Annotated in this window: 69 protein-coding genes and 4 tRNA genes (2 of these 73 running past the window's edge); 20 read left to right on the top strand and 53 right to left on the bottom strand. The window is 62.9% G+C overall.

Annotated features, from left to right (window positions below; genetic code table 11):
- Positions 1 to 63 carry the 5' portion of a GNAT family N-acetyltransferase gene (locus ABE485_RS02970; RefSeq protein ID WP_346513326.1) on the bottom strand. The gene continues 537 nt to the left of window position 1, outside the view, so 63 of the gene's 600 nt are visible here — the first part of the coding sequence; the start codon lies at positions 61 to 63; the stop codon falls past the left edge of the window.
- Positions 64 to 191: 128 nt separating this feature from the next.
- Between ABE485_RS02970 and ABE485_RS02965 the strand changes: the two genes are divergently transcribed.
- Together ABE485_RS02965 and ABE485_RS02960 are read left to right on the top strand one after the other, a co-directional pair.
- Complete coding sequence (locus ABE485_RS02965; RefSeq protein ID WP_346513324.1) at positions 192 to 2948, top strand: M16 family metallopeptidase; 2757 nt, start codon at positions 192 to 194, stop codon at positions 2946 to 2948.
- A 286-nt stretch (positions 2949 to 3234) separates the two neighbouring features.
- Positions 3235 to 3624, top strand: a complete 390-nt coding sequence (locus ABE485_RS02960; RefSeq protein ID WP_346513322.1) for a DUF4148 domain-containing protein — start codon at positions 3235 to 3237, stop codon at positions 3622 to 3624.
- Between the two features lie 854 nt (positions 3625 to 4478).
- On the opposite strand, the gene dnaJ is transcribed toward ABE485_RS02960, so the two are convergent.
- The 7 genes from dnaJ to hrcA all read right to left on the bottom strand — a co-directional run bounded on the left by dnaJ (position 4479) and on the right by hrcA (position 11209).
- Positions 4479 to 5609 (bottom strand): molecular chaperone DnaJ, encoded by a 1131-nt coding sequence (dnaJ, locus tag ABE485_RS02955; protein ID WP_346513320.1) that lies wholly within the window; start codon positions 5607 to 5609, stop codon positions 4479 to 4481.
- A 110-nt stretch (positions 5610 to 5719) separates the two neighbouring features.
- Positions 5720 to 7645: a molecular chaperone DnaK gene (gene dnaK / locus ABE485_RS02950; protein ID WP_346513318.1), complete on the bottom strand. Its 1926-nt coding sequence runs from the start codon at positions 7643 to 7645 to the stop codon at positions 5720 to 5722.
- Positions 7646 to 7728: 83 nt separating this feature from the next.
- Positions 7729 to 8130 carry a thioredoxin family protein gene (locus ABE485_RS02945; protein WP_346513316.1) on the bottom strand — a complete coding sequence of 134 codons (402 nt, stop codon included), beginning with the start codon at positions 8128 to 8130 and terminating at the stop codon, positions 7729 to 7731.
- A gap of 14 nt (positions 8131 to 8144) precedes the next feature.
- Complete coding sequence (grpE, locus tag ABE485_RS02940) at positions 8145 to 8702, bottom strand: nucleotide exchange factor GrpE (protein WP_346513314.1); 558 nt, start codon at positions 8700 to 8702, stop codon at positions 8145 to 8147.
- Positions 8703 to 8818: 116 nt separating this feature from the next.
- On the bottom strand, positions 8819 to 9055 hold the full coding sequence (locus ABE485_RS02935) for a hypothetical protein (RefSeq protein WP_008158785.1): 237 nt from the start codon (positions 9053 to 9055) through the stop codon (positions 8819 to 8821).
- Between the two features lie 12 nt (positions 9056 to 9067).
- Positions 9068 to 10159 (bottom strand): ferrochelatase, encoded by a 1092-nt coding sequence (gene hemH, locus ABE485_RS02930; RefSeq protein WP_346513312.1) that lies wholly within the window; start codon positions 10157 to 10159, stop codon positions 9068 to 9070.
- Positions 10160 to 10204: 45 nt separating this feature from the next.
- A complete protein-coding gene (hrcA, locus tag ABE485_RS02925) occupies positions 10205 to 11209 on the bottom strand; it encodes a heat-inducible transcriptional repressor HrcA (RefSeq protein ID WP_346513310.1) in 1005 nt (334 codons plus the stop codon).
- Positions 11210 to 11349: 140 nt separating this feature from the next.
- Between hrcA and ABE485_RS02920 the strand changes: the two genes are divergently transcribed.
- Both ABE485_RS02920 and recN read left to right on the top strand, forming a co-directional pair.
- The gene (locus ABE485_RS02920) at positions 11350 to 12249 is read left to right on the top strand and encodes an NAD kinase (RefSeq protein WP_346513308.1); all 900 of its coding nucleotides are present in this window, start codon (positions 11350 to 11352) and stop codon (positions 12247 to 12249) included.
- Between the two features lie 13 nt (positions 12250 to 12262).
- The gene (gene recN, locus ABE485_RS02915; protein WP_346513306.1) at positions 12263 to 13924 is read left to right on the top strand and encodes a DNA repair protein RecN; all 1662 of its coding nucleotides are present in this window, start codon (positions 12263 to 12265) and stop codon (positions 13922 to 13924) included.
- Between the two features lie 121 nt (positions 13925 to 14045).
- On the opposite strand, the gene fur is transcribed toward recN, so the two are convergent.
- Entirely contained in the window at positions 14046 to 14465 is a 420-nt protein-coding gene (gene fur, locus ABE485_RS02910) for a ferric iron uptake transcriptional regulator (protein ID WP_346513652.1), read from the bottom strand.
- A gap of 153 nt (positions 14466 to 14618) precedes the next feature.
- Here fur and ABE485_RS02905 point away from each other — a divergent pair, with 153 nt between their 5' ends.
- Both ABE485_RS02905 and dapB read left to right on the top strand, forming a co-directional pair.
- Entirely contained in the window at positions 14619 to 15155 is a 537-nt protein-coding gene (locus ABE485_RS02905; RefSeq protein WP_346513304.1) for an outer membrane protein assembly factor BamE, read from the top strand.
- Positions 15156 to 15169: 14 nt separating this feature from the next.
- Positions 15170 to 15961 carry a 4-hydroxy-tetrahydrodipicolinate reductase gene (gene dapB, locus ABE485_RS02900; protein ID WP_346513302.1) on the top strand — a complete coding sequence of 264 codons (792 nt, stop codon included), beginning with the start codon at positions 15170 to 15172 and terminating at the stop codon, positions 15959 to 15961.
- 87 nt (positions 15962 to 16048) lie between these two features.
- Here dapB and murB read toward each other — a convergent pair whose 3' ends face one another.
- Complete coding sequence (gene murB, locus ABE485_RS02895) at positions 16049 to 17092, bottom strand: UDP-N-acetylmuramate dehydrogenase (RefSeq protein WP_346513300.1); 1044 nt, start codon at positions 17090 to 17092, stop codon at positions 16049 to 16051.
- Positions 17093 to 17319: 227 nt separating this feature from the next.
- Here murB and ABE485_RS02890 point away from each other — a divergent pair.
- The 5 genes from ABE485_RS02890 (at position 17320) to ABE485_RS02870 (ending at position 18824) form a co-directional block, all read left to right on the top strand.
- Positions 17320 to 17395 (top strand) — tRNA-Gly (locus ABE485_RS02890).
- A 415-nt stretch (positions 17396 to 17810) separates the two neighbouring features.
- A tRNA-Gly gene (locus ABE485_RS02885) sits at positions 17811 to 17886 on the top strand.
- A gap of 126 nt (positions 17887 to 18012) precedes the next feature.
- Positions 18013 to 18088: transfer RNA gene (locus tag ABE485_RS02880), tRNA-Gly, on the top strand.
- A gap of 55 nt (positions 18089 to 18143) precedes the next feature.
- Positions 18144 to 18217 (top strand) — tRNA-Cys (locus tag ABE485_RS02875).
- A gap of 343 nt (positions 18218 to 18560) precedes the next feature.
- Positions 18561 to 18824: a hypothetical protein gene (locus ABE485_RS02870; protein WP_346513298.1), complete on the top strand. Its 264-nt coding sequence runs from the start codon at positions 18561 to 18563 to the stop codon at positions 18822 to 18824.
- On the opposite strand, the gene ABE485_RS31215 is transcribed toward ABE485_RS02870, so the two are convergent.
- From ABE485_RS31215 to ABE485_RS02720, 31 genes are all read right to left on the bottom strand, one after another.
- Positions 18821 to 18982, bottom strand: coding sequence for a hypothetical protein (locus ABE485_RS31215; protein ID WP_430795384.1), 162 nt, complete (start codon positions 18980 to 18982; stop codon positions 18821 to 18823). The genes ABE485_RS02870 and ABE485_RS31215 overlap by 4 nt on opposite strands.
- A complete protein-coding gene (locus tag ABE485_RS02865) occupies positions 18936 to 19328 on the bottom strand; it encodes a hypothetical protein (protein WP_346513296.1) in 393 nt (130 codons plus the stop codon). The genes ABE485_RS31215 and ABE485_RS02865 overlap by 47 nt, the downstream gene beginning before the upstream one ends.
- Positions 19325 to 19825 (bottom strand): hypothetical protein, encoded by a 501-nt coding sequence (locus ABE485_RS02860; RefSeq protein ID WP_346513294.1) that lies wholly within the window; start codon positions 19823 to 19825, stop codon positions 19325 to 19327. The genes ABE485_RS02865 and ABE485_RS02860 overlap by 4 nt, the downstream gene beginning before the upstream one ends.
- Positions 19822 to 20100, bottom strand: coding sequence for a hypothetical protein (locus tag ABE485_RS02855; protein WP_346513292.1), 279 nt, complete (start codon positions 20098 to 20100; stop codon positions 19822 to 19824). Before ABE485_RS02855 ends, ABE485_RS02860 begins: the two co-directional genes overlap by 4 nt.
- Before the next feature lies 1 nt (position 20101).
- The gene (locus ABE485_RS02850) at positions 20102 to 20410 is read right to left on the bottom strand and encodes a hypothetical protein (protein WP_346513290.1); all 309 of its coding nucleotides are present in this window, start codon (positions 20408 to 20410) and stop codon (positions 20102 to 20104) included.
- Between the two features lie 55 nt (positions 20411 to 20465).
- A complete protein-coding gene (locus ABE485_RS02845; RefSeq protein ID WP_346513289.1) occupies positions 20466 to 21896 on the bottom strand; it encodes an acyltransferase family protein in 1431 nt (476 codons plus the stop codon).
- Positions 21897 to 21958: 62 nt separating this feature from the next.
- The gene (locus tag ABE485_RS02840) at positions 21959 to 22432 is read right to left on the bottom strand and encodes a hypothetical protein (RefSeq protein ID WP_346513288.1); all 474 of its coding nucleotides are present in this window, start codon (positions 22430 to 22432) and stop codon (positions 21959 to 21961) included.
- A 10-nt stretch (positions 22433 to 22442) separates the two neighbouring features.
- Positions 22443 to 23183: a gp53-like domain-containing protein gene (locus ABE485_RS02835; protein WP_346513286.1), complete on the bottom strand. Its 741-nt coding sequence runs from the start codon at positions 23181 to 23183 to the stop codon at positions 22443 to 22445.
- Entirely contained in the window at positions 23184 to 23834 is a 651-nt protein-coding gene (locus ABE485_RS02830) for a DUF2612 domain-containing protein (protein ID WP_346513284.1), read from the bottom strand. It abuts the gene before it with no gap.
- Complete coding sequence (locus ABE485_RS02825; RefSeq protein WP_346513282.1) at positions 23831 to 25021, bottom strand: baseplate J/gp47 family protein; 1191 nt, start codon at positions 25019 to 25021, stop codon at positions 23831 to 23833. The genes ABE485_RS02830 and ABE485_RS02825 overlap by 4 nt, the downstream gene beginning before the upstream one ends.
- Positions 25014 to 25358: a hypothetical protein gene (locus tag ABE485_RS02820; protein ID WP_346513280.1), complete on the bottom strand. Its 345-nt coding sequence runs from the start codon at positions 25356 to 25358 to the stop codon at positions 25014 to 25016. The genes ABE485_RS02825 and ABE485_RS02820 overlap by 8 nt, the downstream gene beginning before the upstream one ends.
- The gene (locus ABE485_RS02815) at positions 25355 to 26062 is read right to left on the bottom strand and encodes a Gp138 family membrane-puncturing spike protein (RefSeq protein WP_346513278.1); all 708 of its coding nucleotides are present in this window, start codon (positions 26060 to 26062) and stop codon (positions 25355 to 25357) included. Before ABE485_RS02815 ends, ABE485_RS02820 begins: the two co-directional genes overlap by 4 nt.
- Positions 26047 to 26871, bottom strand: coding sequence for a baseplate hub protein (locus ABE485_RS02810; RefSeq protein ID WP_346513276.1), 825 nt, complete (start codon positions 26869 to 26871; stop codon positions 26047 to 26049). The genes ABE485_RS02815 and ABE485_RS02810 overlap by 16 nt, the downstream gene beginning before the upstream one ends.
- Positions 26864 to 27172 carry a hypothetical protein gene (locus ABE485_RS02805; protein ID WP_346513274.1) on the bottom strand — a complete coding sequence of 103 codons (309 nt, stop codon included), beginning with the start codon at positions 27170 to 27172 and terminating at the stop codon, positions 26864 to 26866. Before ABE485_RS02805 ends, ABE485_RS02810 begins: the two co-directional genes overlap by 8 nt.
- Positions 27169 to 27711, bottom strand: a complete 543-nt coding sequence (locus ABE485_RS02800) for a phage baseplate protein (RefSeq protein WP_346513273.1) — start codon at positions 27709 to 27711, stop codon at positions 27169 to 27171. The genes ABE485_RS02805 and ABE485_RS02800 overlap by 4 nt, the downstream gene beginning before the upstream one ends.
- Positions 27711 to 29327: a phage tail tape measure protein gene (locus ABE485_RS02795; protein WP_346513271.1), complete on the bottom strand. Its 1617-nt coding sequence runs from the start codon at positions 29325 to 29327 to the stop codon at positions 27711 to 27713. The genes ABE485_RS02800 and ABE485_RS02795 overlap by 1 nt, the downstream gene beginning before the upstream one ends.
- Before the next feature lie 90 nt (positions 29328 to 29417).
- On the bottom strand, positions 29418 to 29873 hold the full coding sequence (locus tag ABE485_RS02790) for a hypothetical protein (protein ID WP_346513269.1): 456 nt from the start codon (positions 29871 to 29873) through the stop codon (positions 29418 to 29420).
- Positions 29874 to 29881: 8 nt separating this feature from the next.
- Positions 29882 to 30331 carry a phage tail fiber protein gene (locus ABE485_RS02785; protein ID WP_346513267.1) on the bottom strand — a complete coding sequence of 150 codons (450 nt, stop codon included), beginning with the start codon at positions 30329 to 30331 and terminating at the stop codon, positions 29882 to 29884.
- Between the two features lie 57 nt (positions 30332 to 30388).
- The gene (locus ABE485_RS02780; RefSeq protein WP_346513265.1) at positions 30389 to 31897 is read right to left on the bottom strand and encodes a DUF3383 domain-containing protein; all 1509 of its coding nucleotides are present in this window, start codon (positions 31895 to 31897) and stop codon (positions 30389 to 30391) included.
- A gap of 9 nt (positions 31898 to 31906) precedes the next feature.
- Positions 31907 to 32434, bottom strand: a complete 528-nt coding sequence (locus ABE485_RS02775; protein WP_346513263.1) for a phage gateway protein — start codon at positions 32432 to 32434, stop codon at positions 31907 to 31909.
- Positions 32431 to 32799, bottom strand: coding sequence for a phage collar protein (locus ABE485_RS02770; RefSeq protein ID WP_346513261.1), 369 nt, complete (start codon positions 32797 to 32799; stop codon positions 32431 to 32433). Before ABE485_RS02770 ends, ABE485_RS02775 begins: the two co-directional genes overlap by 4 nt.
- Positions 32796 to 33272 carry a hypothetical protein gene (locus ABE485_RS02765; protein WP_346513259.1) on the bottom strand — a complete coding sequence of 159 codons (477 nt, stop codon included), beginning with the start codon at positions 33270 to 33272 and terminating at the stop codon, positions 32796 to 32798. Before ABE485_RS02765 ends, ABE485_RS02770 begins: the two co-directional genes overlap by 4 nt.
- Positions 33269 to 33697, bottom strand: a complete 429-nt coding sequence (locus tag ABE485_RS02760) for a DUF4054 domain-containing protein (protein ID WP_346513257.1) — start codon at positions 33695 to 33697, stop codon at positions 33269 to 33271. The genes ABE485_RS02765 and ABE485_RS02760 overlap by 4 nt, the downstream gene beginning before the upstream one ends.
- Before the next feature lies 1 nt (position 33698).
- Entirely contained in the window at positions 33699 to 34049 is a 351-nt protein-coding gene (locus ABE485_RS02755) for a hypothetical protein (protein WP_346513255.1), read from the bottom strand.
- A 59-nt stretch (positions 34050 to 34108) separates the two neighbouring features.
- Positions 34109 to 35191 (bottom strand): major capsid family protein, encoded by a 1083-nt coding sequence (locus ABE485_RS02750; protein ID WP_346513253.1) that lies wholly within the window; start codon positions 35189 to 35191, stop codon positions 34109 to 34111.
- A gap of 15 nt (positions 35192 to 35206) precedes the next feature.
- Positions 35207 to 35689, bottom strand: a complete 483-nt coding sequence (locus ABE485_RS02745) for a structural cement protein Gp24 (RefSeq protein ID WP_346513251.1) — start codon at positions 35687 to 35689, stop codon at positions 35207 to 35209.
- Positions 35686 to 36897 (bottom strand): DUF2213 domain-containing protein, encoded by a 1212-nt coding sequence (locus ABE485_RS02740; protein WP_346513250.1) that lies wholly within the window; start codon positions 36895 to 36897, stop codon positions 35686 to 35688. Before ABE485_RS02740 ends, ABE485_RS02745 begins: the two co-directional genes overlap by 4 nt.
- Positions 36898 to 36916: 19 nt before the next feature.
- The gene (locus ABE485_RS02735) at positions 36917 to 37798 is read right to left on the bottom strand and encodes a minor capsid protein (protein ID WP_346513248.1); all 882 of its coding nucleotides are present in this window, start codon (positions 37796 to 37798) and stop codon (positions 36917 to 36919) included.
- Entirely contained in the window at positions 37698 to 39233 is a 1536-nt protein-coding gene (locus ABE485_RS02730) for a phage portal protein (protein ID WP_346513247.1), read from the bottom strand. Before ABE485_RS02730 ends, ABE485_RS02735 begins: the two co-directional genes overlap by 101 nt.
- Complete coding sequence (locus tag ABE485_RS02725; protein ID WP_346513651.1) at positions 39230 to 40426, bottom strand: PBSX family phage terminase large subunit; 1197 nt, start codon at positions 40424 to 40426, stop codon at positions 39230 to 39232. The genes ABE485_RS02730 and ABE485_RS02725 overlap by 4 nt, the downstream gene beginning before the upstream one ends.
- A 28-nt stretch (positions 40427 to 40454) precedes the next feature.
- Entirely contained in the window at positions 40455 to 40874 is a 420-nt protein-coding gene (locus ABE485_RS02720) for a terminase small subunit (protein ID WP_008162640.1), read from the bottom strand.
- A gap of 233 nt (positions 40875 to 41107) precedes the next feature.
- Here ABE485_RS02720 and ABE485_RS02715 point away from each other — a divergent pair, with 233 nt between their 5' ends.
- The gene (locus ABE485_RS02715) at positions 41108 to 41425 is read left to right on the top strand and encodes a hypothetical protein (protein WP_346513246.1); all 318 of its coding nucleotides are present in this window, start codon (positions 41108 to 41110) and stop codon (positions 41423 to 41425) included.
- A gap of 71 nt (positions 41426 to 41496) precedes the next feature.
- Here the strand turns inward: ABE485_RS02715 and ABE485_RS02710 are convergent, their stop codons facing one another.
- The 10 genes from ABE485_RS02710 to ABE485_RS02665 form a co-directional block, all read right to left on the bottom strand.
- Entirely contained in the window at positions 41497 to 41790 is a 294-nt protein-coding gene (locus ABE485_RS02710) for a hypothetical protein (protein ID WP_346513245.1), read from the bottom strand.
- Positions 41787 to 42056, bottom strand: a complete 270-nt coding sequence (locus ABE485_RS02705; RefSeq protein ID WP_346513243.1) for a hypothetical protein — start codon at positions 42054 to 42056, stop codon at positions 41787 to 41789. The genes ABE485_RS02710 and ABE485_RS02705 overlap by 4 nt, the downstream gene beginning before the upstream one ends.
- A gap of 79 nt (positions 42057 to 42135) precedes the next feature.
- Positions 42136 to 42339: a hypothetical protein gene (locus tag ABE485_RS02700; protein ID WP_346513241.1), complete on the bottom strand. Its 204-nt coding sequence runs from the start codon at positions 42337 to 42339 to the stop codon at positions 42136 to 42138.
- Positions 42336 to 42710 (bottom strand): hypothetical protein, encoded by a 375-nt coding sequence (locus tag ABE485_RS02695; protein ID WP_346513240.1) that lies wholly within the window; start codon positions 42708 to 42710, stop codon positions 42336 to 42338. The genes ABE485_RS02700 and ABE485_RS02695 overlap by 4 nt, the downstream gene beginning before the upstream one ends.
- Positions 42707 to 42871, bottom strand: a complete 165-nt coding sequence (locus ABE485_RS02690; RefSeq protein WP_346513239.1) for a hypothetical protein — start codon at positions 42869 to 42871, stop codon at positions 42707 to 42709. The genes ABE485_RS02695 and ABE485_RS02690 overlap by 4 nt, the downstream gene beginning before the upstream one ends.
- A complete protein-coding gene (locus ABE485_RS02685; protein ID WP_346513238.1) occupies positions 42868 to 43665 on the bottom strand; it encodes an ATP-binding protein in 798 nt (265 codons plus the stop codon). Before ABE485_RS02685 ends, ABE485_RS02690 begins: the two co-directional genes overlap by 4 nt.
- The gene (locus ABE485_RS02680) at positions 43607 to 44383 is read right to left on the bottom strand and encodes a YdaU family protein (protein ID WP_346513237.1); all 777 of its coding nucleotides are present in this window, start codon (positions 44381 to 44383) and stop codon (positions 43607 to 43609) included. The genes ABE485_RS02685 and ABE485_RS02680 overlap by 59 nt, the downstream gene beginning before the upstream one ends.
- Positions 44380 to 44739 carry a Ref family recombination enhancement nuclease gene (locus ABE485_RS02675; protein WP_346513236.1) on the bottom strand — a complete coding sequence of 120 codons (360 nt, stop codon included), beginning with the start codon at positions 44737 to 44739 and terminating at the stop codon, positions 44380 to 44382. The genes ABE485_RS02680 and ABE485_RS02675 overlap by 4 nt, the downstream gene beginning before the upstream one ends.
- Positions 44736 to 45257 (bottom strand): DUF1367 family protein, encoded by a 522-nt coding sequence (locus tag ABE485_RS02670; protein ID WP_346513235.1) that lies wholly within the window; start codon positions 45255 to 45257, stop codon positions 44736 to 44738. Before ABE485_RS02670 ends, ABE485_RS02675 begins: the two co-directional genes overlap by 4 nt.
- A 1-nt stretch (position 45258) precedes the next feature.
- Positions 45259 to 45573 carry a CII family transcriptional regulator gene (locus ABE485_RS02665; protein ID WP_346513234.1) on the bottom strand — a complete coding sequence of 105 codons (315 nt, stop codon included), beginning with the start codon at positions 45571 to 45573 and terminating at the stop codon, positions 45259 to 45261.
- A 38-nt stretch (positions 45574 to 45611) separates the two neighbouring features.
- Between ABE485_RS02665 and ABE485_RS02660 the strand changes: the two genes are divergently transcribed.
- Positions 45612 to 45776, top strand: coding sequence for a hypothetical protein (locus ABE485_RS02660; protein WP_239212298.1), 165 nt, complete (start codon positions 45612 to 45614; stop codon positions 45774 to 45776).
- A gap of 5 nt (positions 45777 to 45781) precedes the next feature.
- Here the strand turns inward: ABE485_RS02660 and ABE485_RS02655 are convergent, their stop codons facing one another.
- The gene (locus tag ABE485_RS02655) at positions 45782 to 46018 is read right to left on the bottom strand and encodes a YdaS family helix-turn-helix protein (RefSeq protein WP_346513232.1); all 237 of its coding nucleotides are present in this window, start codon (positions 46016 to 46018) and stop codon (positions 45782 to 45784) included.
- Between the two features lie 29 nt (positions 46019 to 46047).
- On the opposite strand from ABE485_RS02655, the gene ABE485_RS02650 reads away from it, so the two are divergent.
- The 3 genes from ABE485_RS02650 to ABE485_RS02640 all read left to right on the top strand — a co-directional run bounded on the left by ABE485_RS02650 (position 46048) and on the right by ABE485_RS02640 (position 48635).
- Positions 46048 to 46731 (top strand): XRE family transcriptional regulator, encoded by a 684-nt coding sequence (locus ABE485_RS02650; RefSeq protein ID WP_346513231.1) that lies wholly within the window; start codon positions 46048 to 46050, stop codon positions 46729 to 46731.
- A 55-nt stretch (positions 46732 to 46786) separates the two neighbouring features.
- Entirely contained in the window at positions 46787 to 47857 is a 1071-nt protein-coding gene (locus ABE485_RS02645; RefSeq protein ID WP_346513229.1) for a helix-turn-helix domain-containing protein, read from the top strand.
- An 82-nt stretch (positions 47858 to 47939) separates the two neighbouring features.
- Positions 47940 to 48635: a DUF3800 domain-containing protein gene (locus ABE485_RS02640; RefSeq protein ID WP_346513649.1), complete on the top strand. Its 696-nt coding sequence runs from the start codon at positions 47940 to 47942 to the stop codon at positions 48633 to 48635.
- Positions 48636 to 48786: 151 nt separating this feature from the next.
- Here the strand turns inward: ABE485_RS02640 and ABE485_RS02635 are convergent, their stop codons facing one another.
- Positions 48787 to 49311 (bottom strand): zinc-ribbon domain-containing protein, encoded by a 525-nt coding sequence (locus tag ABE485_RS02635; protein WP_346513228.1) that lies wholly within the window; start codon positions 49309 to 49311, stop codon positions 48787 to 48789.
- A gap of 543 nt (positions 49312 to 49854) precedes the next feature.
- Here ABE485_RS02635 and ABE485_RS02630 point away from each other — a divergent pair.
- The 4 genes from ABE485_RS02630 to ABE485_RS02615 all read left to right on the top strand — a co-directional run.
- Positions 49855 to 50115 carry a hypothetical protein gene (locus ABE485_RS02630; RefSeq protein ID WP_346513227.1) on the top strand — a complete coding sequence of 87 codons (261 nt, stop codon included), beginning with the start codon at positions 49855 to 49857 and terminating at the stop codon, positions 50113 to 50115.
- Between the two features lie 86 nt (positions 50116 to 50201).
- Positions 50202 to 50453 carry a hypothetical protein gene (locus ABE485_RS02625; protein ID WP_346513225.1) on the top strand — a complete coding sequence of 84 codons (252 nt, stop codon included), beginning with the start codon at positions 50202 to 50204 and terminating at the stop codon, positions 50451 to 50453.
- A 57-nt stretch (positions 50454 to 50510) separates the two neighbouring features.
- Entirely contained in the window at positions 50511 to 50714 is a 204-nt protein-coding gene (locus tag ABE485_RS02620; RefSeq protein ID WP_346513223.1) for a hypothetical protein, read from the top strand.
- Between the two features lie 46 nt (positions 50715 to 50760).
- Positions 50761 to 50998 carry the 5' portion of a hypothetical protein gene (locus ABE485_RS02615; protein ID WP_346513222.1) on the top strand. 98 nt of this gene lie beyond the right edge of the window, so the window shows 238 of its 336 coding nt (coding positions 1–238); it begins with the start codon at positions 50761 to 50763; its stop codon lies off the right edge, out of view.

Genomic DNA, 50998 nt, shown 5'->3' with positions numbered 1-50998 from the left:
GTCGGCCGCCCGCCATTGCCGCAGCACCAGGCGCGGCGTTTCGACTTCCACGGTCAGGGACATATCAACTTCCTTTGCCTTGCGGCCGGCGCTGGGCGCCCGCCACGGGCACAGGCCCCGGCACGGGCGCCTGAACCATTGCCAACGTATACACTCCAACGGATTCTGCCATGCCAAAGGAATAGTCCGCCATGCGCTTGTCCCTGTCGAAGCTGCCGCGCCCGCTGAGCGTGCTGCTGTTTTCCTCCTTCCTGGCCTTCCAGGCCGGAGCCGCCACCCTGCCGGCGGGCGTCACGGAGGCCGCCTCGATCGAAGGCATCACCGAGTACCGCCTGGCCAACGGCCTGCGGGTGCTGCTGGTCCCCGATGAATCCAAGCCTTCCACCACGGTCAACATGACGTACCTGGTGGGCTCGCGCAATGAAAACTACGGCCAGACAGGCATGGCGCACCTGCTGGAGCACATGCTGTTCAAGGGCACGTCCACCACCCGCAACGCCATGGGCGAGTTCTCGCGCCGCGGCCTGCAGGCCAATGGTTCGACCTCCAGCGACCGCACCAATTATTTCGCCAGCTTCGCGGCCAACCCCGAGACCCTGAAGTGGTACCTGGGCTGGCAGGCCGACGCCATGGTCAATTCCCTGATCGCCAAGGAAGACCTGGATTCGGAAATGACCGTGGTCCGCAATGAAATGGAAAGCGGCGAGAACAGCCCTTTCCGCATCCTGATGCAGAAGATGCAGGCGGCGGCCTTCCAATGGCACAGCTACGGCAAGAACACGATCGGCGCGCGTTCCGACGTCGAGAACGTGGACATCGGCCAATTGCGCGCCTTCTACCATGAGTACTACCAGCCCGACAACGCGGTGCTGATCGTGGCGGGCAAGTTCGATCCGCAAGCGACGCTGGCGGACATCGAGGCCACGCTGGGCAAGCTGCCCAGGCCCGACCGCAAGCTGCCGCCCGAATACACGGTGGAGCCCGCGCAGGACGGCGAGCGCTCGGTCACGCTGCGCCGTGCCGGCGGCACGCCGCTGGTCGCGGCGATGTACCACATCCCGGCCGCGGGCAGCCCTGATTTCGTGCCCTTTGACCTGGCGACGACCATCCTGGCCGACACCCCGTCCGGTCGCCTCTACCATGCGCTGGTTCCCACCAAGCTGGCCTCGGGGGTGTTCGGGTTCACCATGGAAAACCTGGACCCGGGCCTGGCGATGTTCGCGGCGCAGCTGACGCCCGGCAAGAGCCTGGACGCCGCCATGAAGGCGCTGACCGGCACGCTGGAATCGCTGGGCAAGAAGCCTTTCACCCAGCAGGAGCTGGATCGTGCGCGCAGCAAGTGGCTGACGGCCTGGGAGCAGACCTACAGCGATCCCGAGCAGGTCGGCGTCGCGCTGTCCGAAGCCATCGCCGCCGGCGACTGGCGCCTGTTCTTCCTGCAGCGCGACCGGGCCCGCCAGGCCTCCCTGGCCGAGGTGCAGAAGGCCGCGACGACCTATCTGGTGCAAAGCAACCGCATCGAGGGCCGCTACATTCCGACCGAAAAGCCGGTGCGGGCGCCGCAGACGCAGCGCGTGGACCTGACGGCGGTCTTCAAGGACTACAAGGGCGATCCGGACTTCAAGGCCGCGTCGGCGTTTGATCCCACGCCCGAGAACATCGACAAGCTCACGCAGCGCAAGACGCTTGACCTGCCCAACGGCCAGGTCAAGCTGGCGCTGCTGCCCAAGGCCACCCGCGGCAGCCGCGTGCAGGCGCAGATGCTGATCCAGTTCGGCAACGAAAAGGATCTGCTCGGCCAGCGCGTGAACTCCAGCGCGGCCGCCGATCTGCTGCTGCGCGGCACGGCCAAGCTCTCGCGCCAGGACATCCAGGACCGCCTGGACAAGCTGCAGGCCGAGCTGGGCTTCAGCGGCGGCGGCACGACGCTCAAGGTCGCCATGTCGACCAAGGGCGAGAATCTGCCCGAACTGACGGCCCTGGCGCTGGAGATCATCCGGAACGCCAGCTTCCCGCAGGACCAGCTCGAGGAGTACCAGCGCCAGCTTGAAACCTCGATCCAGAACGCAATGACCGAACCGTCGGCGCTTGCGGGACGGGCCCTGGCCCGCCACGACAATCCGTGGCCCGCCGACGATCTGCGCTATGTGCCTACCTTCGAGGAGTCGCTGGCTGGCGTGCGTGCGCTGAACCGCGAGGCCCTGGCGAAGTTCCATTCCCGCTTCTATGGCGCGGGCAACATCGAGTTCGCCGCCGTCGGCGATTTCGAGCCGAAAGCCGTGGAAAAGGCGATTTCCACGGGCCTTGCCGGATGGAAGAAGGCGCCGGCGTACACCCGCGTGCCCAACCCGTACCGCGACGTCCCCGCGAAGCAGTTCGATATCGCTACGCCGGACAAGGCCAATGCGTTCTTCCTGTCTCGCCTGCCGCTGAAGCTGCAGGACACGGACGCCGATTACGCGGCGCTGTACCTGGGCAATTATCTGTTCGGCGCTTCCGAGACGTCGCGCCTGTGGAACCGGGTGCGCGAGACCGAGGGCCTGTCCTACAACGTGCGCAGTTCGCTGTCGGTGTCGTCGTTCGAACCCGCGGCAACCTGGAGCATGTACGCGATCTACGCGCCGCAGAACCGCGAACGGCTTGAAAAGGCGATCAACGAGGAACTGGCGCGCGTGCTCAAGGATGGTTTCTCTGAGAAGGAGATCTCGGAAGGCATCACGGCGCTGCTCAATTACCGCAATCTGGCGCGGGCGCAGGACGACGTGCTGGCAAGCACGTGGCTGGACTATCTGCAGCGCGGCCGCACGTTCGAATGGTCGGCCGAGATGGACAAGAAGATCTCGGCGCTGACGCCGGAGACGGTCAATACCGCCCTGCGCAAGTATTTGCGTCCGGACGGGTTCAGCACGGCGCTGGCGGGCGATTTCAAGAAGAAAGACGCGCCCTGAGGGCTTCCTTCCTCAGCCAAAAACCCCTGCCTCGGCAGGGGTTTTTTTGCATAAAGCGTTTTGATTTGCCGGCCGCTTCGGGTGATGTAGGCATCAACCATGCCATTTATGTGGCTAATTTTTTGAAATTTTCTGATTACTCGGTTATTTGGAAAGATGTTTTCATGGAATACGGGTTTATCCCAGGTGGGACGAAGCGCACAATTCAGTCATCGGGAACAGCAAACGAACCACGACGGAGGGCCGCCGGATTCGGTCCCCATTAATACGAATTGGAGGTCTCATCATGAAAACCCTAGCCACTACCCTGTTTCTATCCCTGGCTCTGGCCGGCGTCGGCGCTCAAGCCGCCGGTGTGGAACAAGCCAAGAGCAGCGCCCAGGTCGCGACTGAACTGCAGCAAGCCAAGGCGAGCGGCCAGTACACCTTCGGCGAGCTGGACTATCCGCCCGCCCTGCCCCAGACGACCAGCCTGAGCTCGCAGGAAGTGCAAGCGCAGCTGCAGCAAGCCAAGGTCAGCGGTCAGTACACGTTCGGCGAACTGCAATATCCGCCCGTGTCTGCGGCGACCGGCAGCGCGAAGACGCGCGCCGATGTCCAAGCTGAACTGGCGCAAGCGAAGGCCAGCGGCCAATACACGTTCGGCGAGCTCGAATACCCGCCGATCACCCGGTGAGCTGCTTGCTGTAGCCCGGCCGGCCTCGGGCGGCATCATGGCCTGAGGTCGGTTTTTTCTGGCGACAGCGGCGGTTGAAGTCGCAGTGGAAGTTGAAGTTGTAGTTGTAGTTGAGGTAGCAGTTGAAGTTGCTGTAATGCAGTTGAAGTTGACGTTGAAGTTGATTTAAGTGAAGTTGCAGTAGCAGTAGCAGTGAAACCGCGGCGAGAGCCGCGGTTTTTTTTGGTCGGTCGGATTCTGTGGGCCGTCCGGGTTCTTTAGCCGCCTGGCGCGGCGGCGGCCCCCGGCACGCGGGGCAACGATTGCGGACCGGAGCGTTCGCTCCGGACTACCCCATCGTCATCTTCGTCAGCCTTCGGCTTCCTTCAGATTCCCTCGGGCTTATCGACGCCCCGCGTGCCGGGGGCCGCCGCCGCGCCAGGCTCAGGTTGTTGATTCGCCTCGGGCGCTGGAGCGGGCGGTTTTCTGGCGTTCTTTGCGCCGGCTTGGAAGAGAGGAAGATGTTGCGGGGCCCGCGCTGCGCCGGCCGCGCGGGCGGCCTTGCAGCGCATACGTGGTGTCTTGCGTCGACGAGTGACGCTGCGCGCTGGTGGGGGGGCGCTGCTGGGCATATTTGTGCACGGCACAGCATTTGTGTGTGCGTCTGTGCATCTGCGGGCACGGTGCGGCGTTTACGTGCGCATCGCGGCATCCGAGTGCGCGGCGCGGCACTTACGTACGCCGCGGCGCCTCTGCGTACGTGGCGAGGCTCGTGCATATGCGGCCGCGCACCAGCCTTCGAAGGACGACCTATCGCTGGCGAAATCAAAAAAAAGCCGCGACTCTCGTCGCGGCTTCTTGCCTGCTCAGGCGATTCAGCTGAAGAATTCCTTCACGCGGTCCGTCCACGACTTGCTTTGCGGCGAGTGGCGATCACCACCGTCGTTCAGCGACGCTTCGAACTGGCGCAGGATGTTCTTCTGGTCGTCGCTCAGACGCACCGGGGTTTCGACCACGACGTGGCAGTAGAGGTCGCCCGGGTAGCTGCCGCGCACGCCGCGGATGCCCTTGCCGCGCAGGCGGAAGGTCTTGCCGGACTGCGTGCCTTCCGGGATGGAGATCTCGGCCTTGCCGCCCAGCGTCGGCACCTGGAGCTCGCCGCCCAATGCCGCCGTGGTGAACGGAATGGTCAGTTCGCAGTGCAGGTCGTCGCTGTCGCGCTGGAAGATCTTGTGCTGCTTGATGTGGATTTCCACGTACAAGTCGCCCGGAGGGCCGCCGTTGATGCCCGGCTCGCCGTTGCCGCTGGAGCGGATGCGCATGCCGTCGTCAATGCCGGCCGGAATCTTGACCTGCAGGGTTTTGTTGCGGCGGATGCGGCCCACGCCGTCGCAGGCCGGGCACGGGTCGGTGATTTCCTTGCCGTTGCCATGGCAGGTCGGGCAAGTCTGCTGCACGCTGAAGAAACCTTGCTGCATGCGCACTGCCCCCGAGCCGCCGCAGGTGCGGCAGGTCTTGGGCGAGGTGCCGGCCTTGGCGCCGGAGCCGTGGCAGGTGTCGCAGTTTTCCCAGCTGGGCACGCGGATCTCGGTATCGAAACCGGCAGCGGCCTGCTCGAGGGTGATTTCCAGCGCGTATTTCAGGTCGGCGCCGCGGTAGACCTGCGGGCCACCGCCGCGACGGCCGCCGCCACCGCCTCCGAAGATTTCGCCGAAGATGTCGCCGAACGCGTCGGCAAAGCCGCCGCCCATGCCCCCGCCGCCCATGCCGGCGGAGTTGGGATCGACGCCGGCGTGGCCGTAGCGGTCATACGCGGCGCGCTTCTGATCATCGCCCAGGACCTCGTAGGCTTCCTTGGCTTCCTTGAACTTCTCTTCGGCTTCTTTGCTGTCCGGATTGCGGTCCGGGTGATACTTCATGGCCAGCTTTCGATAGGCCTTTTTGAGGTCGTCGTCCGAGGCATTCTTTGCCACGCCAAGGACGTCGTAATAGTCGCGTTTTGCCATGATCCGTGGGCTCAAAAATCGAGCCTTCTTTTCAGTGCTACAGAATGAGTTCGCCCGGTAGGCGGATTTCTCCGGCTACCGGGCGGCAGAGGCAGGTCAGCGCCCGGCCATTATTGGTCGCGCTTGACTTCCTTGAAGTCGGCGTCGACGACATTGTCGTCCACCGGCTTCGCGTTGTCGGCTGCCTGTTGCTGGCCGGCGGCTTGCTGCGCCTGCATGTCGGCGTACATCTTTTCGCCGAGCTTTTGCGATGCCGTGGACAAGGCTTCCACCTTGGCGTCGATCGCGGCCTTGTCGCCTTCCTTCAGCGTGTCTTCCAGGTCCTTGATGGCGGCTTCGATGCTTTCCTTTTCAGAGGCTTCGAGCTTGTCGCCATACTCGGTCAGCGACTTGCGGGTGGCGTGCACCAGCGCGTCGGCCTGGTTGCGCGACTGAGCCAGTTCGGCAACGCGGTGATCTTCCTCGGCGTTGGCCTCGGCATCCTTGACCATGCGCTGGATCTCGTCTTCCGACAGACCCGAGTTGGCCTTGATGGTGATCTTGTTTTCCTTGCCGGTGCCCTTGTCCTTGGCGGACACGTGCAGAATGCCGTTGGCGTCGATGTCGAACGTGACTTCGATCTGCGGCATGCCGCGCGGCGACGGCGGGATCCCTTCGAGGTTGAACTCGCCCAGGGCCTTGTTGCCCGCAGCGATTTCGCGCTCGCCCTGGAACACCTTGATCGTCACGGCCGGCTGGTTGTCGTCGGCGGTGGAGAACGTCTGCGAGAACCGGGTCGGGATCGTGGTGTTCTTCTGGATCATCTTGGTCATGACGCCGCCCAGGGTTTCGATACCCAGCGACAGAGGCGTCACGTCCAGCAGCAGCACGTCCTTGCGGTCGCCCGACAGCACGGAGCCCTGGATGGCGGCGCCAGCGGCGACGGCTTCATCGGGGTTCACGTCCTTGCGCGGATCCTTGCCGAAGAATTCCTTCACCTTTTCCTGGACCTTGGGCATGCGGGTCATGCCGCCGACCAGGATCACGTCGTCGATGTCGGAAACCTTGACGCCGGCGTCCTTGATGGCGACGCGGCAGGGTTCGATCGTGCGTTCGATCAGTTCCTCGACCAGCGCTTCCAGCTTGGCGCGCGTGATCTTCAGGTTCAGGTGCTTCGGACCCGAGGCGTCCGCCGTGATGTACGGCAGGTTGATTTCGGTCTGCTGCGCGGAGGACAGCTCGATCTTGGCCTTTTCGGCAGCTTCCTTCAGGCGCTGCAGGGCCAGCACGTCCTTGGACAGATCAACGCCTTGTTCCTTCTTGAACTCGGAGATGATGTAGTCGATGATGCGCTGGTCGAAGTCTTCGCCGCCCAGGAAGGTGTCGCCGTTGGTCGACAGCACTTCGAACTGCTTTTCGCCGTCAACATCGGCGATTTCGATGATGGACACGTCGAACGTGCCGCCGCCCAGGTCATAGACGGCGATCTTGCGGTCGCCCTTTTCGGTCTTGTCCAGGCCGAACGCCAGCGCCGCGGCGGTGGGTTCGTTGATGATGCGCTTGACTTCCAGACCGGCGATGCGGCCGGCGTCCTTGGTGGCCTGGCGCTGGCTGTCGTTGAAGTAGGCGGGCACGGTGATGACGGCCTCGGTCACTTCTTCGCCCAGGTAGTCCTCGGCGGTCTTCTTCATCTTGCGCAGCACGTCGGCCGACACTTGGGGAGGCGCCATCTTCTTGCCGCGCACTTCCACCCAGGCGTCGCCGTTGTCGGCCTTGACGATCGCGTAGGGCATCAGGTTGATGTCCTTCTGCACCGCCTTTTCTTCGAACTTGCGGCCGATCAGGCGCTTCACCGCGTACAGGGTGTTGCGCGGGTTGGTCACGGCCTGGCGCTTGGCGGGCGCGCCCACCAGGGTTTCGCCGTCATCCATGTAGGCAACGATGGAGGGAGTGGTGCGAGCGCCTTCCGCGTTTTCGATGATCTTGACCTGCCCGCCGTCCATGACAGCCACGCAGCTGTTGGTCGTGCCCAGGTCAATGCCAATAATCTTGCTCATGGTGGGTTACCTTGATTATTAAATCTATGAAAATTGGGGAAAACTTCTTGTCCCCACCTAACTGGGGCTGCCCGCAGGGTTTTTCAAGACGCCTGGCCGGAATTTTCCGCGGCGCCCTGCAGGCGCTGGATTGCCGCCGTGAACTGGGGCAATCCGGGCCAGCCGGTGATGCGGCCAAGCCGCTTTCCGGAACGGTACAGCACAAAAGTGGGGACGCCATGAAGCGAAAACCGCCGGCCCAGGGGTTCGTCGGCATAGACATCGGCCTCGAACCACGTCAGGCCCAGCCCAAGCAGGGTTTCGCGGTGCAGCAGCGCCGCCTGCTTGAAAAGATTGCAGTTATAGCAATCCTGGCCCCACAGGAATACGCAACGCAGGTCCGATCCCGGCGCCTGGACCACGGCAGCGTCGAATCCCGCGGTGTCGACATGGCTCATGCCGAACACCTGGAAAACCTGCGCCGGATCGAAACGGGGATCGGTCATGGCCTTGCGAACCGTCAGCCTTGGCCGGCCGACACCACCACGAGGGCCGGACGCAGGGTCCGGTCGGCGATGGCATAACCCTTTTGCAGCAGCTGCACCACGGTGTTGGCGGGCTGCGGGTTGGGAATGGACGAAATGGCCTGGTGCAGGTGCGGATCGAACTTGTCGCCCTGCGCCGGCGCGATTTCCTTGAGCAGATTGCGCTCGAAGGCGGCGGCCAGCTGCTTGAGGGTGACTTCGACGCCTTCGCGCAGCGTTTCAACGGTCTGGTCAGGCTGGGCCAGCGCGGCCTCCAGGCTGTCCTTGACCGGAACCAGGCTTTCGGCGAACGACTCGATGCCGAACTTGCGCGCCTTGGATACTTCTTCCTGGGCGCGGCGGCGCACGTTCTCGGCCTCGGCCTTGACGCGCAGCAGTTGGTCGTGCTGCTCGTTGACGGTAGCCTGGGCGGCGTCCAGCTGGGCGCGCAACTCGGTCAGCTCGGCCTGCTCGGCGTCCTGGGCGGCGGGGGCCGCGTCAGCGCTTTGGCCGACTTCGGGCGTCTGATCTGCAGGCTCGTGGGGTGCCGTCATGGGGAATCCTCCAAAAAGAATGGCTTTCGCAGACATGAATGGGGGCCAATACCCCTATTTCAAGCCCGGGTAAGCGAAATATTCCCGCATGGCGACGGCCGGGCGGCCGGCCCGGCCTATTTCTTGTGCGGCTGCGCCGGGGCCACGGGGTCGCTGGCCGGGAAACTCTCTTTCAGGGCGCGGTCCACCCGCTTGTCGTCCGCATCGGGGTCGGACTGAATGGCGATGGGGTCGCTGGCCGGAAAGGTGTCGGCCAGGGCTTCGTCCAGCTCATGCTCGACGTGGTCCTCGTCGACCGGGGTGCTTACCTTGCCCTTCTTGACCGTTTTTCCAGTCTTGGGATCATGGTGCATGCGCCTTCTCCTTCAAGTCCGTGGTGGCTGGGTCCATCCCTGCAAGTGGCGTTCCACCAGGCTGGCCAGCCCCGAGATCCAGGCCGGATCGTCATTGATGGCCGGTATGTAACGAAACTGCTTGCCGCCCGCCCCGATGAAGGCGTCGCGGCATTCCAGGCTGATTTCTTCCAGGGTTTCCAGACAGTCTGCCACAAATCCCGGGCACACCACATCGACCTCGGTTGTTCCGGAGGCCGCCAGCGCCTTGAGGGTGGGCTCGGTGTAGGGCTCCAGCCAGCGGGCCGTGCCGAACCGGCTCTGGAAGGTCACTTCGATCTGGTCGCGAGGCAGGGACAGGCGCTGCGTCAGGAGCCGTGCGGTCTCCATGCAGTCCCGGTAGTAGGGGTCGCCCAGTTCGATCGAATAGCGCGGCAGGCCGTGAAAGCTCATGACCAGCTTCTGGGGCTTGCCATGCTCCAGCCAATACCGCTCGATGCGCCCGGCCAGCGCGTCCAGGTAAGCGGGTTCCTCGTGAAAGCGCTTGATGAAGCGCATTTCGGGCTGGTCGCGCAGCCGTCCCATGTGGCGGGTGACCGCATCCACCACCGTGGCGGTGGTGCTGGCGGCGTACTGGGGATACAGCGGCACCGTCAGGATGCGCTCGCAGCCTTGCGCGCGCAGTTTCGTTATGGCATCGGGAATGGAGGGGTTGCCATAGCGCATGCCCAGCTCCACGACGACATCCTGGCCGGCGGCCTGCAGGGCGGCGCGCACGCCATCGGCCTGGCGCTGGCTGTAGACCATCAGGGGGGAGCCCTCTTTCATCCAGACGCCGGCATAGCGCGGCTCCAGCCGCTTCGGCCGCCGCCTCAGCACCATCCCGTGCAGGATGGGCTTCCAGAGATAGCGCGGGATTTCGATGACGCGGGGGTCGGACAGGAATTCGCCCAGGTACTTGCGAATGTCCTTGGGCGACGGGGTGTCCGGCGTACCCAGGTTCACCAGCAACACGCCCACCTTGCCGGGCGCGCGCGGCGGCGGGTCTTCGTTGAAAGGGTCGTCTTGCGCGGTTTCAGGCAGATAGCGTTCAGGCCAGAGATACTTGAACAGGCGAAGAAACACAAAAACTCCCCTTCCTCCGCAAGGAGGATGTAGCTTTGAATGGGACTACTGATTGTGGCTGAGCGCGTTGGACAACAACCGCGCCGTGATGTCCACGATGGGAATGACACGCTCGTAGGCCATGCGGGTCGGACCGATGACGCCCAGCGTGCCGACCACCTTGCCATCGACGCCGTAGGGCGCGGTGATGACGGAGACTTCTTCCATCGGCACCAGCTGCGAATCGCCGCCGATGTAGATCTGCACGCCCTGCGCCCGGCTGGACACGTCCAGCAATTGCAGCAGGTCGGTTTTTTTCTCGAACAGCGAGAACATCTTTCGCAGGCGGTCCATGTCGGACGCGATGTCCGTTACGTCCAGCAGCTTGCGTTCGCCGGAAATGACCACGGCGTCGCCGTCTTCGGCGGCCTCCGCGCTGGCCTCGACGGCCGCCTGCATCAGGCGCGAGATGTCTTCGCGCAGCTGGGCCAGTTCGGTGGACAGCGTCTGCCGGACCGCATTGAAGGACTTGCCGGCGAAGTGCATGTTGAAGAAATTGCCGGCTTCCAGCAATTCGGCTTCGGCGTAGTCGCGCTGAACGAAGAGAATGCGGTTCTGGACATCGCCGTCGGGGGTGACGATGATCAGCAGGACCCGCTTGTCGGACAGGCGGATGAATTCGATCTGGCGGAACACCTGCGCGCGCTTGGGCGTGAGCACCACGCCCGCGAACTGGGTCAGGTTGGACAGCAGCGCCGCGGCCGCGTTGACCGCGCGGGTGGGTTCGGCGGCCGAGAGCATCTCGCCCATGTTGTGCGGCTGCAGCTGATAGGACTGCACCGCCAGCAGGGAATCGACGAACATGCGGTATCCCCGCGGCGTGGGAATCCGGCCGGCGGAAGTATGCGGGCTATGGATCAGCCCCAGCTCTTCCAGGTCCGCCATGACGTTGCGGATGGTGGCCGGAGACAAATCAAAGACTTTCGATAGCGTCCGCGAGCCGACTGGCTGCCCATCGGCGATGTAGCGTTCTATCAACGCTTTCAGTAATGCGCGTGCGCGGTCATCCATAGCGAGTATTTTAGGGAATCTTTTCCGATTAAGGCGATTTTTGTCCCGCAAGCCAATATACGGCCCCATATAATCGGCTAAACAGGCCATTCCCGGCCTGTCCGGCATTACGGTTCCGCCCTTTTCATTCGTACGCAGCCATGCATTTTCCTACAGTCGCCCTGATCGGCAGATACCAGGACACGGGCCTGGACACACCGCTGAGAGCACTTGCGCACGCATTGACGCAGGCGGGCCGGCATGTGCTCATCGATGCCGACACGGCGCGCAATACCGGGCTGACCGAATACCCCATCGCCACCCTCGAAGAAATCGGCAAGACCGCTTCGCTGGCGGTCGTGATGGGCGGCGACGGCACCGTGCTGGGCGCCAGCCGCCACCTGGCGCCTTACGGCATGCCGCTGGTGGGCATCAACCACGGACGCCTCGGCTTCATCACCGACATCGCGCTGCAGGACGCGCATGGCGCGCTCGCGCGCGTGCTGGAGGGCAGCTTCCAGATCGAAGAACGCATGCTGCTGGAAGGCAGCGTGTGGCGCGGCGACCAGAAAATGTATTCCGCGTCGGCCCTGAACGATGTGGTGCTGAACCGCGCGGGACGCGGCGGCATGATCGAAGTCCGGGTCGAACTGGACGGCGCCTTCATGTACACCCAGCGCGCCGACGGCCTGATCATCGCCACCCCGACCGGCTCCACCGCCTATGCGCTCTCGGCAAACGGCCCCATCCTGCACCCCGGCATGAACGCCATGGTGCTGGTGCCCGTGGCGCCGCAAACGCTGTCCAACCGCCCCATCGTCATTCCCGACTCGGGCGTGCTGAACATGACGCTCACGGCCATGGGCCGCGTCGAGGTCGGCGCCAGCGTGCACTTCGACATGCAGACCTGGTCGGACCTGCAGCCGGGCGATCGCATCGTCGTGCAGCGCGCCCCCTATACCATCCGCTTCGTGCATCCCGAAGGCTACAGCTTCTTTTCCACCCTGCGCCGCAAGCTGCACTGGAACCTGATGCCCGAAGCCTCCGACAACGTAGAGTAGTAAGCGCCCCGACATGCTGCGCACCCTGCACATCCGCGATTTCGTCATCGTCGAACAGACCGAGATCCATTTCGGCCCTGGCTTCACCGTCTTTTCCGGCGAGACCGGCGCGGGCAAATCCATCCTGGTGGATGCGCTGGCGCTGACGCTGGGCGAGCGCGGCGACGCCAGCATGCTGCGCGAAGGCGCGCCCCGCGCCGACATCACGGCGGTCTTCGACACGCCCAAGTCGCTGCACGCCTGGCTGGCCGAACGCGAGATCGACGCCGAAGAAGAACTGTCGCTGCGGCGCGTCATCGACGCGCAGGGCCGCAGCCGCGCCTACATCAACGGCACGCCCGCCACCGTGGCCCAATTGCGTGAACTGGGCGACAGCCTGGTCGACATCCACGGCCAGCATGCGCACCAGAGCCTGATGCGGCCCGACGCCCAGCGCGACCTCCTGGACGCCCATGGCGGCCACGGCGACCTGCGCCACGCGGTTGGCCAGGCCTGGAAGCAATGGCGCGCGCTGGCCCGCCAGCTCGAGTCCGCCGAAAAGGACGCCGAAAGCCTGGCCGCCGAACGCGAACGCCTGCAATGGCGGGTCGAGGAACTGGACCACCTGGGCCTGGGCCCGGACGAATGGGAAGCGCTGCAGACCGAGCACACGCGCCTGTCGCATTCGCAGTCGCTGCTGGACGGCGCCTCGCAGATCCTGGAAGCGCTGGACGGCGAAGGCGATTCCGCGCACCACCGCGTCACCGCCGCCAACCAGCGCATCCAGCAGATGCTGCGACACGATCCGGGCCTGAAAGGCGTGTTCGACGAACTGGAGTCCGCACGCATCGCCATCAGCGAAGCCGTGTCGGATCTGAACAACTACGTCAGCCGCGTCGACCTGGACCCCAAGCGCCTGGCCGACGTGGAAGCGCGGCTGGGCCTGGTCTTCGAGACGGCCCGCAAGTTCCGCACCGAACCCGACGCGCTGTGCGAACTGCGCGAATCCCTGCACGCCGAGCTGGCCGCGCTGCAAGCCGCCGGCGATATCGACGCGCTGCGCGCCCAGACGGCCGCGGCGCAGGCGCAGTACGATGCGGCCGCCGCCAAACTGACGACCGCCCGCCGCAAGATCGCCAAAGACCTCGGCAAGCAGGTCACGCTGGCCATGCAGACGCTGGCCATGCAGGGCGGCCGGTTCGAGCCCACGCTTGCCGCGTCGGCGCCCTCCGCGCACGGCAACGAGCAGGTCGAATTCCTGGTGGCCGGCCACGCCGGCACCACGCCCCGCCCGTTGGCAAAGGTGGCGTCGGGCGGCGAACTGTCGCGCATTTCGCTGGCACTGTCCGTCATCGCCAGCCGCGCGGCGCGCGTGCCCACCCTGATCTTCGACGAAGTCGACAGCGGCGTGGGCGGCGCGGTCGCCGAAGCCGTGGGCAAGCTGCTGCGCGAACTGGGCGAACGCCATCAGGTGCTGTGCGTCACCCACCTGCCGCAGGTCGCCGCCTGCGCCAACAGCCAGTTCCTGGTCAGCAAGGCGGAATCCCGCGGCACGACGCGCTCCAGCATCGAAGAACTGGATGCCGGCGCCCGCGTCGAGGAAATCGCCCGCATGCTGGGCGGCATGAAACTCACCGCCACGACGCGCGAGCATGCCCGCGAGATGCTGGAAGGGTTTGGCCAGCCGGCCTCCTAGGCCGCCACCGCTGCCCTCTCCGCGACGCCCGCAAACAAAAAGCCCCTTCCAATAGAAGGGGCTTTTGACTTCACCTGGGCCGCGGCACGCGGGCCACGGCGCGTGACGCCCGCCGCAGGACTTAGCGGCCCTTCATGCAGCTGCCGCAGATGCCGTACAGCACCATCGCGTGGCTTTCCAGCGCGAAGGCATTGTCCTTGGCGATCTTCTGCTGCCGCTTTTCGATCTCGGGGTCCGAGAATTCGACGACTTTGCCGCAATTGGTGCAGATGAGGTGATCGTGGTGATCGCCGTCATTGAGCTCAAACACGGCCTTGCCGCTGTCGAACTGGCTGCGCGCAAGAATACCGGCCTGCTCGAACTGGGTCAGGACCCGATAAACCGTCGCCAGGCCGATTTCGACGTTTTCGCCGATCAGGGCACGGTAGACGTCTTCAGCGCTCAGGTGGCGTTCACCCGATTTGCGGAAAATATCAAGAATCTTCAGGCGAGGGAAAGTCGCCTTCAAACCCATGTTTTTCAGTTCGCTTTGGTCGCTCATGGTGTAATCGCTCTCCGTCCGCGTTGGCATGGGCAAGGACAGGGTCACCGCGAGCCGGCTCACCGAATCCATGCCGCCACGCGGAACTATCCTTATGAAACCTTTATGATAACGGTTTTGCTTGCTTCCAAATAATAGGGGCGCGTAGTGTCCATGATTGCACGTATTCCCTCCCGCTCTCTGAAGACCGGTTTGGCCATCGCCGCCCTGGCCGTCGCTCTGGCGGGCTGCACCTCCAACAAGTGGGGCTTCCCGTACAAAGCCCCGGTTCAGCAGGGCAACTGGATCACCCAGGAACAGGTTGCGCTGCTGCAGCCCGGCATGACCCGCGAACAGGTGCGCTTTGCCTTGGGCAGCCCGACGCTGACCAGCGTGCTGCACGCCAACCGCTGGGATTATCCGTATTACTTCAAGCCCGGCTACGGCGAGGCGCAGGAACGCAAGTTCACGGTCTGGTTCGAAAACGACCGGCTGGTGCGCTGGGAAGGGGACAAACAGCCCGACCTGCAGCCTTACCAGCTCAACACGCCCGATTCCGTCGCTGACGAAAAGGCCGACCAGCGCCTGAACCAGGACGAAGCCCGGCTGAAGGAAGAGCAGGACCAGCAGAAGCGCGACGCCGACGCCCCCGTCAGCCCGCTCAATCAATACCCCGGCCAGCCCGGCAACACGCCCGAACCGCTGCGCTGAAACAAGGATCTTTTATGCGTATTGCTATTGCCGGCGCCAACGGCCGCATGGGCCAGATGCTGATCGAGGCCGTCCTGAAGTCCGACGGCCTGCAACTGGCCGCGGCCCTGAGCATCAAGGGCTCCGACGCGCTGGGCCGCGATGCCGGCGCCCACCTGGGCAAGCAGACCGGCGTGATCATCACGGATGACCTGGACGCGCTGGCCGGCGCCGACTGCCTGATCGACTTCACCCGCCCCGAAGGCACGCTGGAACATCTGAAGGCCTGCGTGAAGCACGGCGTGAAGGCCGTCATCGGCACCACGGGCTTCGGCGACAACGGCCGCGCCGCGATCGAAGTGGCCGCGCAGAAAATCGCCATCGTGTTCGCGCCGAACATGAGCGTGGGCGTCAACGCCACGCTCAAGCTGCTGGACATGGCCGCCCGCATCCTGAACGCCGGGTACGACGTCGAAGTCTTCGAAGCGCACCACCGCAACAAGGTGGACGCGCCCTCGGGCACGGCCCTGAAGATGGGCGAGACCATCGCCTCCGCCTGGGAAGTCGCCCTGCCCGACGTCGCCACCTGGAGCCGCCACGGCGACACCGGCGTGCGCAAGCCCGGCACCATCGGCTTCTCCGTGCTGCGCGGCGGCGACATCGTGGGCGACCACACCGTCTCGTTCTGCGGCATCGGCGAGCGCATCGAGATCACCCACCGTTCGTCCAGCCGGGCCACCTACGCGGAAGGCGCGTTGCGCGCGGCGCGGTTCCTCGACGGCAAGAACAACGGGCTTTACGACATGCAGTCGGTGCTGGGGCTCTGATACCTGCCGCGCAACAAAAGGACCCCGCGGGGTCCTTTTTTCATCTGAGGTCGGCCGCACCTGGCCGGCCGCACCTGGCCGGCCGCGTCAGATCACCACGGGCTCCGGCTCCAGGCGCACGCCATAGCGCTCGGCCACGGCGTCCTGCACGGCGCGGGCCAGGCCCATGATGTCGGCGGCCGTCGCGCCGCCGCGGTTGACCAGGACCAGTGCCTGGCGGTCATGCACCCCCGCCGCACCCAGCGCACGCCCCTTCCACCCGCATTGGTCGATCAGCCAGCCGGCCGCGAGCTTGTAGCGTCCATCCGCCTGGGCATAGGAAACCAGACCGGGAAAGCGGTCCGCCAGTTCGTCGCGCTGGGGCGCGGACACGATCGGATTCTTGAAAAAGCTGCCGGCATTGCCCGTGACCGCCGGATCGGGCAGCTTGACCCGACGGATATCGCAGACGGCATCGAACACGTCGCGCGCGCTGGGCGACCCGCCGGCCAGACGTTCGTGGCGCAGCAGATCGGGATAGCCCAGCACGGGCCGCCACGGCCGAGGCAAGGCAAAGCGCACGCTGACGATGACCCAGCGTCCGGGTTCGTCGTGCTTGAACGCACTGTCTCGGTAGGAAAACCGGCAATCCGCCGCGCGCATCTCAACATAGCGCGCCTGCCGCACGTCCCATGCCGTCAGGCTGTGAAAGCGCTCTTCCAATTCGACGCCGTACGCGCCGATGTTCTGGACCGGCGCCGCGCCTACGGTACCGGGAATCAGTGCCAGGTTCTCCAGCCCGTCCCATCCCTGCGCCACGCACGCCGATACAAAGCCATGCCAGTTCTCGCCACCGGCCGCTTCGACAAGCCACGCATCCTGCCCGGCCTCCAGCAAGCGCACGCCCTTGAAGGCCACCCTCGCGACCAGCCCCGGCACGCGTTCTGGCAGCACCAGGTTGCTGCCTCCGCCCAGCACGAGCAGGGGCGATGCCTGCCGAGCCAGCTCGGACAGCGCGGGCAATTGCGCCGGATCATCCAGCGTGACGAACGCGTCGGCCCGGGACGCCAGCCCCAGCGTGTTCAGGCGGGTGAGGTCCTGCGCAACGGGAGACAAGGAATCGGGCACGTTGCCTGCAAAGGAATTTGACATGGGTGCTACGAGGTGTGCTACAGTTTTTGTCTTCGCTCAGTTTACTTGATTGAGATTTGAAGCCGATCCAAAGGCAGCATTCAGAAGCGCCCGCCCAAAGCAGGCAAGACTGAAGAGCCCGCCAGGACAAGCCGAAAAAATCATGCTAGAATGCGCGCCTTCTGATCGATAACCAAGTTGATCAGAGTGAATAAGAAACGAGGTTCTGCGCAGTTTACGGAACCAATGCGGGAGTAGCTCAGTTGGTAGAGCGCAACCTTGCCAAGGTTGAGGTCGCGAGTTCGAGACTCGTCTCCCGCTCCAGATTCGTATTCGTAGTGCTTCACTGCGAATCTTGAAAAGGCCCCTGTCGGGGCCTTTTTTCATTTCGGCGCTACGGACGCCGCGCCGCCCCCGACAGCACACGCCCGTCAGGCAAGCCTTCTTTTCCGGCGCAAGGCTTTCCGTAAAGCTTGCCCGTCTCTCTTGATTTCACCGCCAAGCTTTCGCATGGCGCATCTACATCGATGCGTCGACTGCGTCCATCCAGGCTCGCGCGGACCGAAAGCCGCGCCGCCTTCGGACTGGAGCATCCTGGTTTGCAGGCACGCCAGGCGGTTCAACCAAGCGGTTCAACCAGGCGACGCCATCGGAAAAATCAACAACCGCGACAGACCGCGTGCAATTTTTCAAAAACTCGTTATACTCTCGCCTCTTGCAAAAAAACGGCAAGAAAAATGCGGGAGTAGCTCAGTTGGTAGAGCGCAACCTTGCCAAGGTTGAGGTCGCGAGTTCGAGACTCGTCTCCCGCTCCAGATTTGCGGTCTGCTGTGCAAAGACCCTAAAAAACATGTACAATCGCTGTCTTTGGTGAACAGGCGCCGCGGCAAAGGCCACGAGCGAGGCTCACTAAAAAAAAACGGCAATATGCAGTACCCCAAGCGGGAGTAGCTCAGTTGGTAGAGCGCAACCTTGCCAAGGTTGAGGTCGCGAGTTCGAGACTCGTCTCCCGCTCCAAATACAAAGAGGAAGCAACGGCCCACACCGCGCTTCCTTTTTTCTTGCAAGTGCTGGCGCAATGGCAGAGTGGTTATGCAGCGGATTGCAAATCCGTGTACGTCGGTTCGATTCCGGCTTGCGCCTCCAGTATTCTCAAGGCTCGCAGCGATGCGGGCCTTTTTCTTTTCTGGCTAGGTGTGGGGAAATTCTGCCGTTCAAACGCAGAGGACTGTACATTCATACAGCCATGTCCTACTTCATCCCCCTATCCCAGCGCCCCGGAGGCTGCTGGACGTGCACCCACTGGCACGGCGAGACGACCGACCAGGGGCGCAGGCCGTACTGCCGCCGAGAGCCCGACCACAAGATAGCGCCTGCCTTCCCAGACGAGGGCTGCGGTTCGTGGTTGAGGGAGATCGGGGCGGACGACGAGATCCGGCTGTCCAGGCAGCGCGGGCCGACTGGCTACGATGACCGAAACGGGAACACGATGACCGAATACACCAACACCCGGCCGGTGCACGACATCTGGCTGCGCGCGCTGCCGGCGCTCAAGGGCGTCAAGAATGGTGACTATCTGACCATCGAACTCTTGCGCGCGGCATTCGGCCTGGAACTGGGCCGCAAGCTGCAGGAAGTCCTTGCCGCCGGCGAGCGCGACGGGCTGCTCGTAATCGACCGCGGCGCGTCGCCCACCACTTACCGGGCGACGTCCATTCTGGAATGGGGCGTGCGCGGAGGCAGCGACGACTAGCGCGCAGGGCTGGCCCAGGCGTCGACCACGGCCTGGTGCCGAGCGGCGCACTCCGCGTACTGGAACGCCAGCGCGGCATGGGCCTGTGCCAAATCGTCCCAGGACGGCGAATCAACGCGGGGGACTGGCGGACACGGCGCGCTGAGATTGACGGGCAGCGTTGGCCGCGTCGATGGCTTCGTTGGTTGCGCGCACCCGGCCAGGGTCGCGAACGCAGTCAGCAGGCAAAGGGCGCTGAACGATTTCACGGGTGTACCTCTCGATGACCTGGGGTTTGGCGGTGGCCAGCTTGTCCGCGGTGTCGGCCAGGCTCTGCGACAGGCCGGTCAGGCGCTCGGCCTCAGTCTTGAACTCTTCCAGGCCGGCCACGCGGTGGGCCTCCTGGCACTCGGCCCGGCCGGCCTCATACTGGCTGGCGCCATACCAGCGCACGCCGACGACCGCCGCGGCGAGCAACGCGGCGCCGATCAGGTATGGCATCGCGGAGCGCAGCAGCGGGTTCATCGGGTCACCTCGGCCACGGCGCGGGCATACAGCCCCGGCCACGTCTGCGCATGCGGCTTGCCCGGCCGCCAGGTGCGCAGGTAGAGATTCCAGGCGCCCTGCTCATCGCCGACCGCAGGCAGCCGGCCGGGATCACTCCACAGCAGCAGACGCGCCAGCCCGGCGGCCAGCACATCGTCGTGCTCGATGGCATCCCAGATGGCGGCGTCGCGCGCCGGGACGCCCCGGGCTTGGTAAAGGTGGGCGGCCGCGGCGCGGGTGGCGGCGTGCAGCCGGACGCCGTGCACCATACCGCCGCCCTGCTCGGCCTGCCAGAAGCTTTTCGCCGGCCCTGTGGGGCGCGGTGGACTGCCCACCAGCTGGCGCCGATGTTCGAAGCGCGATTCCTGCAGGCCGGTCGCGAGCAACTGGATGCGCGCTTCGGGCGTGTCCATGTTGGCCGGCAGCAGCGCCAGGGCCGGGTCGATGCCGGAGGCGACGATTTCTGAAAGGGTCATTGCTTGGAACTCCGGATGTGCTTGACCGTCACGGCGGCCACGTAGAAAGCGGCAGAGGCCGCAAGCGCAGCGTCGCCAGCGCTTGCCCAGCCCGCCGCGAAAATGCGGCAGGCCGCGCCGGTCGCCGTCAGGCCGACCGCCGACAGCCCAATCCGCTCGAGAGTCGTGTCCCTGACGGAGCGCGCGAACACGGCCAGCGCCGCACCGCCCGCCACCACCAGCCAGCAGACGAAGGCCAGGACGGCCCACAAGGTCAGAATGATGGTGCTGTCCATGTCACGCCCCTTTACCGCGCACGCGGTCGATCACGGCTTGCCAGAGAGCGCCAACCGGCGCGGCCTGCACCGCCTCCCAGGCGCGGGACACGATGGCCATGCCGAACATCCCGGTCAGGAAGCCGGCCAGACCCTCGGGGATGCCCAGCATGAGCGACAGATAGGGCGCCGCGTAATAGGCCACCAGCGAGCCACTGGCCGCCATGCTCAGGCGCGCCGGCCAGGACCCCTGCAGATATCGCATGGACACTGCGGCGCCAAGCACGCCGGCGAATTTCGCCGCGAAGGCGTCGAAGTCTTGGATATTCAATCGCGTCCCCTATAGACGTAAAAAAACCCGCCGAGGCGGGTTTGTGGATTTGGTGTCACTTTGGAGGCAAAACCTCGATCACTACGGGGTCGACAAGTTGCCGGCCGTCCTTTCCGTGGATCTTGACCGAATACTTCCCCGGCACAGAAGAGAAGACCTTCGGCAGCATTATCGACATGCCGTTCTTGACGACCGTGATTCCGGTCTTGTAGCACTCAATCTCGGCTGTGGACTGCATGTCGGGACGACCATTCATTTGCACCCACATCGCCAAGGTGCCATCGGCTTGAAGGGGACCACGCTCGCCAATCTGATACGACCGCGGCCCGTAATTGACAACCTCCAATGGCTTTCCGCTCAGGATGAAGCGGACGTCGTCCCACTGAAAGTAAAGTAAACCGCCGATTATCGACACCACTGAGACGACGAACGCTGCAATGCCCGCCTTGACCTGCACTGCTGGGCGAACCACTGATCTAAGGCGAAGGGCTGGACGCTCCAACCAGATAAAGGATGCAGTGCTTATTGCCAGTGACGCCGCAAAGCTAAATGCAGCCGTAGTCCACACTCCCATTCCGTAGGTGTGTAGCAGTAGGTAAACGATAGGCAGGTGCCACAAGTAAAAGCCGTACGAAATTCGGCCGAGTCCAACCAAGGGTCTCAAAGACAGCGCGCGCGAGTCCAAAGAGTCCCCGTGAATCACCACGCGCAGAATCACCATGAGCGTCAGCACGGAAACAGCGAGCCCATGCTCGACGTCCCAGAAGATGTCGTAGGTGATAAAAACGGCGAACGGCAGCGCCAACAAAGGTATCGAAGCCAACACCCGAACGACTCGCTGGGGAAGACCAGGCATGCGGCTCGCCATGGAACCAACGGCGCCTACCAGTATTGCCTGAGAACGCGTATCAGGCGCCAAGTAAATGCGGTCATAACCAAGGTTGGCGTGCACCATCCAGAACTGGTAGACGTAGGAGAACACCAACAGCGCGAGGGAAAGACCGAAAGTCACACGCGCGTCCCGGAAGCGGACCAGGAATAACCAGACGACGGGCCAAACGAGATAAAACTGCTCTTCGACGGACAGCGACCAAGTATGGCCAAGGTAAAAGCCAAACCCATCCTTTAGGGCGCCCGTCCAGGATTGCGTGTACAGAATTGATGAAAGAGCGTCTGCGTATATGCTAGGCCTGCCATCGAAGATCCAACATATGGCAGCTACGACTGCACAAATAAGTGCAAGGGGCGGGAAGAGGCGCAGAAATCGTTTGAAGTAAAACGTCCCGAGAAAACCCGCCTGCCCCCGTGAGTTAGCCAACACCTCAGTTATCAGGTAGCCACTCAGGACGAAAAAAATATCTACGCCATAGACCCCACCGGGCATTAACCCGAGGTGGTTTATGAAAACCATCAGGACAGCAACGGCACGCAACCCATCAAGGGCGGGGACATACCGAAGGCTATGTGGCGGGGTGAATTGTGTCATTGTTATGGCGGCTTTGGCCGCCGCATTTTACACATGAACCCCACCTTCCCCGCCCAATGCAATCAAGCAGCGGGGAGCGAGAAGGCCGGCAGACTGGCGATCAGCTCCGCATCACTTGGGATTTGCTCGCCATCGCCGGGTCCGACCATTAACTCGCTAAACCGTTCCCAAACAAGGCTTCTCCACTCGCGCAGGGCTGCCCCCTCAATTCGAAACTGCGGCACCGCAGGCTCATCCGCATATGAGATGGCTGTGGCCATGTCGTCGTAGCCGAGACTCATGGCTTGCGAATCGAGATGCGCTTGCACGACAACCCGCTTGTGAAGCAGCATCTCTTGGCGAGTCGGCACGGGCGTCGTTCGAAGGTCCATCTCGCCTTGGGAAGTCACACCCACGATAATGCCCCCACCCGCCTGCCAGGACATCGCGCGTTCGTGTTGGCCCTCCTTAAGCTGCACTGCGTCGTCCGGTATGTTCTCGCCATGGATTTCTTTGACATAAAAACCCTTGGTTTCATTCGAGAAAAAGAAAAGCATATCCACCCCCTTATTTCCAACGCCCGTACGCAACCCAGTCAATCGCCTGGTTTCCCACCCCTCCTGATGCGTTGCGGACTCGTGCGGCGAAATTGGTAGTCGTCGACAGGTCCACCAACGCACCGATCAAAGTTCCGGGGTTCCCTGCGACGGTGGCAACTACCGATGTCGGGGGGGCCGCAAAGGCGATGGGAAATGTAACGAGGAAGTCGGCCGTCGAAGCGGTGAGATTGCCCCCTTGCACTAGCAATCCACCCGGATATCGTTGGAAGAAGTTGGCCGGGCCAATAGCTTGGTTTGCGCCCATAAAGGCGTCGTCCAGCGTCTTTGGCGTGAGGAGCGTGGCATCGTCTGTCATAGCCTGCGCTTGAGCAGTCGTCGCAATGCCAGACCCCATGGGAACCCACGCCGCCCCGACCGTTCCAGGCTCGGTCGTATTTGCATCCCCTGTGGACCGATACGTCAGAGCGTTGTGAGAAACCTGCGCACCCAGCGGCCAGCCTCCATCGATGGTCTGCCACTTCGCGAAGCCGGTCAGCTGCATTTCGCCAAGCGCCGCTGTCAGCTCGTTGAACACGCCGTTCATCTCGGCGCGACCGACCGGCCGATAGTTCGCGTTGTCGTTGGGAAGCTCGTAATCGGGCGTCCAGCCAGCTTGTAGCGACACCTTGCCGTCTGGTTGGTCGGCCGTCGCCAACGCTTCTTTGTCGCCCGTAGCCGCGAACGGCGTCTTATAGATCCTGGTAGCCATTTACGCTCCGAAGTTTCCGTTTTCAAAATTGAGATGGGCTGGGCCGAAGCCCCACGACGGCCGCACCTGCACGGCCCACCTGAGACCGACTGTCGACGGGCGGGGAAGAATGTCCGTGTTTTCCAGCAGCCGGCGCAGCCGATAGTCGGGCGTGCTCGAGAACATGATCGTGGTCGTCGTCATGTCGTAGTTGTCGAACACGAACGCCGATCCGGGCCCGAACACGCTTTCCAGGGCTCGGTTGATGTTGGGAGCCGTAGGCCGCATGGTTATCTGGAACCACCGCAGCTTCAGGAGCTTGCGAGCTGATTCGATATCCAGGCCGACCTGCCCGTCGCTGGCTCGGCCAAAATTCCCGTTCTCAAAGTTGGCGTTGTTGACGCCGAACCCGAATACGCCTTCCACGCGCCGCGGCGCGCCGATCTCCAGGGAGACCCCGAGGATGCGTGCCCAGACTGAAAGCCCAAATTCGTTAGCTGTGTCCAGGTCGAATACGTCGCGGTGCCAGTTGCGCCAGAACTCCGATTGATGATCGTCGATCCAAGTCTGATCATTTCGAGCCAGCGCGACGGCGCGCGGCGCGCCCTCGTACTGCCAGAGGATGGACCGCATCAGGTCGACCGAGAAGTCGAATTGCTGGGTTCCGCTCATGCAATCACCACCTGGATTGAGCTGCGCTGCGTGCGCGCGATCTCGTTGGGCGCAATCTCCATCGTGTCGGCCGACCAGGTGCCCGAGCCGACCACCGACAGTTCCACCTTCTTCACGAAAATGGTCGGCTCTTGCTGATTGATGGCGCTGGCGATTTCGAACGTCGACACGTCACTGCCCACAACAAAGCTGACGTCGCCCTCGATGTCCCCGTTGACGTAATTCATGACCAGGTCTGGAATCAGCTGCTGCACGTCCAGCGCGCTGGCCCGCACCGTCACCCGGATCAACAGGGCGATTTCCTCGGGTCGGTCAAACTTGACCTCGTACAGTCGACCGTTCACCGGGTCAGGAACCTGAACCACCACCGCGCCGTTGTACCCTCCGCCGACAGTCTTGGTCTCGAAGAGCGCTTGGGCGACCTCCTCGTCCGTGCCGCCCTCCACGCATGCCCAGATGCTGTGCTTGCGCATAGGGATGCCGTCGATGACCTGGTCCACGTCGGCATAGTTCTCCAGGTAGTAGCAGGAGCGCACGGCCTCGATGCTGTAAAGGCGTGACACGATGGCCTCATTGATCGACGTCGTCTGTAGCGCCAGCGTCTGCGCGCGCCGGCGCCGCAAGAGGACGTCGTTCTCCTCCACCTGGCCCGGAATCGCCGCGACAGGGTTGGTGATCGTCTCCCACCCCAGGACGCTCGACGCGACGGTGTTCAGGCCGCCAGGCGGCACGACTATTTCGCCGTCCTGCAGCGCGCGCAGGTTGCCCGAGGCGGCGCCGGCCGAATCCAGCACCACCGTCGTGACCAGTTCGAACTGCTCGCCTTGCGCGGTCTCGGCGATCGAGCCGGCGGGCACGTTCGTGCCGGGGATGCCACCGAGCAGCGCGCCGACGATCAGCGACCTCACGCTACTGCGACGCCGGCCACCGGTCAGGCCTACAAGGGAGTCCAGGAAGACGCCTCCGGCCAAGTTCGGATTGATCTGGTTGGCGAGCTCGGCGTTGTTCCGGGCGATCGCGTCCCGCTCCTCAGTGATGCGGGTGATCAGCATGCCCTGGGGCGTCGCCGGGTCCGTCGGCATATCCGCGCCGAACACCGCCCGGAACTCTGCTTCCACCTGGGCCCGAGTCGTGGCCGTGTCCACGACGATGACGCCGCGGTTCGCGATGAAACTGTAATCAGCCATTGATCGTTACCGTGCCGTATGTGGTTTGGAGCGTCGCCGTGTACTTCAGCGTCTCGCCTTCGATTTGGGTGGTCAGGCTGACGATGCCCGTGACGTCCGGCGTGCCCAGAAGCCTCCGGCGCAAAGACGCTTCGAACTGCGCCAGGTTCGGCTGCTTGCTGAACGCTTCGCGAAGGAACGGGATGCCCTCGTCGTAGGCGTGGATCATCTCCGCGCGCGCCGTCGCGGCGAAGTGCTTGGCTTCCTGGGCCACGGCGTCTTGATCCGTCACCATCGCTAGGTTGCCATTGGGCAGCGTCACGAAATCGTTGTCGTCGTCGGTCTGGAACGAGATCAATTCGGGCCTCCCGAGTTGCCACTACCGGTCTGCACGCCGCTATGCGTGTGCGTGCTGCCAATGTTCTTGCCGTCGTGTGTCAGCGTGCCGCCTGACATCGCCACATTCCCGCCGCTGGTGGTCACGTTGCCTTTGAACTCGATGTTCCCGACCCATTCCGTCTCGGGGATCTCGACTTTCGCCTTGGGCGCCTTGATGCGCACCTCGCCGGCGTGCAACGAGATGCAGACCGAGCCATCCATGGATTGCAGGACGAGCGCATCGGCGTTATCGCCGTCGATCGCCCAATCCTTGATCGTGTCAGGAAAGAACATCGCGTCCGAAAACGAGTGCAGGCGCTCAGTGTTCGGCCAATCTTCCCGGCCCCCGCGCTGGAACATCAGGGACACGTCTCGGTCGTTCGCCTTGAGCCAACCGAAGTCGCCGGGCTTGATGGGGAACCGCATGAAGAATCCCCCGCCGCCGAAGCGGAACACCGGAATGTTCGGGATGCTGCCGCGGGAAATCTTCTGCCCATCCGTCGTGCCGACCATGATGAGCGGCTTGATCACGGCCCGGTTCGAGGCGTCGTCATAGGAGACAACCTGCGCCGGCAGCATATCGTCCAGATTCTCGCGAATGAACGACCGGATCCAGGACTTCAGGACGCCCGGCAGGCTTCCATCGTCGGCGCCGTCGATATCGGGAGCTACAGTCGGCTGCATGTCGCTTGGTAGAAAAAGGGATCTTCGTGGCTGGCCACGTCGAACTTCAGTTGATCGATCTTGTAGTCGCCGTTCAGCGACCGATTGAACTTGCTCTCCAGGCGCAGCGTGCCGCCCAGGACCGACTCGCCGTCGATCAGGTAGGTCACCTCCACGCCCTTCTCGTTGGCCTTCGGGATGCCCACCATGCCGCTGTTCATATTCAGGATCTTGACTCGACCGCTGACAGCCTTGTCGAAGTCCTGCACGATCAGCCGGGTGTCGTCAACAAACGCTCGCACCCCGCCGGCCTCGGCCAGCCGGTTGACTTGGCCCAGCGCGCCACCGGTGTAGGTGTAGTTCCCGATCAGCTTGTCCAGCGCCTGGAAGACGAGCGTGGCGCCAATGTCCGTGGCCACAGCCGCGGCGATCGCCGACAGTCTCGACGTCGCCTGCGCGCTCTTGGACACCACCAGGCCGTTGGCCGCGTTTCCAGTCTTGGATTTCAGGACGATATCGACGTCCGGCGGGCTGCTCGGCTCCGCGCTGATGATGTCGCCCGTGTAGACCTTAAACAAGCCAGTGGAGACGCGCCCGACCTCCACGACCAACCGCTTCGGCGTCCGATTCTTGTTGAACGGACTCGTCTCGGTCAGCAGGAAGTCACGCGTCTCGCGCCGCAGGTTCGAGATGGTCACGCTGCATTCGTTCTGCGTGGCGTTGGCGTACTTGGTGCCGCTGGCCTTGATCCGCATGCCATCCGCGGCGCTGTAGTAGTTCATCCGGCCGGACACTTCGATTCCGATCCGTATGGCGCGTAGGTCAATCATTGATGCCGACCTCCGCCGGTTCCAGGTAGATCAGTGACTGTGACCGCCCGAACTCTTCCCACCATGGCAGTTCGCCATCCCGGGTCAGGATGGCGAAGTTGCCCTGATGGCTCAGGTGCCGGTACGGCAGGATGGGATATTCAGCGATGATCCGCTGGCCCAGGACGAGATCCACGCCATCGCGCCGGACGTCAGCCAGCATCATGCCGCGCGCGACCTTGATGGTCAGCTCCCACAAGACGCCGTTGATCGTGGCGGAAAACGTCTGGTTCGGCACCGCCAACAAGGTGATGTCTCTCACTTGAACACCCCGCTCAAGACGCTGCCCTTCCGCTCGGTGCCAGCGCCGGATTCCTCCGATGTCTGCTGGCCGCGCTTCACCGTGCTGGACTGGCTCTTGTTTTCCACCTTCGCCGGCGGCAGCTCGCCGAACTCTGGCTTAACCTCAAGCCACTCCTGCAGCCGCACCGGCACGTTGATGGCCATGCCCAGCTCTGGCGTCTCGTCATGCGGCATGTCTACGATCAGCATGCTCTCGTAGGACTTGACCTTCGTCTGGACCGTCAGCAGCTTGTTCTTGTCGAAGGCCTGGCGCAGAGATTCGAACTGGTTTCGCGTGTCGTCGGCCAGCAAGAAATCGATCTGGATTTCCGTCAGCTCGCGCACGACATGGTCGGACCTCTCCGTGCCGTCCTCGACCGCGAACTTGGTGGCTCGCTTTGCCTCCCTCACCGCAACCCGCATAGGCTCGGCGGAGGCGAATAAGATCTCGAAGCTCTCAGAATCGAGGATCGCCACCTGTTGCTGCGTGGACGTCGATAGGCTGTCTGATAGCTGCATTACCGTTTCACTCCACTGGCAGAATCAGCCTGCAGGTTCTTGAGCTCGTCCTTCAGGCCGCCACCGATCGACTGGCTGATGCCCTGGGCGTCAGTCGCCTGGGTTTGGACTGTGACCTGGCCAACCTGGACGTTGGTCTCCGTGTGCGTGTTGCTGGCGTTCGAAATGGCGTTCGACGTAACCGAGTTCATGGGGTTTGCGGCGGCCTGATCAAGCTGAGACTGCGCCGCCTTCATGTTCTCGGCCGCCTTGGACTCCGCATCGGACACGCCTTTCGAGACTGTGGAGGCTGTCACCTGGATGTCGTCGCCGCCACCGAAGCCTAGCCACTTGCCGATTTTCGCGATCACCGACGAGACGCTATCGAACACGCCGCTGATGTAGGACCAGGCGCTCTTCACCACCCCCACAACACCCTGGAAGATGGCACCGATGGACTTCCCCATCGTGGCGAACGAATTGACCGCACCGGACGCAAACGACTTGACGGATTCGTAGGCGCCGGCCAGCGCCGCCGTCACCCATTCGAACGCGGCCTTCACCGCCTCGGCCATCGCCTTGACGGTTTCCCCGACGATTGGGTATTTCTCCGAGATTTGCCCGATCAGCGAATCGTTCCCGTCAAGGAAGTTCATCACGTCGTCGTACAGCAGCGCGAACAGCGCCACGACGGCAGCGATCGGAGCCGCGACCGCCAGGAACGGAGCGATCAGGGCCCACACCGCCGCGGTGGCCGAAATCACCGCGGGCAGGAACATGGCCGTCAGGATCGTCGCCAGCCCAATGAAGAAGCCCTTGACGAAGGTGTCGTGCCGGTTCATCCACGACACCACTGAATCCAGCTTCTGGATGAACCAGGTGATGGCCGGGAGAATCCAGTCCACGATCCCGCTCGTGGCCACGCCCGCGCTTTGCTTCAGCTTGGCCAGCCCCTCGGAGTAAACGCGGACCCGCTCGGCGGACTCCTTGGTTACAACGCCCTGCTCCTTCTGCACGCGCAGCATGCGCTCCACTTCCTGACGTCCCTTCAGCAGCAGCTCAACCGTTCGGTTGTCCGTGATGCCGAGTTCCTTGATCTTGAACACGGCCTGCTCGCGCCCCATGCCCTCAACCGCACCAGCCAGCTCCAGCATGCCCTGCACGGCGTTCTTCGCGTTTCCCTGGGCGTCTTTGAGGCTGATCCCCAGCCCCTTGAAAGCCTTCGCGCGTCCAGAATCCATGTCCTGCAGGGCCTCGCCGATGGATTCGGCCATATCCGTCAATGAGTCCCGGGCGCCTTGGGCATCTCCGCCCATGCGCTCAATGGCCTTGCCGAACGCGTCGACGTCCTCGATCGCCACACCGAGCGCGTCGCTGGTGTTGCGGATCTGCTCGACCGTCTGGACGTGGTTGTTGAACGTCTCCAGGGCCTTGGACGCTGCGACCGTGGCCAGGATGGCGGCGCCGATCCGGGTGAAGGCGCCCTTGATCTTCTGCTCCATCAGCCCGGCGCGCCCCTCCGCCGTCAGCATCGACTTACCGAACTCGTCGGTCTTCTTCTCGGACTTGTCGATCTCCTTGTTCAGCTTGGAGTTGTCCGCGTCGATGATGTAGGTCAGAGCATCCAGCAAGGCCATGTCACTTCCTCTTTTCCGCTTCCATCGCGCGGATCTCGTTGACCTTGTTGGTCGTGGCGATTTCCCAGAGGTCCATCGCCTCCTCTAGGTCTATTTCAGTTTTGAGCTCGACGAGTCGGGCGAGGCCGGAGCTGACAATTGATCCAATAAAGGGGTCAGCATTGGCATAATCGAGTGGAGACACTTTTCCAGCAGGCAATCGAGGAAACCGCGTTGCCCGCCGAGTCCGAAAAAACCGGTGTTCTCCTCGATCATCTCGATCTCCAGCTTCATGAGCTGGATGCCATCGTCGACGTGGTTGTCGATCAGGGCCGCGGTGGTCAGCCGCTGCTCGCGTCCGTCCAGATCCACGGCCACATAGCCCATGAGCTTCTTCATGACCTCTTCCGAGGTCTGGTAGTCGCCCAGCTTGGGGATGTTGGACAGCGGATACTTGGCGATCACCTCCCGCGCCACCGTGGCCGGCAGGCGGGAAATCGTGAATGCCTTTTCCACGCCGTCACGGTTCTTCACCATGACGACGCGGGGTTTGATCAGGTCTGCCATGGTTGCCCTTACGCGCGGGTGCGGGAGAGGTTCTGGAAGGCGAAGGTATAGGACTTCGACTTGATGCGGCCGGCCGACGCCGGCGAGTTGCCGGGCATGCCGTTGGTCATCTTGCCTTCGCTCAGCGTCAGGCTGGTGTCGTCCGGGTACGTCCCCACCAAGGTGATCACGTCGCGAGCGTGCCGCTTGTTCTTTGCGGCGCGGTTTGCTTCGAAGATGACGGCGAGGTTGTTGTCGGCCTCGCTACCCGGGATAACGTTGATGGTGATGGTGATGGGCGTGGGTGCGCTGAACGTCACCAGGTCGCCGTTGACCGTCATGGCGGCAGTCGCAATGTCGATCGCCGGCAAGTCGAACGGATCCGCGTCGTCCGCGAACTCGGTGATCGTGAATCCGGACGGGAATGACTCGCTGGCCACGCAGCGAATCGCAACGCCGATAGCGGAAATATCGAACATGTCTGATCCTCAAATGAAAGACGGCCCGCAGGCCGCCCAAAATGTTGTCCTGCCCGGTCAGACCAGGTTGTGCGAGCCGTCGACCTTGCGGACCATGTCGCCCTTCGAATAGACCAGCGTGTACTTGGCCGTGAACTCGGTCACTCCCGACTCGCCCGTTTCCTGCTCGATGCTGACGTTGAACCAGTAGCCGTTGTCCTGTACGTCGTGCCAGGCCAGCGGATCGTTGGTCAGCTGAGTCACCGCGACCTTCTGCAGCTCGGTCAGGGTCTTGCCGATCAGGATCGTGCCGTTGTTCAGCGCCTTGTTGACGCCGCCCTGGACGATCGCCATGACCATGCCTCGGCCATCGTTGTTGGCCGGGATCTTGTTCGTGGTGAGCAGCAGGCTCATCAGCTGGGCCGTCATGTACGCCTTGAGCCATTGCTCGTTGGCGTGCACCGACATGTCCAGGGGCGCCGTCGCGCCGCCCATCAGGTAGCCGCGCTGGAAGAACGAGATCTTCTGGCCGGCACTGGCGGTCTGGCCGTAATAGTTGACCCGGCGCGCGTCGTAAAAATCGGCCATCTGGTCGTCCGTCACGTCGGACGTGAGCGTCACACCGGACTGCCGATACATGTAGTTGATGGTGGCGTTGGTACGGTCGTAGTCCGTGGCCGCCATCACCGCCATCGGCAGGGCTTCCTTGTACTCGTCGGCCGTGCTGTTGAGGATCAGGGCGTTGGACGCCGTGCCGATCATGGCCGCGTTCCAGGTATCGGCCGTCACCGAATCGACCGACCAGTACATCTGGTACTTCACGTTCTCGCCCGAGACGTACTCCGCGAGGGGGATCGCGTCTTCCAAGTCCACCGCAACGCCAAACGACGCCGAGCCGAACGAATCGGTCACGTTCTCCGCCGCCCGGAAGGCCTCCAGGGGCGTCATGGCGGCCGAGCCGGGGGAACCGATCGCCTGGGCGCCCTGCAGCGCCAGCATCGCGCCGATATCGCTGCCAGTGGCCGGCGATACCACAATGGCACCGGGGCCCGTCGCGGCAGACTCGACCGTGAAAGAACCGGCGATGGCGTCATAGGTGACGGTCGCGGCGGTGCCGGTCTGCGCGGTGGCCGCGGTGGCGATCGCAGTCGTCACAAGCTGGGCCACGTTGGTCAGGCTGGTCGCCGCCGACAGGTTCACGCCGGTGAGCGCGTAGGAGAACTCGCCGACCTTGATGTTCATCGCGCCAGCCGTGACGGCTTGGAAATCCGCCAAGCTGGCCGAGATCCGGTAGCCGTACACGCGGCCTGGGCGGGCGACGTCAGGATAGGCCGCGAACTGCAACTCGGGCGCCTGCGAGGCGGGCGCCGGGCTGACGTACGAGAAGTACTGGCCGGCGAAGGCCGCCTCGGGCGAGTCCGAGCCGAAGTAGTCGTCGGCGCCGCCCGGGCGCACAGAGACGATCTGGCCGACAGGCACGCGCGGATCAGTGGTGAAGCGCCGGCCGGTCAGTTGCTGCTGGGCGACGGCATTGGCGCCGATCACCGCACTGATGATCCGGACGTAGCGAGTCATCTTGATGGACATGTCTTTTCCTCAAATGCGATGGATGCCCGGCGCAACCTGTTGGATGTGTGCCGTGGCCTGGGTGATGTTGCGTTGGTGGGTGAATATGACGGTGAAGTTCGGGTTGAAGTCGAAGTTGTCTCGGTCGTTCACGAATGCTGGCGTGACGATGTCCGTCGCGCGCTGCACGCCGATGCCGGCCGCCGTCATGGCCTGCGTGAATTTCATGGACTGCAGCAGCCCGCGCACCACCGACAGGACGTCGGAGGCAAGCAACTGCTCCGGCGCGTTCAGGTCATCCTCGACGAACGCCTGAAACTGATACATCGACTCGTTGATCTGTGATTCCGTCGCCGTGAGCGCGGCGCCGTCATCGCGGTACTTGCGCGCCTGCCAGCCACGCTTGCCCCGGCCTACAGGGAAGAAATAGATGCCGTCGTCGACGCGGCCCTGCTTCGTGGGCTGGAACGCCGCGAGGACGGGCAGCGTTACCCCCTGCTCCGGCAGCAACGCCAGCAGCGCGCCGCGTACGGTGGCCTCGAGTTGCTTCTGCTTCATGCTGGCCCCACGTCAACGCACAGGATGCCGCGCCAGCCGTCCTGCGTGTACCAGTCAGCACCGCCCACCACGTCATGCCGGCGTCCGCCGTAGATCAGCTGGTCCGGCGCCGCGCCGCGCTGCACGTTCTCCACCGGGTGGGACGTGTACAGGTTGAAGTAGCGCTTGGCGGTATCCAGTCCCAAGTCGCGGATCGTCGATTCGCCCACCGGCTGCCAGGAACCCTGGATCGGCTGCGGCAACTCGTACTCGTTGACCCACTGCCCGCGCGCATTCTCGGTTCGCCCCTTGAATTTGAGCCATACCGGCGACTGCTGCGCAATCACGCCGGCAGCCAGGCCCAACAGGTTGATTCCTGGAATCACGATCTATCCTCCACGACGTGGCTGACGGACTGGATCATCTGGCCGGTATCGACCAGGGGCTTCTTGGACACCCCCGGCGTTTTCTTCCTGGCCTGACGGGCTTCCAGCGTCGTCTTCTTCAGGGGCGGCGTCGTCAGCAGCGAGATGGTCCGGGCGATGTCGCCGGCTGACCGCGCGCCCAGCGCCTCGAAGGCATGGCCGATGTCGACCCTGCCGTCGATGGCGCCGCGCACTGCCCCGGCGATCTGCCGGCCCCACTCGGCCTTCTTCTGCTCTGCCGTGGGGCGCATGAAGGGGCGCGCCGGGATGTTCCCCTGCGGATAGCCGTATTCCTGGATGGCCGCCACGTAAGCGACGGGCGTGCCGTCCGGATACTTGGCCTCCGGAAAGAACCCGACCCGGATTTGCTTGCCGCCGACGTCTTTCAACGTCGCCTGCAGCTTCTCCGTGCCGCCCTTGCGCACCACCTTCATCGGAACCTTCCCCCGCGAATGGACAGGCCGCCCACGTTGCGAAACGCCGCGCGCTCGGGCAGGCCGCCCACGTACACCCCGCCAGCCGCGCAGCTCTTGGACAGCGCCAGGAACTGCTGCCCGTAGGGCGTCAGGTTCAGCCAGTGCGACCAGGAATCGGTCGCGGGCGGCGCCTGAAACGACACGCTCACCTTGTCGATGGTGGCCGAAGCCAGCGCGCCCGGCGCGCCGCCATTGCCCGACTCGGCATTCAGCCGCAGTTGCAGCAGGTGAGCCGTGATCAGCATCCACAGCTGCTCGTTGCACTGACAGCCGCGCCCGCTGGTGTAGCACTGCGCCCATTCCGCCACGGCCTGCACGATGTCATCCGGGACGGCGCTGAACATGGGGAACAGAATCCGGAACTTCGCCAGCGGGAAGTCCATGTCAGGCCTCGGCGTCTTTGACCTTGGCGCCGGCGGGGTTGCGCTTCTTCGCCGTTTCCGGGGTATCCTGGGCCGACTTATCGGCGGCTTGTAGGTTGCGAGCCGCGAACGTTTCCGCGTCCTGCTTGTCGTGGCTAGCCGACACGAAGCCGTTCTTCGAATGCGCCTTGAACACGATGTTTTCCTGCAGCAGGTTGAACTCGTCCTCGGAGACGCCGGTAACCATGCCCTTGGGCGTCACCAGTTGCTTGTTGGCCACGTTGGCCTTGCCCGTGACCAGAACCGACTTGCCGTTCTTGAGCTGGTAGCGCTGGTCGTTGCTGAGCGTGCTGTAGATATAGATGCGAGACATTTCGACTCCAGAAATGAAAAAGGCCGGGTTTCCCCGGCCCTTTGGCCACTGCGCGACGATCAGGAAGCGCTTATGGTCATGCGCGCGAACGCCCAGGGCCGCAGGATGAAGATGCCAGCCGTGGCGTTGATGGCGTCCTCGATGTAGCCCTTGATTCGGTTTTCACTGCCAAGGACTTGGTAGCGGACCGGAACCGGCTGGGCCAGACTGGCCGCTTCGATGTCGGAATCGTCTTGCTCCGCAGCGTTTTCCACGAACAGATACGCCACGTCCAGGCCACCGTTGGCATCCTTGAATTCGGGCGAGGTGACTACACGGAGGTTCGGGAATTCATCTTGCAGCCATTTGCGGAAAGTCATGCCCGACGCCGCAGAGCTGTATACGCTGAAGATCGACCGATAGCCGTTCGGCAACACCAGGACGAATTTCGCCGAATCCTTCACCTGTCCGCCCATCTGAGTTTCGATTTGGCTGTAAAGCCGGTTGAACTCAGTGACGAGCTGATCGAAGGTGGCCGTTGCCCACGGGGTGCCCGTCGTCAGGTACGCAGGCAGGCTGGGGTCATTCAGCAAGCCATAGATGTTGGTTTCGGGCTGGTTGAAGCCGTAGAAACCCACCTGGTTGCGGCTGATGTCCAGCGACTCCGTCGCGGCGCGGCGCTTTTCGTCCGCCGCCTGGTAGCCGATGGCGGCCTGGCGGGCGTCTTCCAGCTTGCCCACCTGGAAGCCCTGTTCGAAGCGCACGACGCCGCGCGATTCGATGGACTGGCGGTAGTCGGCCAGCGGGATGTTGGTCGTGTCGCCGTACAGCTCGGCCTTGGCGGCAGGCTCAGCGACGCGCAGGTTGATCGAATCGTCTTCCCAGCGACCGACGGTGGTGATGCCCGCGATCTCGTCAATGTTGCGCACCTGGGTGACGACGCGCAACGTGCCGGGCAGCCAAGTCTGGAGCATGTGCGACAGCATCGCGCCATTCGTGACGGCCGGGCCGGTCAGGGCCGAGTCCATCGCGCGCACGCCGACGCCCAGGTTCTCCAGGTCTTCGAAGCCGATCTTGGCATCGCTGCCCAGCTTGACGGCGCCGCGCGAGAGGGCCAGGCGGCCGCTCATGTGCATGTGCACCTTGGATTGAGTTTTTGCCATGGTTTATTCCTTTGATCAGGGCGCTTCGGCCGGGGTGGGCAGGACCACCAGACCGTTGAGGGCGATCACCGCCAGACGCGGGGTCTCGACGCTGGGTTCGTGGCGGGCGATGTGCGCGCCGGGGATGACGGTGCCGGTCTCGCCCGAGGAGATGATGCCGGTGGCCGGGTCGAAGGACAGAGGCAAACCGATGTTGCCGTCATTGCCCAGCTGAACGTTCACCTCGCCCATGGTGAGGAACTCGCCGACCGTGCCGTTGCGGGCATAGGTCACGTCGATCGCATAGGCCTTGGGGTTGATCAGGATGCCCGCGAAGGCGCCCGTGCCGCCCACTTCGACCGTGTCGGTGCCGGCCTTGTAGGTGAACGCGCGACCGAAGACGTTTTCGGTCTCGTCGGCCGAGTCGATGATGGCCGAGGCGGCGCGAGTCGGGCCGTCATGGCTGATGTTGCCCGGGATGCCGGACAGCAGGTAGGTTCGTGCGGTGTTCGGGATCATTGCTTTTCGCCCCAGACTTTGGCGGCCGTGTCTTCGGCGCGCACGGTTTTGGAATCGCCGACGATCTTCTCGGCGTCGGATTTGGCGGCCTGCAGGTAGCCTTGCAGCACCGCGAGCTCGGCGCCGTCCTGCGCCTTCAGGCCCAGCTTCTTGACGGCGTACTTGGCGACGTGGTCGGCCGAGACCAGCAGCGCGCTGTCGAAGGCGCCGATGAACGGCGTCACGCGCTTGACCAGAGCGTCGCGGTCGGCGATCTGCTTGATCACCGCGGCGGCGTCATTGGCCTTGATCTCGGTGCGCAGCGTGCCGATCATACCCATGACCTGGGCGTCCGCGGCGCGCTCGGCGATCTTGTTCTTGGCGGCGCCCAGCTTGGCCAGGGCGGCGTCCAGGGCCTTGCGGCTGTCGGCCGTGGGGGCTGCCTTCACTTCTTCGGCGGCGGCCTGAACTTCCTCGAGGGCGGCCGTAACTTCTTCGATCGCAGCCGTGGCCGATTCGACCGCGCTGGTCGCCTGCTCGGCGGCCGCCGCGGTTTCTTCGACGGCGTCCTTCTCGGCCGGCGTCACGGCTGCCGGATCCGGCACTTCCGCGTCGGTGACCGCCTCCTTGTTGGGGTCGTTGTCCGAGACAGCGGCAGCTTTTTCCGCCAAGATTTTCTCGATCAACGCCCGGAATGCTTGTTCCATTTCGGGGGTGATTTCCATATTGATGAACTCCGCTGAGTCGTAGGTGATTGTGAGGCAGTCCTGTACAGCCACGTCCGGCCCCGTCCTGCCCTCTTTAACGGATGCCAGATGATTGAAGCGAATGTCGCGCTGGATGACCTGGTACTGCTTGCCATCAAACACGCCTTCGGTAAAGTCGTACCAACAGCGGTAGCTGGGCGAAAGCTCCACCTTGCCGCGGTCGATCAGGTTCTGCATGAAGCCGGAGTAGGCTCGGATGCTGTTTCTGATGTACGGGTAGTCGAACCGTGCGGACTCGCCAGTTGTGCCCTGCACACCCTTCTTCTCCGGCGGCGTCCCGTCCTTGCCCAGAAACTCGTGCTCGTCAATCCACGGCACCAGGTTGGCCGAGGCGATGGTCTCGGGCTTTTCCAGCTCTTCCTGCGGCCGGTACACCATGTAGATCCGGTCCGGATCCGGCGCCCCGATCTCCCGGCCCAGGTACGGGAACACGCCGACCTTCGTGATCGGGTTGTCGCGCACCAGCAGGTAGCCGTTGACGTCAGTTTGTCGCTTGCTCATCGAGGTACTCGGTAAAGTCGATGACCGGGCGCATGCGGCACCGGCAGTTGATCAGCTCGCCGGGGAAGCCGACCTGACCTTTGTGCTTCCCGCGGTCTTCGATCACAGGTGGGTTATCCATATCGAAGATCTTGCCGTCGTACTTCTTGTGAAGCGATCGCGGTTCGGCGCCGCCTCCGCTGTGGATCCATTCGAACTGCTTGACGCCGGCGGCCTTCATCCGCTCCTCGTTCATGGCGGACGTGATCTTGCGTGTCTGGTCGACCGCGATCAGCTTGGCGCGGTTGCGCGTGACCTGGTTCAGGTTATTGATCTCGTCGAAGATCTGCCCGCTGCCCTGGCCGCCCGACTGGATCGACCGCATGACGATGCCCTGGATCCGCTCTTGGAACTGTGCCGGGATGCTCTTGATCAGCCCGACGTTTTCCGCCGTGCTGGCCAGGACCTTGTCGTACAGGCCGGCTGGCATCTGGAACGTCTTGATGGTCAGGCCGCCGGACATGTCCCGCAGCGATGCGCCCAGGTTCTGTTTGGAAAACCGGTCCACCTGACCGATCGTGCGGTTTGCGAGCGGGCCCGCCTTCTCGGCAAAGGCCTTGCTCCACTTGCGCCCCAGCTCGGCCAGGATGCGACGCGCCTGCGTGGTCACGCTCTCGTCCTGCGTGATCTCAGGGTTGCCGCGATACAGCCGGCGCAGCGCCCCGTCGTACTCGGCCAGCATGCCGTCAATCAGCAACTCCATGCTGGCGCGGTACCGACCCTCAACGGCGACCGGGTACGCCAGCGCCGAGCCCTTGAACTGGGTTGCCTGCTGCTGCTGCCCCCACGCCTGGCGCCGCTTCGTGACCATTTTCTTCGGCATCTACGAACTCGGCGTCTTCAAGGTTGTGGTAATCGCCCTCGCGGTCTTCGCGCAGACGGTCGCGGATGTCCTCCGCATCGATGGCGCCGGTGTTGAACAGAACTCCGTCGCGGTCCGCCTTGATCTTGTCGATCTCGGCCCATTCCTTGGCGGTCGGGCTGTCCACCGGCATCCACTGGATGGCGATGTCGGCCGGCAGCGCGATGTTTTCGGACTTCGCCAGCAGCCGGTAATGCGTCTCCAGCAGCGGCGTCATGTCGTTGGCCTGGATGCTCTCCAGGTCTTCGCGATAGACCGACTGCTCGTAGTCGCCCGTGGCGTTGAAGCCCTTGGGCTGCGTGCCCAGCAGCTTTGTCGCCGGCACATTCGCGACCGACGCGGCCAACTGGTACTGGGTCATGATGACCGTGTCCACGTCGCCCAGCGCGGTGTCGAACTGCTGGATGGTCTCCTCGGCGCCACCCACGCGCACGCCGTAGTTGTCCCTGAAGGCGACCCACTCCGCCAGGTTCCTTTCCAGCTCGTCGCGGTTGGTCAGGGCCGCATCGCCCACGTTCAGCGACGTCAGCCGCTTGGTCATCAGCAGCTGCGGGCCTTCGTTCGCGCTGCGCTCCGCCGCGTAGGCTCGCTCCATCATGCGCTGGGGCACGCTCACGCCCAGGTAGCGGTAGTGCGGCTTCAGATAATCCGGCACCGGGTACGGGACGAAGATCCGCAGATGGGACTTGTGATAGACCCGGTCCTTGATCTTCCAGAACGTCGGCTCGTAGTAGCTCTGGCTCGCCGGGTCGTTCAGGTTGTCCTCGGTCAGCACCGGCGTCACCCAGTTCGGATCGATCTGGGACATGCCGCGGTACGTGCCCGCCTGGACCCCGTCCAGATTGAACGGCGCTTTGTAATATTCCTCGGGGTTGGCCGCCTCGACATCGAACAGCACGATCCGTCCGCCGTACACGCGCCCGAAGTGCACGAGCTCGCGCAGGTGGCGCTTGACCGCGTACGTCTTGTCGCCAGCCATCAGGCGGGCCGAAACGTCATCAGAGCCGCAAGTCAGCAGGTAGCCATTGCGCACCGCGTCGCGGGCCGGCATGTTGCAGGCCTTGTCGATCAGCCAGTTCGTGGCCAGCATCGCGCAGGCCTGGTAGCCGATGAAGATGCTGCCCTGCGCGTAGAAGCCGAGCTGCGCCTCGTTGACCGGCGTGAAGCTGGCGGTCTTGGGCGTCGGGCGCTCGCCGATGTAGCCGTTGTCCGATGCGACGCTCGGCGCGCCCTGGGGCTGCTCGAAGTTCGGGAACTCGAACGCCGGGCGCACCTTCTCGCCCAGCGGGTGGGTGGAGAACAGGCCGGAGCGCGGACGGGGGGCCGGCGGAGCGCCCATGGATTTGCCGCCGGCGGGCAGGTTGCCACGGCCGAACAGGGTACGAAGGAAATTCATCCGAAGAATCCGCGCTTGCGCTTGATCATGGGCTGCAGCGCATACCGCGTCGCGTCCATGTAATGGTTGTTGGCGTCCACGATGTCCGTGAGCACGTCGCCCGTCAGGCGGTCCACCTTGTAGCTGTACAGCCTCGCCTCGCGCAGGGTCTGCACACAGCGCGGGTGGATGACGATTTCCTTGTACGAGCGCAGGTGGGCAATGCCATCCTCCACGCTGCCCTTCCACTTCTCCACGCCTTGCAGCCGCGGAAGACTGGCGCGCTGCCCGTCCTTGCCCTTGCTCTTGACGTGGCTGATCGTCTCCGGTCGGGCCGAGTCCGCACGGGTCACGTGCTGCTCTATGCCAGGCAGGCGGCCGATCATGTATTCCGCAATGTCGTCGTTCTCGAGGCCGATCTTGCCGGCCTCGTACTCCACCCACAGTCGGTGGTCATGTACCCAGAGCTTGACGCCCGCCGTCGGGTCTTGGCTGAAGCCCCAGTCCAGACCGAAGTACGGACCATCCCAGCCCGCGGCCGGGTCGAACTCGGCAACTCGGTACTTGCCCGCCAGGATCTGCGCCTCGCTGTTCTCGCGGTAAGCGCCGTCCCAGATCCAGGCATATGTCTGATCGTCCAGGCGTTCCCGGTCGTTGCGGCGTTCCTGCTCCAGCACGCCTGGGAACCACGGGTTGTCCGTGTAGTTCAGCTCGATGAGCTTGGAGTTCGGTGGCGGGCTCTTGACGAATCGCAGGTCCGTCGGACTTCCATCAAGCTCCGGGTTCCAGGTCAACCAAACCTCGGAATCGTTCTCGCGGACCGTGGGCAGCAGCTTCTGGTACGCGATCTCGCTGACGTTCTCCGCCTCGTCGATCCATGCAATCAGGATCCGCGCCTTGGACTTGATGCTGTCCAGATTGTGGCGCAGGCCGGCGAAGGTGTACGACACCCGACGGTTGCGCGTCCGAATGAACTTCTCGCCGATATCGAAATAGGCATCGAGCCACGGTACGGAACGGATCGCCTGCTTGACCTCCTCCATCGAGGAATCTTCCAGGCTGTTCATGTACTCCCGGCCGCACAGGATCACGCCAGAGACGCCCGCCTGGGCGAACATGTACGCCCGCACCGCCGTCATCAGCGCGAAGCTGCGCGTTTTTGCGCTACCGCGGCCACCCCTTGCCCCCCTGTACCGCGCCGGCCCGGAGAACACCGGGATCAGCTTCGGGGGGAGTTGGATTTCAGCCGTTGTCACCTGGCGCAACCAGTTGGATCGTTGTGGGCATTGTGGGGATCGGCCCGCCGCCCGGGCCGGAATGCTCGATAACTTGCTTGTCCATCCCCAGCAGCTTGGCTTTGCCCATAGTGGCGGCAACAGCTGCGGACGACTGAGCCGTCTCCGCAGTCAGCGCGGCTTGACGAGCTTCTTCCAGCTCCCGCAGTAGGTCATCCACCGTCAGCTTGTGGCGATCAGCGTGGTCGGCCTGCAATTCCGCGACCCTTGCCGTAATCTTGCCGTTGTCCAGAAGCTCCTTCGCCTTGCGGTTGACGGAGTCCGGCTTCATCTTCCCGGCGTTGTAGGCGCGCCGGTATGCCTCGGAAGCGTTGCCCGTCTCCACATAAGCAAGGGCAAAGGCCTCCTGCTTTGGAGTCAGGGCCATATCGTTGTTCCTTGAGAGTTATCACGCCCATCCGACTACCCGCCGTAGCGAGCTGGGCACCGCGGTTCTCGTCATGCTGGCCGCCGGCGACAAGACCGGTAAGAAGTGTCCCGCGCATTTGCCCCTGCGCGGGCGCCAGGCCTGCTGAGGCGACTCATGGGGGATTCGTCTGTCCTTGCAATGCGTGACCTAGATCATTATCGTGAGCCTGCCATTAATTCTTAGGAGGCTCTATGGCTCGCACTTTCAGCACGGCTTACGACAACATCCCGAATGGCTTCCAAAAGCGCGTTGAAGCCACTCTCGAGGCCCAATCGCTCGCAATCTCTGCTGCGCTCGCCTTTATCGCACGCTATGCGAAGCATGATGAGGCGTTAGCACACATCCGAATCCAGTTGGATGGACTGGCGCAAGCCAACAAGCAGCTGTACCCAATGGATGAGCGCGATAGGCTCTATGCCATGCAGCACATCGGCACTATCTTTACCGACGCCGCAAAGATGAAGGACGTTGAGTTTCCCTGGGACAATCCGTCCAAGCAACCCGAGTAACCATTAAGAAAATGCCCCGGGAGGATTTCCTCTCGGGGCATTCAGTCACTTATCAACGGCTTCGCGATTGCTCAAGGCGCAAGAGCCCGCACGTATTGTGATGGTTCTTGAAATGGTTTTCCAGAAGCCGATGTTATATTCGCCCACCAATATTCAACGTGGACGCGGGCGCTCGCCTCGTCTCTGGTGCTGCTGATCTGGCCGCACTCTTCCAGAGCGACCAAGACGCGCCACACGCCCGTCCGCACGACGGCGCGCTCCCGTGAATCTGCCCGCGGTGCCGCGTAGTTGATGATCTGCTTCATCTTGAACCTACGGCCCGGGTACGCCGCCATCAGGTCGATCACTTCCTTCGCGTACTTCACGCCAGCCTCCTTTCGACCCGGTCGCGGAACAGCCCCAGGTACAGCTTGTATTCGGTTTCGGTCAGCGCCACGCCCGTCGTATTGGCAATCCAATCACGCGCCGCCTTGATCCGGGCCCGGGCGTCCAGGTGGCCGAACATGGCGTTCTTCTGCGGGTACTCGGCGATGATCACCATGCGCTCATGCCACGGCAGCGCCGCGTGCATGCTCTCCACGACCAGGGCATGGTCGGTGATGATCGGCCGATGGTCGTCTTCCCAGGACACGTAGGCCTCCATGTTCCCCACCGTAGCGCCAGCCCAACACCAGCGCGCCCAGTTCCAAAGGAGCGAATCACCATTCAGGCTACTCATCGGCCACCTCGTACCGGCTGCACTTCTTGCCGTAGGGCTTGCCCTTCAGGCAGCGCGTGACCGTGTCGCCGAAGGGGGTTTCGACGGACTTGGCATGGGCGCAGCCCTTGCACGACCGATTCAGCGCGGCCTGCTGCCGGCTCATCACGACCAGCATCGGGTCGCGGAATTCCCACTTTTGCAGGTCTGCCGTCATCGTCCAATCTCCACGAGCACGAAGCCCTTCTTGTCTGCGTCCAGCGCGCCGTCCAGCGTGAGCGGCCGAAACTGGCTGTCATCGATGCCCAGCGCCGCGGCGATGCCGTCCAGCCTCGGCTTCTCCGCTGAGAGCAGGCCGTCCAGGTCGCGGCGCACCTTGTTAGGCGCGACCCAGGTAATCGACACGGGCACCTGGCCGGCGGGCGCGAGGCTGTTCCGGCCCAGCGCCTCCTTGGCGGCGAAAAACGCAGACTCGCGCGCGCGGACCTTTGCGTCATGGGTGGAGCCCCAGTGCTTCCCGCCCTTGCGGTTCGCCATCAGGCTGGTGTCCGGCCAAGGCAGCCGGATGGTCAGGCGATCCAGGGTCATGCGACCTCCCCAGCGCTTAGGTCCAATCCGAGCGCGCGCTTAGCCATGACCAGCACGGTGATGGCGTAGCGCTTACCGCCCTTGCGCTGATGCTCTTGCAGGATCTTCAACGCCCAGCGGCGCTCGATCGGCACTGACGTTGCTTCAGGCAGGTCGATCATGCTTGCCTCCGGTAGCTGGGCCAGTCGAACACCACCATGCGGCCGCCGCCCTCTCGCAGACGATCAATAACGCGCTCGCCCAAGTACTCGGTCAGCGGCTCCTTGGCCAGATTGCTGATCACTATCGTTGGCTTGAGCCCTTGATATCGGCCGTTGATAACCTCGAATAGGTACATCTTCTCCGTCTCGCTGCCGAACTGCACGCCGACCTCATCGAGCACCAGAAGATCGGGCTCGACCAGGTTTTGGATGGCATCGGCCTCGGTCAGCTCAGAGCCTTTTCGATACGTTTCCTTGATGGACCGAACGGCCCCAATCACCGACGAGAACACCGCCACGCGGTCAAGCGCGATGACTTCGTGGCAGACGCCGACAGCCAGGTGCGTCTTGCCCGCTCCGACTCCGCCGCAGAAGATCAGGCTCTGGCCGGTCTTTTGGCATTCCGCGAAGTTGTCGGCAAAGTCCTTGGCCACGGCCAACGCCCTTTTCGGTCCTTCGGCGTGAGGGACGAAGTTGTCCAGGGTCTTGTCGGCAAAGCGGGGCGGGATTGCGGCGCGCCCCAGCAACTCGCTTACGCGGCGCTGTCGCAGCTCCACCTGCCATCTGGCGTGCGCCTCGCTTGCCTCGCGCTCTTGCTGCTGCTTGATGCAAACTGGGCAGCCGGACGTGTGGCCCATGTACGTGATGGCGGTGTAGTCGCCATGCTGTTCGCAGCGCTGGCTGGATTGCTCAGTTTTAAAACGTGCCATCGGCTGCAACCCCGGCGTGATAGTCCTGCTGGGCGAAGTTTCCATGCGCTGAAGCTCCATTCGGGTTGGTTCGATGTGTGGTCCTGGGGGGGAATAGCCCCTGGTATCCGCCGGCGATGCTGTTCGCGATCACGGCGCGCGGCGGGTGGCCTTCGGCCCGATAGTCGGCAAGCTGCTGCAGCTGGCGCTTGGCGCCCTCCTCCGTCACCGGCTTCTTGCGGGCCTTTCGGTCGGCAACCCAGCTTTGCCAGTCTTCTCGGTCAAGCCAGTCCGGCAGGTCGATCGCCGAGGCGTCGAATCCGTTCCCCCGCTTGCGGGGGGTAGGGGGTATGTCTTTATCTTGGTTCTGGTTCTGGTTCTGGTTCTGGTTAGTTGCACAGTCGTGGTTCGGCTGTTCAACAGGTGTTGAACGTCCGTTCAACGGGCGTTGAGCTTTTTCGGCTCTTTTCGCCGCGCTAGCCTTGCCTGCGGCCGATTTCGCCTCACGCTGGGCGTGATACTTCTCAATTTCGGAATCACAGCGCGAATGGCGCCACCCTTCTTCGGTTTCTGTGAAGAACTCGTTCAACACCTGTTCAACGGCTGTTCGTTCTTCGTTGGAACGGGCGATCAACAAACGGCACAGCGCGTCGACTTCCAGCGAGAGAGGCGCCTCGGTGTCGTAGTAAAGATCCAGCATGTCGCGGTACACCGACCGCTCCAGGCGCGTCAGGTGCCGCGTGGCGCTGTTGAAGTCGCCGATGTGGTGGGGGTAGTAATTCATGCGTGCTCCAGCATCCCCGCCGCGCGCAATGCGCCATCAGGGACTTCCAATCCTTGTGCCTGCAGTTGTTCGATGCACCAGACCAGCAGATCGCGCTGACGGCCGTAGCGCTCCTCGAACCGTGTTTTCCAGGGGTGCACGGCAATGCGACCGGGCGCGCCAGTGCCTTCCTGGTGGTTGCCGGCAGACAGCGGCAGGACGAGCCAGTGCGCGTCCGGCTTGGTGCGTCCGTCGATGTGATGGATCGAACACTGGCTGTCGAAGAAGCCATCCATGCGCGAGGCCACGCAGCCGATGTTCGTGGCCAGCAGATCCCAAAATCGCTTCTGCTCGGCGGTGGGGTTGCGGCCTTTCATTCGCCGAAGCCTCGCAAAACGATCTCCAGCATCTCACTGGCGCGCGCGGGCGGCAGGTGCGGCCACATGGTCTTCTGCGCGTGCGCGGTGCGCAGGAACGTCACGGCGTCATCGTGGAACTGCTCCATGTCGGCCTGCTCCAGCTTCGCGTAGCTGATCGACCGCGGCACCGGAATCACACCGCCCTTCGGGCCCGGGTACCAGTCCACGAAGCCGCTGCCCGTCTTGAGCCAGGCGCGGAACGCCTCGAATTCCTCGAAACGGTCCTGAGCTTCAAACAGCGCCGACTCCAGCGCCATGTGCTTGCGGTGGTACCAGCCCGTGCGCTCTTTGTGAGTGGTGATGGACATCATCTCGCCGGGCTCGAGCCGAACGATCTGATTCCACAGACGGCGCCATTGCTTGCGGCCGCGTTCACCCAGGCCGTCGACCATGCCGAAGATCATTCGGCGCGCGGCTTCCTTTTCCTGCTCGGAGGCTTGGACGGGCTGCTGACGAACCAGGGTGATATCGGCCATGTCAGTAGCTCCCGCCGTCCGTCTCGATACGGGTCTGCAGGTACTTGTAGGCCATGCGTTCAAGCGCGTGCATGTCGTCGCGGCTGACCACCACGGAATCCACAGGGGCGATCTGCAATCCGATCGCCGCCAACAGATGGCAGACCTGTTCCAGGTCACCCTTGGCGCGGCTGACCGTGCTAGCAGATGTCCCCATGAATTCGGCTGCAAGGTCTTGAGTGACCTCTGCAAGCCGACGCAAAACCTCACCGTGAATACGTGCACCGATCTTGCGGGTGTTTTCAAGCTTGGTTGGGGATACTGGTTGGGTGCTCATTGAGTACTTCCTTATGAACAAAGAGCGAGGTGTGTTTCGTGACCGAAACGGAAAAGTTGTTGATCAGTGCCCAGGACTTGGCCCGCCGGATCTTTGAAGACCCGAGCGAGAAAGCCGTCATGGATTTGTTTCAGGAGCTGTGCGCCGAGCGTGACCGCATGGCGTGGGCGACCGACGGCCGCGAAAGCGCGACGGTGCATTGATGAGGTCATGCCGCCCTCGCCTCTTCGGCCAACTCGGGCCAGACCTTGGCCCATTGCTTGCACAAGAGACGCTTCGAGATCCCGGAGGCGGCCTCGAGGGCAGTCGCATACTCCGCCGGAACGTTCCCGGACCTCTCCCATTGCTGGACGGTCTGATAGTTGTTCGCGCCGGTCTTCTTGGCGGTTGCCACCGGGCCGCCGGCATTGGCGATGGCTTGAGCGATGTGAGGGTTCTTGTCCATTCGAACACTCTATACAAGAAAAACTAGCAATGCAAGAAATTCCTGCAATGACACAAGCCTTTCTTGTGGGTAATCTCGCGCGCATGCCGACGATCCACAAACGAATCAAAGACTTGAGGGAGAAGCTGGGGCTCTCCATGGAGCAGCTCGCCGAACGCGTGCCCGTTTCATGGCAGACCGTCCAGCAATGGGAGAACGGCAAGACCGCTCCTAAGCGAGCCAGACTGGAAGCAGTGGCTAAAGCCCTGAACACGACTCCCGAGTACCTGGCGGTCGGCCCCGTCACGGATCCTGATGCCGATGAGTTCGTTGCCGTCCGTCGCCTGGACGTGCATCTATCCGCCGGTCATGGCGAGATCGTTTTGTCGGAAGATGAAAAAAGCCGCCTGTCGTTCAGAGCAGACTTTCTGCGTACCGCCGGGGCCACTCCGGAGCAAACTGTTTCCGTGTCGGTAAAGGGCACCAGCATGGAGCCGCTAATCCCCGATGGTGCAACGGTCCTTGTCAACCGCGCTGCTACTTCCATCGTCAACGGGAAGGTCTACGCTTTTCGCCAGCACGACGAGGTCAAGGTCAAGCGCCTGCACAAGGGAAACGGCGGCTTTATTGCCAGATCTGAGAACGTCGTGGGTAATCCCGATCTGCATCTCAACTCTGATGATCCGGCAATCGAGATCATCGGACGCGTCTTTTGGGTGGGGTTTAAGCTTTGAGGGGGAAGCCGAACGCTATTGCGATTAACCTCGGCGCGACTATCGCAATTGCGATATGAGGACTCTCAAAGATCGCCTCGCTGAAGCGAGGATGGAATTGGGAATGTCCCAAGCCCAGCTTGCAAAAACCGTAGGCACGGGTCAGTCCACTATTGGGAGTATTGAGAACGGTCGGAACAAGGGATCGTCCCTGTTCCTGGACCTAGCGCGGGCGCTCAATGTCAATGTCGATTGGCTGCTGCGAGGCGTCGGTCCCAAAAGGGGTGCCATTGAAGGCGAGGACGCTGCGTGCCAGACTCCCGCTGCATCGTGGCCGTTCCGCACCATCTCAGAGGAGCGGATTCGCGCGCTGCCCCAGTCGCAGCTCAGTTCGCTTGAAGGTGCCATGACCATAGCCCTCGCGCAAATGGCGCCGGGGACACAGTCGTCACCCTTGGAATCTGTTGCGCCCGCGTCGTCTCCCTTTCGGGCACACAAGGCCGGCGGCTTGGTCGATATGGACGAGGCCGACGACGCGTTCCCGATGCGCATAGCTGGCCTGCCCCCGGCCCCCTGGGAAGGCGGGCAAACGACCTATCAGGCCGAGCGCACCCCCAAGATCAGAACCAGCGCTCAGACGGGCTTCACCGCGAACGCAGGACCGGGAGAGCCGCACGCCGCGAATGACAGGTTTGAGAAGGTGCCAGAGCTGGCCGAGGTGCGCCTAGCCGCGCGCGACGGCATCGAGAACCACAGCGAAGACCAGACGGGCATGATCCAGTTCCGCCGCTCGTTCCTCAAGGCAGTGGGCGCGGACAACGGGAAAGCCCGTGTGGTGTATGCGAAAGGCGACAGCATGGAGCCCGTGATTCGTGACGGCGCCGCGCTCCTGGTCGTGCCGAACGAGAACCTAACGCTGCAGGACGTGGCCACTGGCGGCGTCTACGCCATCAACTACGACGGCAAGATGCTGGTGAAGACCGTGGTCAGGGACAAGTTGACTGGGCGCTGGGTGGCACGGTCCTTCAACCCGGCCCACTACGACATCCCCCTCGAGAACGGCACGCCGGTGCGCGTGCTGGGACAGGTCGTCTGGGCCGGTGCACGCCTGCGGGATGATGAGGCTGGGCAGTGGGTGCGGGGCTAAGCCTTAGTTGTCAACAAATCACTGAGCAAGCGGAAAACGATCTGTAGGCCTCTTGCGGAGAGAACGTTTGTACATTTTCTACATGGATGACTCCGCCGAGAACGGCCTCCATATATTCAGCGCCTTGGGAGTAGAAGATAAGAATTGGCGGGAGGTCTCCAATGCGATCCGAAACTATCGCAGAGCGCTACGACGCCATACTGGGATCTTCATGAACAAGGAATTGCACGCCACGAAGTTCATGTCTGGCCGCGGTAGGCCATCCGATCGTCACCTGGATGCAGCTCTTCGCCGGCGCGTGTTCCAGTACACCCTTAAGTGCTTAGCAAAACTTGGCCCGGAAAAGTTGGTTCTCTTTAATGTCGCCGTTAGGAACCAGCAGTGGGCCTACGAGCGGATGTTGAACCGAATCAACCGGACGATGGAGGCACGGGACAGCTACGCCATCATCATCAGCGATGAAGGGAAAGAAGCGGAGTACACAAAGCTCGTTCGCAAGATGGGAGCCTACAATCCGATCCCAAGCAAGTTTGGGACTTGGGACGGAGGAGCTACTGGCGGGAAGAACATTCCCATAAGCCGCGTCCTGGAGGATCCAGTGTTTCGAAATTCTGAATCGTCCTATCTGATTCAGGCTGTCGATTTTTGCGCGTATGCGCTACTGCGGAAAGAAAAGCCCCTCGAGAGGATCCCTGAGGTTTCCGAAGACTTCGCCCTGTTGGAGCCGATTTGCTTCAAGGCTGCGAACCGAAATGATCCGTTCGGCATAGTGCGCTAGAGAGGCACAAAAGAAAAGGCAGAACCTACCCCGGCCTTCACCGGATCAGTCCCGCAGGCAAAGTGTATCTCGACAGCCCTCTTGAGCCAAGCTGTTTCTCAGCCACCTCCGGGTGGCTTTTTTGTTGGGCGCTGACGTCAGCCCTGCTGCGTCAATTGAGGCGCCCTTCTTTCGCCCGCACGGCCAGCACCGTCTTGTTGTCTTTCGCCAGGTCGCATTCGTAGGTCACGGTGGTGAACGCACCGAAGCCGTTTTGGAACTGCGCCTTGTCGCCGAGATAGGTGATCACTCCGGACTTTTTGTCCTTCCAGCGGAAGCGGTCAAACTTGGATTCCAGGAAGCTGTCCGTCCACTTGAAGTCATGCTTTGCTAGCTTCTCGACTTCTCGGGCGCAGTACACGCCGGCCGATACAACACCCGCATTTCCCAAGCACGTGAGATCCGTCGCGTCGCAGGACGAAGCCTCGGTTTTGGCCGCGGACGCACCTGGCTTGGAAGCATCGCCTTTATCGCCGCCAAGCACAAAGTAAAGGATCCCCAGGGTGACGATCCCGATCAACACCGGATGCGCCTTCTTCCTGGGAATTGAGATCTTGACGGGCGCGCCACAGCTCGCGCATGCCTTGGCCTTATCGCTGACCTCTTTCCCGCATTCCTTGCAAGTGATGAGAGCCATCTACTACACCTTGTAATTAGACGATTCAGCATGATAGCCGATGCTGGATGACTCTTCCCTCCTGCCGCCATCGCCTAACGCCCAACCCGCCCGCCCAGGCGGGTTTTTTATGCCCAACCCAAACCCGTTACAACTTCGAATGCTAGTTTTTCTTGCATGCTAGTTTTTCTTGTGGCACATTACATCCATGCGCTGCGAACACGGCGCAGCAAGAAACCCCACGGACCCTCAGCCAGCAGTCAGGGCATCGCCTCAAGAGGGAGACGTACCGCCACGAAGTCGGACTGGGGAAGGCGAGTCAGCAATACCGCAGTACTCAGGCAGGTTTATGGCGCCACCTGACGCCCGGATGCCCCGACCGTAAGAAGGGAATGCGGCCAAGGCTGGAACTTGGTGACCGGATGACCTGGCGAACTGTTGAAACGGAGCCAGCGACGCGAGAGGCCGGCCCTAGATGGGCACACATGATCCGCCCTGGAAGCAGGGCGCATCGAAAGCCCCATTCGTCGAGTGCTGGGCTTTTCATGGAATGGGAGAGGAAGTATGAACGTAGCTCGATTGGTGAAGGACAACTTAGAGGGCTTCAACGGCCACGCTTCGTTGTACCGCTGTGACCCGCCGCACGCCGGGCATGAGTTTGTTGTCGCGTCGACCACCACGGCTTACGGACTGATGGAGACCTACCTGTTTCCAGCGGATTCGGACGGCCAAATCAAAGACTGGCTCGAAATGGATGGATCTATGAAGGAAACCACGAGCCACGATGATGTGTGGGCCAACGCCGGCTATCAGATCTCCCGCTAGCCAGATTCTGCTTCGGCCTCGAAGGAGGCCACATTCACCAGCCCGTTCTATGAGCGATGGCTGACGAATGAACAAGGAGAACCAGCATGCCGCTTTATCGAGTGAACACGTTGCTTGATTTGGACATGGTTGTAGAGGCTGACAACGAGGACGAGGCCTGGGACGTTGCCCGCGAGGACTGGAAGGAAGCAGCATCGGATTGCCGCAAGGACGTGCAGATTTATGTTGTCGGCGAAATCAAGCTGACCGACAAGCTGCCGCCCGGGTGGGACAAGGATTGCATCCCGTATGGCGGGGATGGCAACACGCGAATTCGCGATCTGCTGCCACCCAGCTGAATTTCTGCCTGCGCCGTGACAGGACGCAGACACGTGAACAACCACTAAGGAGCCTACATGGCAACCCGCACTCCCCCGGCCCCGTTCAAGGCCACCGTTCGCAACACCCGCACGAAGATGGATATCCAAGGGACCATCCGGATCGGCGTTGTTCATTCCTTCTACATGGTCGACAGCCGCGAAGAGCGCGAAGCCATCCTTGAGGAAATGCGAGAAGTGCACGAAGAGTTGAACTCCCGGTCTGAGCGCTCGGCTGACTGATCCCGATTCTTTCAGGATTCATACCGATTAACAAGGAGAACGAGCAATGCTCAGTCAAGAACAAATCCAACAGGCGGTCAACGACGCTATGCCTGACGTACTGCGCGGTCTGCGCCGCGAGATCGAAGACCGCCTCGTCCGCGAGGCAATTCAAACGGCCTCTATGGCCGTGCAGTCGCAAGTCAACGAGTGGGTCAAAACCAACTTGGTGCCGGAAGTCCTCACGTCCTTGAGCCAATCCAAGGACGGCTTGATCGCCGCCGCTCCCGTGATGGCTGCAACGA

Source organism: Achromobacter spanius (assembly GCF_039673305.1).
GTDB lineage: Bacteria > Pseudomonadota > Gammaproteobacteria > Burkholderiales > Burkholderiaceae_B > Achromobacter > Achromobacter spanius_F.
This window is presented reverse-complemented; position numbering and strand designations above follow the sequence as displayed.

What these genes read in the sequence shown, in the direction of transcription:
- ABE485_RS02965 (WP_346513324.1), top strand. Translation starts at nt 192, where the DNA reads ATGCGCTTGTCCCTGTCGAAGCTGCCGCGCCCGCTGAGCGTGCTGCTG.
- ABE485_RS02960 (WP_346513322.1), top strand. Translation starts at nt 3,235, where the DNA reads ATGAAAACCCTAGCCACTACCCTGTTTCTATCCCTGGCTCTGGCCGGC.
- dnaJ (WP_346513320.1), bottom strand. Translation starts at nt 5,609, where the DNA reads ATGGCAAAACGCGACTATTACGACGTCCTTGGCGTGGCAAAGAATGCC.
- dnaK (WP_346513318.1), bottom strand. Translation starts at nt 7,645, where the DNA reads ATGAGCAAGATTATTGGCATTGACCTGGGCACGACCAACAGCTGCGTG.
- ABE485_RS02945 (WP_346513316.1), bottom strand. Translation starts at nt 8,130, where the DNA reads ATGACCGATCCCCGTTTCGATCCGGCGCAGGTTTTCCAGGTGTTCGGC.
- grpE (WP_346513314.1), bottom strand. Translation starts at nt 8,702, where the DNA reads ATGACGGCACCCCACGAGCCTGCAGATCAGACGCCCGAAGTCGGCCAA.
- ABE485_RS02935 (WP_008158785.1), bottom strand. Translation starts at nt 9,055, where the DNA reads ATGCACCATGATCCCAAGACTGGAAAAACGGTCAAGAAGGGCAAGGTA.
- hrcA (WP_346513310.1), bottom strand. Translation starts at nt 11,209, where the DNA reads ATGGATGACCGCGCACGCGCATTACTGAAAGCGTTGATAGAACGCTAC.
- ABE485_RS02920 (WP_346513308.1), top strand. Translation starts at nt 11,350, where the DNA reads ATGCATTTTCCTACAGTCGCCCTGATCGGCAGATACCAGGACACGGGC.
- recN (WP_346513306.1), top strand. Translation starts at nt 12,263, where the DNA reads ATGCTGCGCACCCTGCACATCCGCGATTTCGTCATCGTCGAACAGACC.
- fur (WP_346513652.1), bottom strand. Translation starts at nt 14,465, where the DNA reads ATGAGCGACCAAAGCGAACTGAAAAACATGGGTTTGAAGGCGACTTTC.
- ABE485_RS02905 (WP_346513304.1), top strand. Translation starts at nt 14,619, where the DNA reads ATGATTGCACGTATTCCCTCCCGCTCTCTGAAGACCGGTTTGGCCATC.
- dapB (WP_346513302.1), top strand. Translation starts at nt 15,170, where the DNA reads ATGCGTATTGCTATTGCCGGCGCCAACGGCCGCATGGGCCAGATGCTG.
- murB (WP_346513300.1), bottom strand. Translation starts at nt 17,092, where the DNA reads ATGTCAAATTCCTTTGCAGGCAACGTGCCCGATTCCTTGTCTCCCGTT.
- ABE485_RS02870 (WP_346513298.1), top strand. Translation starts at nt 18,561, where the DNA reads ATGACCGAATACACCAACACCCGGCCGGTGCACGACATCTGGCTGCGC.
- ABE485_RS02865 (WP_346513296.1), bottom strand. Translation starts at nt 19,328, where the DNA reads ATGAACCCGCTGCTGCGCTCCGCGATGCCATACCTGATCGGCGCCGCG.
- ABE485_RS02860 (WP_346513294.1), bottom strand. Translation starts at nt 19,825, where the DNA reads ATGACCCTTTCAGAAATCGTCGCCTCCGGCATCGACCCGGCCCTGGCG.
- ABE485_RS02855 (WP_346513292.1), bottom strand. Translation starts at nt 20,100, where the DNA reads ATGGACAGCACCATCATTCTGACCTTGTGGGCCGTCCTGGCCTTCGTC.
- ABE485_RS02845 (WP_346513289.1), bottom strand. Translation starts at nt 21,896, where the DNA reads ATGACACAATTCACCCCGCCACATAGCCTTCGGTATGTCCCCGCCCTT.
- ABE485_RS02840 (WP_346513288.1), bottom strand. Translation starts at nt 22,432, where the DNA reads ATGCTTTTCTTTTTCTCGAATGAAACCAAGGGTTTTTATGTCAAAGAA.
- ABE485_RS02835 (WP_346513286.1), bottom strand. Translation starts at nt 23,183, where the DNA reads ATGGCTACCAGGATCTATAAGACGCCGTTCGCGGCTACGGGCGACAAA.
- ABE485_RS02830 (WP_346513284.1), bottom strand. Translation starts at nt 23,834, where the DNA reads ATGAGCGGAACCCAGCAATTCGACTTCTCGGTCGACCTGATGCGGTCC.
- ABE485_RS02825 (WP_346513282.1), bottom strand. Translation starts at nt 25,021, where the DNA reads ATGGCTGATTACAGTTTCATCGCGAACCGCGGCGTCATCGTCGTGGAC.
- ABE485_RS02815 (WP_346513278.1), bottom strand. Translation starts at nt 26,062, where the DNA reads ATGCAGCCGACTGTAGCTCCCGATATCGACGGCGCCGACGATGGAAGC.
- ABE485_RS02810 (WP_346513276.1), bottom strand. Translation starts at nt 26,871, where the DNA reads ATGATTGACCTACGCGCCATACGGATCGGAATCGAAGTGTCCGGCCGG.
- ABE485_RS02800 (WP_346513273.1), bottom strand. Translation starts at nt 27,711, where the DNA reads ATGCAGCTATCAGACAGCCTATCGACGTCCACGCAGCAACAGGTGGCG.
- ABE485_RS02795 (WP_346513271.1), bottom strand. Translation starts at nt 29,327, where the DNA reads ATGGCCTTGCTGGATGCTCTGACCTACATCATCGACGCGGACAACTCC.
- ABE485_RS02790 (WP_346513269.1), bottom strand. Translation starts at nt 29,873, where the DNA reads ATGGCAGACCTGATCAAACCCCGCGTCGTCATGGTGAAGAACCGTGAC.
- ABE485_RS02785 (WP_346513267.1), bottom strand. Translation starts at nt 30,331, where the DNA reads ATGTTCGATATTTCCGCTATCGGCGTTGCGATTCGCTGCGTGGCCAGC.
- ABE485_RS02780 (WP_346513265.1), bottom strand. Translation starts at nt 31,897, where the DNA reads ATGTCCATCAAGATGACTCGCTACGTCCGGATCATCAGTGCGGTGATC.
- ABE485_RS02775 (WP_346513263.1), bottom strand. Translation starts at nt 32,434, where the DNA reads ATGAAGCAGAAGCAACTCGAGGCCACCGTACGCGGCGCGCTGCTGGCG.
- ABE485_RS02765 (WP_346513259.1), bottom strand. Translation starts at nt 33,272, where the DNA reads ATGAAGGTGGTGCGCAAGGGCGGCACGGAGAAGCTGCAGGCGACGTTG.
- ABE485_RS02760 (WP_346513257.1), bottom strand. Translation starts at nt 33,697, where the DNA reads ATGGACTTCCCGCTGGCGAAGTTCCGGATTCTGTTCCCCATGTTCAGC.
- ABE485_RS02755 (WP_346513255.1), bottom strand. Translation starts at nt 34,049, where the DNA reads ATGTCTCGCATCTATATCTACAGCACGCTCAGCAACGACCAGCGCTAC.
- ABE485_RS02750 (WP_346513253.1), bottom strand. Translation starts at nt 35,191, where the DNA reads ATGGCAAAAACTCAATCCAAGGTGCACATGCACATGAGCGGCCGCCTG.
- ABE485_RS02745 (WP_346513251.1), bottom strand. Translation starts at nt 35,689, where the DNA reads ATGATCCCGAACACCGCACGAACCTACCTGCTGTCCGGCATCCCGGGC.
- ABE485_RS02735 (WP_346513248.1), bottom strand. Translation starts at nt 37,798, where the DNA reads ATGCCGAAGAAAATGGTCACGAAGCGGCGCCAGGCGTGGGGGCAGCAG.
- ABE485_RS02730 (WP_346513247.1), bottom strand. Translation starts at nt 39,233, where the DNA reads ATGAATTTCCTTCGTACCCTGTTCGGCCGTGGCAACCTGCCCGCCGGC.
- ABE485_RS02720 (WP_008162640.1), bottom strand. Translation starts at nt 40,874, where the DNA reads ATGGCCCTGACTCCAAAGCAGGAGGCCTTTGCCCTTGCTTATGTGGAG.
- ABE485_RS02715 (WP_346513246.1), top strand. Translation starts at nt 41,108, where the DNA reads ATGGCTCGCACTTTCAGCACGGCTTACGACAACATCCCGAATGGCTTC.
- ABE485_RS02700 (WP_346513241.1), bottom strand. Translation starts at nt 42,339, where the DNA reads ATGACGGCAGACCTGCAAAAGTGGGAATTCCGCGACCCGATGCTGGTC.
- ABE485_RS02695 (WP_346513240.1), bottom strand. Translation starts at nt 42,710, where the DNA reads ATGACCCTGGATCGCCTGACCATCCGGCTGCCTTGGCCGGACACCAGC.
- ABE485_RS02690 (WP_346513239.1), bottom strand. Translation starts at nt 42,871, where the DNA reads ATGATCGACCTGCCTGAAGCAACGTCAGTGCCGATCGAGCGCCGCTGG.
- ABE485_RS02685 (WP_346513238.1), bottom strand. Translation starts at nt 43,665, where the DNA reads ATGGAAACTTCGCCCAGCAGGACTATCACGCCGGGGTTGCAGCCGATG.
- ABE485_RS02680 (WP_346513237.1), bottom strand. Translation starts at nt 44,383, where the DNA reads ATGAATTACTACCCCCACCACATCGGCGACTTCAACAGCGCCACGCGG.
- ABE485_RS02675 (WP_346513236.1), bottom strand. Translation starts at nt 44,739, where the DNA reads ATGAAAGGCCGCAACCCCACCGCCGAGCAGAAGCGATTTTGGGATCTG.
- ABE485_RS02670 (WP_346513235.1), bottom strand. Translation starts at nt 45,257, where the DNA reads ATGGCCGATATCACCCTGGTTCGTCAGCAGCCCGTCCAAGCCTCCGAG.
- ABE485_RS02665 (WP_346513234.1), bottom strand. Translation starts at nt 45,573, where the DNA reads ATGAGCACCCAACCAGTATCCCCAACCAAGCTTGAAAACACCCGCAAG.
- ABE485_RS02655 (WP_346513232.1), bottom strand. Translation starts at nt 46,018, where the DNA reads ATGGACAAGAACCCTCACATCGCTCAAGCCATCGCCAATGCCGGCGGC.
- ABE485_RS02650 (WP_346513231.1), top strand. Translation starts at nt 46,048, where the DNA reads ATGCAAGAAATTCCTGCAATGACACAAGCCTTTCTTGTGGGTAATCTC.
- ABE485_RS02645 (WP_346513229.1), top strand. Translation starts at nt 46,787, where the DNA reads ATGAGGACTCTCAAAGATCGCCTCGCTGAAGCGAGGATGGAATTGGGA.
- ABE485_RS02640 (WP_346513649.1), top strand. Translation starts at nt 47,940, where the DNA reads ATGGATGACTCCGCCGAGAACGGCCTCCATATATTCAGCGCCTTGGGA.
- ABE485_RS02635 (WP_346513228.1), bottom strand. Translation starts at nt 49,311, where the DNA reads ATGGCTCTCATCACTTGCAAGGAATGCGGGAAAGAGGTCAGCGATAAG.
- ABE485_RS02630 (WP_346513227.1), top strand. Translation starts at nt 49,855, where the DNA reads ATGAACGTAGCTCGATTGGTGAAGGACAACTTAGAGGGCTTCAACGGC.
- ABE485_RS02625 (WP_346513225.1), top strand. Translation starts at nt 50,202, where the DNA reads ATGCCGCTTTATCGAGTGAACACGTTGCTTGATTTGGACATGGTTGTA.
- ABE485_RS02620 (WP_346513223.1), top strand. Translation starts at nt 50,511, where the DNA reads ATGGCAACCCGCACTCCCCCGGCCCCGTTCAAGGCCACCGTTCGCAAC.